The sequence below is a fragment of the Caulobacter sp. 05L422 genome, assembly GCF_056397765.1.
In genome coordinates this window covers 1-54,129 of the sequence record NZ_JBFTOB010000023.1, presented here as the reverse complement: position 1 = coordinate 54,129, position 54,129 = coordinate 1, and the positions used below count along the sequence as shown (strand labels likewise).

At 68.3% G+C, this 54,129-nt stretch carries 59 protein-coding genes, 1 other RNA gene and 1 pseudogene (1 of these 61 only partly in view); 33 read left to right on the top strand and 28 right to left on the bottom strand.

Features of this window, described 5'->3' with window-relative positions; translation table 11 throughout:
- From dxs to AC1DMQ_RS20375, 6 genes are all read right to left on the bottom strand, one after another.
- Nucleotides 1–701, bottom strand: the start of a protein-coding gene (gene dxs / locus AC1DMQ_RS20400) for a 1-deoxy-D-xylulose-5-phosphate synthase (protein ID WP_477035381.1). It extends 1,216 nt beyond the left edge of the window; 701 of the gene's 1,917 nt are visible here — the first part of the coding sequence; its start codon is at nt 699–701; its stop codon lies off the left edge, out of view.
- Nucleotides 702–718: 17 nt separating this feature from the next.
- Nucleotides 719–1,603, bottom strand: coding sequence for a polyprenyl synthetase family protein (locus tag AC1DMQ_RS20395; protein WP_477035380.1), 885 nt, complete (start codon nt 1,601–1,603; stop codon nt 719–721).
- Nucleotides 1,600–1,950, bottom strand: a complete 351-nt coding sequence (locus tag AC1DMQ_RS20390; protein WP_477035379.1) for a tRNA-binding protein — start codon at nt 1,948–1,950, stop codon at nt 1,600–1,602. Before AC1DMQ_RS20390 ends, AC1DMQ_RS20395 begins: the two co-directional genes overlap by 4 nt.
- On the bottom strand, nt 1,950–2,192 hold the full coding sequence (locus AC1DMQ_RS20385; protein ID WP_477035378.1) for an exodeoxyribonuclease VII small subunit: 243 nt from the start codon (nt 2,190–2,192) through the stop codon (nt 1,950–1,952). The genes AC1DMQ_RS20390 and AC1DMQ_RS20385 overlap by 1 nt, the downstream gene beginning before the upstream one ends.
- Nucleotides 2,193–2,312: 120 nt before the next feature.
- On the bottom strand, nt 2,313–2,972 hold the full coding sequence (locus AC1DMQ_RS20380; protein ID WP_477035377.1) for a histidine phosphatase family protein: 660 nt from the start codon (nt 2,970–2,972) through the stop codon (nt 2,313–2,315).
- Between the two features lie 47 nt (nt 2,973–3,019).
- The gene (locus AC1DMQ_RS20375) at nt 3,020–3,940 is read right to left on the bottom strand and encodes a histone deacetylase family protein (RefSeq protein ID WP_477035376.1); all 921 of its coding nucleotides are present in this window, start codon (nt 3,938–3,940) and stop codon (nt 3,020–3,022) included.
- A gap of 16 nt (nt 3,941–3,956) precedes the next feature.
- Here AC1DMQ_RS20375 and AC1DMQ_RS20370 point away from each other — a divergent pair, with 16 nt between their 5' ends.
- The 4 genes from AC1DMQ_RS20370 (at nt 3,957) to AC1DMQ_RS20355 (ending at nt 6,826) form a co-directional block, all read left to right on the top strand.
- Nucleotides 3,957–4,475 carry an N-acetyltransferase family protein gene (locus AC1DMQ_RS20370; protein ID WP_477035375.1) on the top strand — a complete coding sequence of 173 codons (519 nt, stop codon included), beginning with the start codon at nt 3,957–3,959 and terminating at the stop codon, nt 4,473–4,475.
- Nucleotides 4,476–4,541: 66 nt separating this feature from the next.
- On the top strand, nt 4,542–5,246 hold the full coding sequence (locus AC1DMQ_RS20365) for a hypothetical protein (RefSeq protein ID WP_477035374.1): 705 nt from the start codon (nt 4,542–4,544) through the stop codon (nt 5,244–5,246).
- A 55-nt stretch (nt 5,247–5,301) separates the two neighbouring features.
- Entirely contained in the window at nt 5,302–6,480 is a 1,179-nt protein-coding gene (locus AC1DMQ_RS20360; protein WP_477035373.1) for a vWA domain-containing protein, read from the top strand.
- 67 nt (nt 6,481–6,547) lie between these two features.
- Entirely contained in the window at nt 6,548–6,826 is a 279-nt protein-coding gene (locus tag AC1DMQ_RS20355) for a UvrB/UvrC motif-containing protein (protein ID WP_477035372.1), read from the top strand.
- A 2-nt stretch (nt 6,827–6,828) separates the two neighbouring features.
- On the opposite strand, the gene AC1DMQ_RS20350 is transcribed toward AC1DMQ_RS20355, so the two are convergent.
- Nucleotides 6,829–6,975 (bottom strand): hypothetical protein, encoded by a 147-nt coding sequence (locus tag AC1DMQ_RS20350; RefSeq protein WP_477035371.1) that lies wholly within the window; start codon nt 6,973–6,975, stop codon nt 6,829–6,831.
- 34 nt (nt 6,976–7,009) lie between these two features.
- Nucleotides 7,010–7,888, bottom strand: a complete 879-nt coding sequence (locus AC1DMQ_RS20345) for a transglutaminase family protein (RefSeq protein WP_477035370.1) — start codon at nt 7,886–7,888, stop codon at nt 7,010–7,012.
- Nucleotides 7,889–7,980: 92 nt separating this feature from the next.
- Here AC1DMQ_RS20345 and AC1DMQ_RS20340 point away from each other — a divergent pair, with 92 nt between their 5' ends.
- Both AC1DMQ_RS20340 and AC1DMQ_RS20335 read left to right on the top strand, forming a co-directional pair.
- Nucleotides 7,981–9,201 (top strand): putative DNA modification/repair radical SAM protein, encoded by a 1,221-nt coding sequence (locus AC1DMQ_RS20340; protein ID WP_477035369.1) that lies wholly within the window; start codon nt 7,981–7,983, stop codon nt 9,199–9,201.
- Entirely contained in the window at nt 9,201–10,754 is a 1,554-nt protein-coding gene (locus tag AC1DMQ_RS20335; protein WP_477035368.1) for a UdgX family uracil-DNA binding protein, read from the top strand. Before AC1DMQ_RS20340 ends, AC1DMQ_RS20335 begins: the two co-directional genes overlap by 1 nt.
- A 41-nt stretch (nt 10,755–10,795) precedes the next feature.
- Here the strand turns inward: AC1DMQ_RS20335 and AC1DMQ_RS20330 are convergent, their stop codons facing one another.
- On the bottom strand, nt 10,796–12,634 hold the full coding sequence (locus AC1DMQ_RS20330; RefSeq protein ID WP_477035367.1) for a discoidin domain-containing protein: 1,839 nt from the start codon (nt 12,632–12,634) through the stop codon (nt 10,796–10,798).
- A gap of 282 nt (nt 12,635–12,916) precedes the next feature.
- Entirely contained in the window at nt 12,917–13,555 is a 639-nt protein-coding gene (locus AC1DMQ_RS20325; protein WP_477035450.1) for a TetR/AcrR family transcriptional regulator, read from the bottom strand.
- A 330-nt stretch (nt 13,556–13,885) separates the two neighbouring features.
- On the opposite strand from AC1DMQ_RS20325, the gene AC1DMQ_RS20320 reads away from it, so the two are divergent.
- Nucleotides 13,886–15,688 (top strand): CHASE3 domain-containing protein, encoded by a 1,803-nt coding sequence (locus tag AC1DMQ_RS20320; RefSeq protein WP_477035366.1) that lies wholly within the window; start codon nt 13,886–13,888, stop codon nt 15,686–15,688.
- Nucleotides 15,689–15,701: 13 nt separating this feature from the next.
- Here the strand turns inward: AC1DMQ_RS20320 and AC1DMQ_RS20315 are convergent, their stop codons facing one another.
- Nucleotides 15,702–15,905, bottom strand: coding sequence for a UvrB/UvrC motif-containing protein (locus AC1DMQ_RS20315; protein ID WP_477035365.1), 204 nt, complete (start codon nt 15,903–15,905; stop codon nt 15,702–15,704).
- A gap of 101 nt (nt 15,906–16,006) precedes the next feature.
- On the opposite strand from AC1DMQ_RS20315, the gene AC1DMQ_RS20310 reads away from it, so the two are divergent.
- Nucleotides 16,007–17,434, top strand: coding sequence for an MFS transporter (locus AC1DMQ_RS20310; protein WP_477035364.1), 1,428 nt, complete (start codon nt 16,007–16,009; stop codon nt 17,432–17,434).
- On the opposite strand, the gene AC1DMQ_RS20305 is transcribed toward AC1DMQ_RS20310, so the two are convergent.
- From AC1DMQ_RS20305 to AC1DMQ_RS20295, 3 genes are all read right to left on the bottom strand, one after another.
- A complete protein-coding gene (locus tag AC1DMQ_RS20305; protein WP_477035363.1) occupies nt 17,431–18,492 on the bottom strand; it encodes a Leu/Phe/Val dehydrogenase in 1,062 nt (353 codons plus the stop codon). The two genes, AC1DMQ_RS20310 and AC1DMQ_RS20305, sit on opposite strands and share 4 nt — an antisense overlap.
- Nucleotides 18,493–18,591: 99 nt before the next feature.
- Nucleotides 18,592–19,623, bottom strand: coding sequence for an alpha/beta fold hydrolase (locus tag AC1DMQ_RS20300; protein ID WP_477035362.1), 1,032 nt, complete (start codon nt 19,621–19,623; stop codon nt 18,592–18,594).
- A complete protein-coding gene (locus AC1DMQ_RS20295) occupies nt 19,620–20,207 on the bottom strand; it encodes a uracil-DNA glycosylase family protein (RefSeq protein WP_477035449.1) in 588 nt (195 codons plus the stop codon). The genes AC1DMQ_RS20300 and AC1DMQ_RS20295 overlap by 4 nt, the downstream gene beginning before the upstream one ends.
- Nucleotides 20,208–20,439: 232 nt before the next feature.
- Here AC1DMQ_RS20295 and AC1DMQ_RS20290 point away from each other — a divergent pair, with 232 nt between their 5' ends.
- Nucleotides 20,440–20,814, top strand: a complete 375-nt coding sequence (locus tag AC1DMQ_RS20290) for a response regulator (protein WP_477035361.1) — start codon at nt 20,440–20,442, stop codon at nt 20,812–20,814.
- A gap of 16 nt (nt 20,815–20,830) precedes the next feature.
- On the opposite strand, the gene AC1DMQ_RS20285 is transcribed toward AC1DMQ_RS20290, so the two are convergent.
- From AC1DMQ_RS20285 to AC1DMQ_RS20270, 4 genes are all read right to left on the bottom strand, one after another.
- Nucleotides 20,831–21,751, bottom strand: a complete 921-nt coding sequence (locus tag AC1DMQ_RS20285) for a S1/P1 nuclease (RefSeq protein ID WP_477035360.1) — start codon at nt 21,749–21,751, stop codon at nt 20,831–20,833.
- Between the two features lie 72 nt (nt 21,752–21,823).
- Complete coding sequence (locus tag AC1DMQ_RS20280; RefSeq protein WP_477035359.1) at nt 21,824–22,456, bottom strand: glutathione S-transferase family protein; 633 nt, start codon at nt 22,454–22,456, stop codon at nt 21,824–21,826.
- 69 nt (nt 22,457–22,525) lie between these two features.
- Entirely contained in the window at nt 22,526–22,849 is a 324-nt protein-coding gene (locus AC1DMQ_RS20275; protein WP_477035358.1) for a DUF3253 domain-containing protein, read from the bottom strand.
- The gene (locus tag AC1DMQ_RS20270; RefSeq protein ID WP_477035357.1) at nt 22,846–23,703 is read right to left on the bottom strand and encodes a hypothetical protein; all 858 of its coding nucleotides are present in this window, start codon (nt 23,701–23,703) and stop codon (nt 22,846–22,848) included. The genes AC1DMQ_RS20275 and AC1DMQ_RS20270 overlap by 4 nt, the downstream gene beginning before the upstream one ends.
- A gap of 153 nt (nt 23,704–23,856) precedes the next feature.
- Here AC1DMQ_RS20270 and AC1DMQ_RS20265 point away from each other — a divergent pair, with 153 nt between their 5' ends.
- Complete coding sequence (locus tag AC1DMQ_RS20265; RefSeq protein WP_477035356.1) at nt 23,857–24,306, top strand: PaaI family thioesterase; 450 nt, start codon at nt 23,857–23,859, stop codon at nt 24,304–24,306.
- Nucleotides 24,307–24,443: 137 nt separating this feature from the next.
- Here the strand turns inward: AC1DMQ_RS20265 and AC1DMQ_RS20260 are convergent, their stop codons facing one another.
- The 3 genes from AC1DMQ_RS20260 to AC1DMQ_RS20250 all read right to left on the bottom strand — a co-directional run bounded on the left by AC1DMQ_RS20260 (nt 24,444) and on the right by AC1DMQ_RS20250 (nt 27,313).
- The gene (locus tag AC1DMQ_RS20260; RefSeq protein ID WP_477035355.1) at nt 24,444–25,061 is read right to left on the bottom strand and encodes a glutathione S-transferase family protein; all 618 of its coding nucleotides are present in this window, start codon (nt 25,059–25,061) and stop codon (nt 24,444–24,446) included.
- Nucleotides 25,062–25,123: 62 nt separating this feature from the next.
- The gene (locus AC1DMQ_RS20255) at nt 25,124–26,404 is read right to left on the bottom strand and encodes a NupC/NupG family nucleoside CNT transporter (protein WP_477035448.1); all 1,281 of its coding nucleotides are present in this window, start codon (nt 26,402–26,404) and stop codon (nt 25,124–25,126) included.
- 156 nt (nt 26,405–26,560) lie between these two features.
- Nucleotides 26,561–27,313, bottom strand: coding sequence for a calcium-binding protein (locus AC1DMQ_RS20250; protein ID WP_477035354.1), 753 nt, complete (start codon nt 27,311–27,313; stop codon nt 26,561–26,563).
- A 312-nt stretch (nt 27,314–27,625) separates the two neighbouring features.
- Here AC1DMQ_RS20250 and AC1DMQ_RS20245 point away from each other — a divergent pair, with 312 nt between their 5' ends.
- The 5 genes from AC1DMQ_RS20245 (at nt 27,626) to AC1DMQ_RS20225 (ending at nt 33,295) form a co-directional block, all read left to right on the top strand.
- Nucleotides 27,626–28,795, top strand: a complete 1,170-nt coding sequence (locus tag AC1DMQ_RS20245) for an ABC transporter permease (protein ID WP_477035353.1) — start codon at nt 27,626–27,628, stop codon at nt 28,793–28,795.
- Nucleotides 28,796–28,809: 14 nt separating this feature from the next.
- Nucleotides 28,810–29,562, top strand: a complete 753-nt coding sequence (locus AC1DMQ_RS20240) for an ABC transporter ATP-binding protein (protein WP_477035447.1) — start codon at nt 28,810–28,812, stop codon at nt 29,560–29,562.
- An 18-nt stretch (nt 29,563–29,580) separates the two neighbouring features.
- Nucleotides 29,581–30,585 (top strand): HlyD family secretion protein, encoded by a 1,005-nt coding sequence (locus tag AC1DMQ_RS20235; RefSeq protein ID WP_477035352.1) that lies wholly within the window; start codon nt 29,581–29,583, stop codon nt 30,583–30,585.
- 215 nt (nt 30,586–30,800) lie between these two features.
- On the top strand, nt 30,801–31,709 hold the full coding sequence (locus AC1DMQ_RS20230; protein WP_477035351.1) for an SDR family NAD(P)-dependent oxidoreductase: 909 nt from the start codon (nt 30,801–30,803) through the stop codon (nt 31,707–31,709).
- Between the two features lie 275 nt (nt 31,710–31,984).
- Nucleotides 31,985–33,295, top strand: coding sequence for an outer membrane protein transport protein (locus tag AC1DMQ_RS20225; RefSeq protein ID WP_477035350.1), 1,311 nt, complete (start codon nt 31,985–31,987; stop codon nt 33,293–33,295).
- 234 nt (nt 33,296–33,529) lie between these two features.
- On the opposite strand, the gene AC1DMQ_RS20220 is transcribed toward AC1DMQ_RS20225, so the two are convergent.
- Nucleotides 33,530–34,642 (bottom strand): Mrp/NBP35 family ATP-binding protein, encoded by a 1,113-nt coding sequence (locus AC1DMQ_RS20220; RefSeq protein ID WP_477035349.1) that lies wholly within the window; start codon nt 34,640–34,642, stop codon nt 33,530–33,532.
- A 98-nt stretch (nt 34,643–34,740) separates the two neighbouring features.
- Between AC1DMQ_RS20220 and hflK the strand changes: the two genes are divergently transcribed.
- Entirely contained in the window at nt 34,741–35,853 is a 1,113-nt protein-coding gene (hflK, locus tag AC1DMQ_RS20215; protein ID WP_477035348.1) for an FtsH protease activity modulator HflK, read from the top strand.
- A complete protein-coding gene (gene hflC, locus AC1DMQ_RS20210) occupies nt 35,850–36,698 on the top strand; it encodes a protease modulator HflC (protein ID WP_477035347.1) in 849 nt (282 codons plus the stop codon). The genes hflK and hflC overlap by 4 nt, the downstream gene beginning before the upstream one ends.
- Nucleotides 36,699–36,745: 47 nt before the next feature.
- Here the strand turns inward: hflC and AC1DMQ_RS20205 are convergent, their stop codons facing one another.
- Together AC1DMQ_RS20205 and AC1DMQ_RS20200 are read right to left on the bottom strand one after the other, a co-directional pair.
- Nucleotides 36,746–37,261 (bottom strand): group I truncated hemoglobin, encoded by a 516-nt coding sequence (locus tag AC1DMQ_RS20205; protein ID WP_477035346.1) that lies wholly within the window; start codon nt 37,259–37,261, stop codon nt 36,746–36,748.
- Nucleotides 37,262–37,272: 11 nt separating this feature from the next.
- Nucleotides 37,273–38,118, bottom strand: a complete 846-nt coding sequence (locus tag AC1DMQ_RS20200; RefSeq protein WP_477035345.1) for a DUF3034 family protein — start codon at nt 38,116–38,118, stop codon at nt 37,273–37,275.
- A gap of 257 nt (nt 38,119–38,375) precedes the next feature.
- Here AC1DMQ_RS20200 and AC1DMQ_RS20195 point away from each other — a divergent pair, with 257 nt between their 5' ends.
- Both AC1DMQ_RS20195 and AC1DMQ_RS20190 read left to right on the top strand, forming a co-directional pair.
- Complete coding sequence (locus tag AC1DMQ_RS20195; RefSeq protein ID WP_477035344.1) at nt 38,376–38,912, top strand: cupredoxin domain-containing protein; 537 nt, start codon at nt 38,376–38,378, stop codon at nt 38,910–38,912.
- Nucleotides 38,913–38,916: 4 nt separating this feature from the next.
- A complete protein-coding gene (locus AC1DMQ_RS20190) occupies nt 38,917–41,271 on the top strand; it encodes a putative bifunctional diguanylate cyclase/phosphodiesterase (protein ID WP_477035343.1) in 2,355 nt (784 codons plus the stop codon).
- Here AC1DMQ_RS20190 and AC1DMQ_RS20185 read toward each other — a convergent pair.
- Nucleotides 41,268–41,933, bottom strand: coding sequence for an HAD family hydrolase (locus AC1DMQ_RS20185; protein WP_477035342.1), 666 nt, complete (start codon nt 41,931–41,933; stop codon nt 41,268–41,270). The two genes, AC1DMQ_RS20190 and AC1DMQ_RS20185, sit on opposite strands and share 4 nt — an antisense overlap.
- The gene (gene serB / locus AC1DMQ_RS20180; RefSeq protein ID WP_477035341.1) at nt 41,930–42,799 is read right to left on the bottom strand and encodes a phosphoserine phosphatase SerB; all 870 of its coding nucleotides are present in this window, start codon (nt 42,797–42,799) and stop codon (nt 41,930–41,932) included. The genes AC1DMQ_RS20185 and serB overlap by 4 nt, the downstream gene beginning before the upstream one ends.
- Before the next feature lie 142 nt (nt 42,800–42,941).
- Here serB and miaA point away from each other — a divergent pair, with 142 nt between their 5' ends.
- The 8 genes from miaA (at nt 42,942) to AC1DMQ_RS20140 (ending at nt 48,947) form a co-directional block, all read left to right on the top strand.
- Complete coding sequence (miaA, locus tag AC1DMQ_RS20175; RefSeq protein ID WP_477035340.1) at nt 42,942–43,835, top strand: tRNA (adenosine(37)-N6)-dimethylallyltransferase MiaA; 894 nt, start codon at nt 42,942–42,944, stop codon at nt 43,833–43,835.
- Nucleotides 43,832–44,314 (top strand): CinA family protein, encoded by a 483-nt coding sequence (locus AC1DMQ_RS20170; RefSeq protein WP_477035339.1) that lies wholly within the window; start codon nt 43,832–43,834, stop codon nt 44,312–44,314. The genes miaA and AC1DMQ_RS20170 overlap by 4 nt, the downstream gene beginning before the upstream one ends.
- A 117-nt stretch (nt 44,315–44,431) precedes the next feature.
- Complete coding sequence (locus AC1DMQ_RS20165) at nt 44,432–44,479, top strand: hypothetical protein (RefSeq protein WP_369744215.1); 48 nt, start codon at nt 44,432–44,434, stop codon at nt 44,477–44,479.
- A gap of 107 nt (nt 44,480–44,586) precedes the next feature.
- Complete coding sequence (locus AC1DMQ_RS20160) at nt 44,587–46,410, top strand: acetolactate synthase 3 large subunit (protein WP_477035338.1); 1,824 nt, start codon at nt 44,587–44,589, stop codon at nt 46,408–46,410.
- A 26-nt stretch (nt 46,411–46,436) separates the two neighbouring features.
- On the top strand, nt 46,437–47,003 hold the full coding sequence (locus tag AC1DMQ_RS20155; protein ID WP_477035337.1) for a hypothetical protein: 567 nt from the start codon (nt 46,437–46,439) through the stop codon (nt 47,001–47,003).
- A complete protein-coding gene (ilvN, locus tag AC1DMQ_RS20150; protein WP_477035336.1) occupies nt 47,003–47,551 on the top strand; it encodes an acetolactate synthase small subunit in 549 nt (182 codons plus the stop codon). The genes AC1DMQ_RS20155 and ilvN overlap by 1 nt, the downstream gene beginning before the upstream one ends.
- 2 nt (nt 47,552–47,553) lie before the next feature.
- Nucleotides 47,554–48,420, top strand: coding sequence for a hypothetical protein (locus tag AC1DMQ_RS20145; protein ID WP_477035335.1), 867 nt, complete (start codon nt 47,554–47,556; stop codon nt 48,418–48,420).
- 86 nt (nt 48,421–48,506) lie between these two features.
- Complete coding sequence (locus tag AC1DMQ_RS20140; RefSeq protein WP_477035334.1) at nt 48,507–48,947, top strand: hypothetical protein; 441 nt, start codon at nt 48,507–48,509, stop codon at nt 48,945–48,947.
- An 18-nt stretch (nt 48,948–48,965) separates the two neighbouring features.
- Here AC1DMQ_RS20140 and AC1DMQ_RS20135 read toward each other — a convergent pair whose 3' ends face one another.
- Complete coding sequence (locus AC1DMQ_RS20135) at nt 48,966–49,628, bottom strand: aquaporin (RefSeq protein WP_477035333.1); 663 nt, start codon at nt 49,626–49,628, stop codon at nt 48,966–48,968.
- Nucleotides 49,629–49,753: 125 nt separating this feature from the next.
- Nucleotides 49,754–50,662 carry an AraC family transcriptional regulator gene (locus tag AC1DMQ_RS20130; protein ID WP_477035332.1) on the bottom strand — a complete coding sequence of 303 codons (909 nt, stop codon included), beginning with the start codon at nt 50,660–50,662 and terminating at the stop codon, nt 49,754–49,756.
- A gap of 370 nt (nt 50,663–51,032) precedes the next feature.
- Here AC1DMQ_RS20130 and AC1DMQ_RS20125 point away from each other — a divergent pair, with 370 nt between their 5' ends.
- The 6 genes and pseudogenes from AC1DMQ_RS20125 to AC1DMQ_RS20100 form a co-directional block, all read left to right on the top strand.
- Nucleotides 51,033–51,320, top strand: coding sequence for an Atu4866 domain-containing protein (locus AC1DMQ_RS20125; RefSeq protein ID WP_477035331.1), 288 nt, complete (start codon nt 51,033–51,035; stop codon nt 51,318–51,320).
- Nucleotides 51,286–51,651, top strand: a transfer-messenger RNA (tmRNA) gene (gene ssrA, locus AC1DMQ_RS20120). Before AC1DMQ_RS20125 ends, ssrA begins: the two co-directional genes overlap by 35 nt.
- Nucleotides 51,652–51,971: 320 nt before the next feature.
- Nucleotides 51,972–52,457, top strand: a complete 486-nt coding sequence (locus AC1DMQ_RS20115; protein ID WP_477035330.1) for an SspB family protein — start codon at nt 51,972–51,974, stop codon at nt 52,455–52,457.
- 4 nt (nt 52,458–52,461) lie between these two features.
- On the top strand, nt 52,462–52,947 hold the full coding sequence (locus AC1DMQ_RS20110; RefSeq protein ID WP_477035329.1) for a PaaI family thioesterase: 486 nt from the start codon (nt 52,462–52,464) through the stop codon (nt 52,945–52,947).
- A gap of 7 nt (nt 52,948–52,954) precedes the next feature.
- Complete coding sequence (locus AC1DMQ_RS20105; protein WP_477035328.1) at nt 52,955–53,773, top strand: C13 family peptidase; 819 nt, start codon at nt 52,955–52,957, stop codon at nt 53,771–53,773.
- Nucleotides 53,774–53,891: 118 nt separating this feature from the next.
- Nucleotides 53,892–54,129 (top strand): annotated as a pseudogene (locus AC1DMQ_RS20100) (serine hydrolase domain-containing protein); the annotation flags it as partial.

Genomic DNA, 54,129 nt, shown 5'->3' with positions numbered 1-54,129 from the left:
ATGCCGCGAGCGTATTCCTCGGCCTTGCGGGCCGCGTCGCGGATGGGGGTCGGCAGCTTCTCGACGACCGTCTTGCCCAGCTTGCGCACCTTGCGATAGGCGCCGCCCGAGACGAGGTTGGCCAGATAGGCGCTCATCCCGCCCACCGGCGGGGCGATCGACATGTCGTTGTCGTTGAGGATGACGATCAGGCGCTTGGTGGTGTCGACCGCGGCGTTCATGGCCTCGTAGGCCATGCCGGCGCTCATCGAGCCGTCGCCGATCACGGCGATGACGCTGTTGTTCTCGCCTTTGGCGTCGCGCGCGGCGCAGAACCCCAGGGCCGCCGAGATCGAGGTGGCCGCGTGGGCCGCGCCGAACGGGTCGTATTCGCTTTCGGCCCGCTTGGTGAAGCCCGACAGGCCGCCGCCCTGGCGCAGGGTGCGGATGCGGTCGCGACGACCGGTCAGGATCTTGTGCGGATAGGCCTGGTGGCCGACGTCCCAGATGACGATGTCCTTGGGCGTCTCGAACACGTGGTGCAGGGCGACGGTCAGCTCGACCACGCCCAGGCCCGCGCCCAGGTGGCCGCCGGTCACGGAGACGGCGTCGATGGTCTCGGCCCGCACCTCGTTCGCCAGTTGCTTCAGTTCGGTCACGCTGAGGCCGCGCGTGTCGGCCGGTGACGAGATGGTGTCGAGAAGAGGGGTCAAAGCAGGCATGTCCGAAGAAAGCGCGGTCAGTTGCGGCGGTCCAGCACGAAATCCACGCTACGGCGCAGATGTTCAGCCCGTTCGCCGAAAATATCGAGATGTGACTTGGTTTGCGCGGCCAATAGATTGACGCGCTCTTTGGCCGCATCAAGGCCGAGCAGCGTGACGTAGTTGGCCTTGCCCTTGACGGCGTCCTTGCCGCCGGCGGCCTTGCCCAGCACAGCTTCGTCGCCCTCGGCGTCCAGAATATCGTCGACGATCTGGTAGGCCAGGCCCAGGTCCTGGGCGAAACCCATCAGGGCCGCGCGCTCCGAATCCTTGGCGCGGGCGATGATCAGCGGGATCTCGAAGGCGAAGGCGATCAGGGCGCCGGTCTTCAGGCGCTGCATGCGGGCCACGGCCCCCAGGTCGTCGCGGACGCCCAGCAGGTCGATCATCTGGCCGCCGGCCATGCCCTTGGCGCCCGAGGCGATGGCCAGCTTGCGCACCAGCTCGGCGCGGACATGGCCGTCGTCGTGGGTGTCGGGGTGGGCCATGATCTCGAAGGCGGCGGTCTGCAGGGCGTCGCCGGCCAGGATGGCGGTGGCTTCATCGTACTGCACGTGGACGGTCGGACGGCCGCGACGCATGTCGTCGTCGTCCATGGCCGGCAGGTCGTCGTGCACCAGGCTGTAGGCGTGGATGCATTCCAGGGCGCAGGCGGCGCGCAAGACCGGCCGCTCGGGCAGGTCGAACATCTTGCCCGTCTCCAGGGCGAAGAACGGCCGCAGGCGCTTGCCCGGCCCCAGGGCGGCGTAGCGCATGGCCTCGGTCAGGCGGCTCTCCGGCCCGTCGGCGCGCGGCAGCAGCTCATCGAGCGCCACGGTGACGATGTCGGCGGCCTGGACGATGCGCTTTTCGAGGTCGATCAAAACAGCTTACCCCCGTTGGGAACATCACGGTCCACGTCGACCAGCACCACCCCGCCGTCGGCGTCCGGAAAACCGAGGCACAGGACCTCGGACTTCACGGGACCAATCTGGCGCGGCGGAAAATTGACCACGGCGGCCACGCGACGACCGATCAACTCGTCCAGGGCGTAGTGCTTGGTCACCTGGGCCGAGGACTTCTTGACGCCGATCTCGGGGCCGAAATCGATGGTCAGCTTGTAGGCTGGCTTGCGCGCCTCCGGGAACGGCGTGGCCTCGATCACCGTGCCGATACGGATATCGACACGCTCGAAGTCGTCGTAGCCGATCTGCGGCGACGCCTGACCCATCAGTTGAACTCGGCCGCTTCGGCGGCGACCGCGCCCCCTTGGCCCAGCACGATCTTCTCGACCTTCAGGCGGGCCGCCTCGAGCTTCTTCTCGCAATGGGCCTTGAGGGCCGCGCCGTCCTCGTAGATCTCGATCGAGCGCTCGAGCTCGGCCTTGCCGGACTCCAGCTCGCCGACAATCTGCTCCAGACGCTGCAGGGCCTGCTCGAAGCTCATGCCTTCAAGATCTTGCGGACTGATCATTTCTACTCCGGGGCGAACAGGCGCACCCTAGTGGCGGGTCGCGGCGCGGGCAACGCCGTTGGCGGGGCTTTTGGTGAACAGGGTTCAGGGCCTTGGCGTCACTGTCGCTTGCGAAGGCGCCTAGGGCCGCTCGAAGCGCTTCACGCACCAGTATTTGAACCCCTGGTCCTGCGTCTTCCTCAGGCCGCGCTTCTGCAGCGCCAACCCGATCATCGTGTTGAAGAAACCGTGGGCCACCAGCAGCACGTCCTGGCCGCTCTTGGACAGGTCGATCAGCAGGTCGGCGGCCTGGTCGGCGCGAAGCTCGGCCTGGGCCCGGCTCTCCTGGCCGGCGTGGTGATCGAAGAACCACCACCAGAACCGGGCGAAGAATCCCCAGTTCTTGGGCGACATCCTGATCCAGCGCGGCCAGGGCGGCGGCGGCAGCGGGGCCTCGATGAACAGGGGATCGGTGGCGAAGGCCTTGCCGTCGGCGACGGCCGTGGCGGTCTCGATCGAACGGCGGCGCGTCGAGGCGATCATCACCCCGGCCTTCCGGGCCGTGGCCTTCAGCGACTCGGGTGGGGTCTGGCCGGGCAGCAGGCCGCCCTCCTCGTAGCGCGCCCACCATTCGCCATAGGCCGGCGCGTTGAAGCGGACCTTGCGCGACAAGGCCGGCTCGCCGTGGCGGGCCAGGGTGATCATGCCCGGGCGCGAACCAGCCTGGGCGCCGACGGCCCCGAAGGCGGCCGGCGCGGAAGCTCCCGACGAGGAAAGGTGGTCGGCGGATTCGTCGGCCATAAAACTTGGAGGTCGGGTTTCGCGCCGCGCGCGATCTCTCGAACCTCTCACCCCTCTTGCAACGCTTTGACATGCGCCGCCGCCGAGCGGCCGAGCGCTTCTAGGTCGTAGCCGCCCTCGAGCGAGGAAACAATACGCCCGCCGCAACGGCGGTTCGCGACCGAGGCGATCGCCCGTGTCGCCCAGGCGAAATCCTCGGCTTCCAGGCTCTGGGCGGCCAGCGGATCGCGGACGTGGGCGTCGAATCCGGCCGAGACCAGGATCAGCTGCGGCGCGAATCCGTCGACCTTGTCCATCAGCCCCTCGAAGCCCTTGCGCCAGACCTCGCGAGGGGCATGCGGGGCGACGATGGCGTTGGCGATGTTGCCGACCCCGGTCTCGGACGGGGCGCCGGTGCCGGGATAGAGCGGCGATTGGTGGATCGAGGCGAAGAACACGGTCGGATCGTGCTCGAACGTCGCCTGGGTGCCGTTGCCGTGGTGGACGTCGAAATCGACGATGGCCACGCGCTTGAGCCCGGCGGCCTGCGCGACCCGCGCCGCCACGGCGATGTTGGAGAACACGCAGAAGCCCATGGCCGTATCAGGCTCGGCGTGGTGGCCGGGCGGTCGGACGGCGCAGAAGGCCCGCGTTCCCTGCCCCGCCGCCACGGCCCGGGTCGCGGCGACCACCGCCCCGGCGGCGCGGCGCGCGGCGGTCAGGCTGCCGGTCGACAGCACGGTGTCGGGATCGAGGGAGCGCCGGCCGCTGCTGGGCGCGGCGGCAAGCACCTCGTCGATGAAGCCCTGGGGATGCACGCGGGCCATGTCGGCATAGTCGATCAGCGGGGCCTCGATGCTCTCCAGGTTCAGGCAGCCGTCGTCGTTCAGGGCGTCGATCACCGCCCGCAGGCGTTCGGGCCGCTCGGCGTGGTTGTCGCCGGGCCGATGGTCGAGCATATCCAGGTGGGTATAGAGCGCGACATCCATCCGAGGACATTAGCCGTTGAACACCGCCGCGACCATCCGAAGAGCCACGGTCGATGACGCCGACACCGTGTCCAGCCTGGGCGCGCGCACGTTCAGCGAGACCTTCGCCCATCTCTATCCGACCGAGGACCTGGAGACCTTCCTGGCCTACGCCTACGGCCTGGAGCGGACCCGGCGCGACTTGGCCGATCCGGACAAGGCGACGTGGCTGCTGGAGCTGGACGACGAGGCCATCGGCTACGCCACCGCCGGCCCCTGCGGCCTGCCGCACGAGGACGTGAAGCCCGGCGACGGCGAGCTGCACCGGATCTACGTGTTGAAGGACTTCCAGGGCGGCGGGCGCGGCTCGCTGCTGCTGAAGACCGCGCTGGACTGGCTGGAACGCGATGGCCCGCGCCCGCTGTGGATCGGCGTGTGGTCGCAGAATTTCGGCGCGCAGAAACTCTATGGCGGCAAGGGGTTCGAGAAGGTCGGCGAGTACCATTTCCCGGTGGGGCAGACGCGGGACCTGGAGTTCATCCTGCGGCGCGGCTGAGTCGATCTCGCTTTCTCCACCGAAGGCTGCAAAGCTGCGCCGGGAGAAGCAAGCGGGGGAACCTCGATGAAGTCGCTGATGATGCTGGCCCTGGCGTGCGCCCTGGCCGCCACTCCGGCCCTGGCCCAGACCGAGCCCACGCCGGAGCAACTGGCCGCCAAGCAGGCCGCCGCCAAGGTCGAGGGCGACTCCCTGCTGGCCAAGGCCGGCGCGGCGGCGTTCTTCGACAATCTGAGCGACCGGCAAGGCGAGAGCGGGGTCATCCTGCAGCACAAGGCCTCGGGTCTCTATTGCATCTTCAATCCCGGCCGCGCCGACAGCGAGGTGGTGCTGTTCAAGCCGGACGGCACGGACGTCGGCTGCAGCAGCGCCACCTTCGCCGACAGCCGCACGGTCTACGCCACCAAGTCGGACCTGACCCTGGATCAGGCCATGGCCATGTCGGTCGCGGCCCTGAAGGCCAAGCATCCGAAAGCCAAGCCCTATCGCGGCAAGGGTTCGAACCTGGTCGCCATGATCACCGCGACCGGCAAGGTGCCCCCCAGCCGCACCGAACGCTTCATCGACGGCGGGACCTACGAGAGCGTCTCGGTGGCGGTCGTCGACGGCTGGGAGATCAAGCTGCGCATGAGCGGCGACGCCGCCAACGCCGGGTTCCTGGCGACCCAGGGCGATGGCATGGGCTGGCTGATGTATCTGTACAAGGCGGTCCAGCATAAGGCCGCGTCGGTCGCGACGCCGCCCGCGCCGGCTGGACAGCCCGCCTCCTGACGGCCATCCTGGGCTCGAACACTCGTTCGAAAGTCTGCCCCCAGAGATCTTGGCCATGTTCCTGCGCTTCTTCTCCGAACTCCGCGCCGCCAAGGTTCCCGTGTCCTTGCGCGAATACCTCCTGCTGATGGAGGCGCTGGACAAGGACGTCATCGATCGACGGATCGAGGACTTCTACTTCCTGTCGCGCGCCAGCCTGGTGAAGGACGAGAAGAACCTCGACAAGTTCGACCGGGTGTTCGGCCACGTGTTCAAGGGGCTGGAGACCGTCGAGGACGGCCTCACCGCCGACATCCCGGCCGAGTGGCTCAAGGCCCTGACCGAGAAGTTCCTGACCGACGAGGAGAAGGCCCAGATCGAGGCCATGGGCGGCTTCGAGAAGCTGATGGAGACCCTGCAGGAGCGCCTGAAGGAACAGAAGGAGCGCCACGAGGGCGGGTCCAAGTGGATCGGCTCGGGCGGCACCAGCCCGTTCGGCAACAACGGCTACAATCCCGAAGGCGTCCGCATCGGCCAGGACAAGAGCCGCCACGGCCGGGCCGTGAAGGTCTGGGACAAGCGCGAGTACAAGAACCTCGACGACTCGGTCGAACTGGGCACCCGCAACATCAAGGTGGCCCTGCGGCGCCTTCGCAAGTTCGCCCGCCAGGGGGCGCTGGACGAACTGGACCTGAACGGCACGATCCGCGGCACCGCCGAGAAGGGCTACCTGGACATCCAGATGCGTCCCGAGCGGCGCAACACGATCAAGGTGCTGCTGTTCTTCGACATCGGCGGCTCGATGGACGGCCACATCAAGCTCTGCGAGGAGCTGTTCAGCGCCGCGAAGACCGAGTTCAAGCACCTGGAGTTCTTCTACTTCCACAACTGCCTGTACGAGGCCGTGTGGAAGGACAATCGCCGCCGCCAGGTCGAGAAGCTGCCGACCTGGGACGTGCTCCACAAGTTCCCGCACGACTACAAGGTGATCTTCGTGGGCGACGCGACGATGAGCCCATACGAGATCACCTATCCGGGCGGCAGCGTCGAGCACTGGAACGAGGAGGCCGGGGCCATCTGGATGAGCCGGGTCACCGACATCTACCAGAGCGCCGTCTGGCTGAACCCCACGCCCGAGCGGCACTGGGACTACACCCAGTCGATCGGCGTCATGAAGCAGCTGATGAACGACCGGATGTTCCCGCTGACGATCGACGGCCTGGACAAGGCCATGCGGGAACTGGTGCGCGGCTAGCCGGCGGGCGGGCTCGCCCTTCCGGCGGCTGGCGCGTTATCCTGGCGCTGACAACCAGGATTTCGCCGTGTCCGACACTCCCGATCTCTCCGAACTCGAAGCGGCGATGGCGAAGGCCGTAGCGGCGGAGGATTTCGAGACCGCGGCCGCCCTGCGCGACCGGATCGCTCTACTGGGAGGCGTCGACCGCCCCGGCGGGTCGTATCTCAAGCGCCAGGAGCCCGGGAAGATGGGCCTAGGGACCAACCAGTCGAGCTATACGCCGCCCAAGGACTGGGTTCCGCCGCCCAAGCCCAGCCCGATGACCAAGGGCCACTCGAAGGGCGGGCGTCGGATAAAGGAATAGCCCTAGTGCCCCGGACGCGGCTCGAACGAGCGCTTCTCCGGGACCTTCAGGCACTCCACGTCAGGCTTCTGGCCGTGCTGCGGCTTGGGCTCGGGATGCGGCAGGTGGCCGCCACCGAGGGGCGCTTGCTGTTGGAACGGCTTCATCATGGTTTCATCCTCCCGATTTTTCTTGTCATTTTTATCACGCCGCCGCCTCGAGGGTGTCGAGCAGGCTGACCTCGACCTTGACGCTCAGATGCGCCTCGCCCGGATCGTCCAGGATCGTGCCCGAGATCGGCTTGGCCTCGTTGGGCGTGCGGGTGTGGGCGACCAGGATCAGGTCCGGCGACTCCGCCAGGCCGTTGGTCGGGTCGAACTCGGTCCAGCCCAGGCCCGGCAGGAACACCTCGCACCAGGCGTGGGTGGCGCCGGCGCCGCGCAGGGCCGAGGCCGGACCGCTGTAGATGTAGCCAGTGGCGAACACCGCCGCGTAGCCCAGCCGCCGCAGGGCCTCGACCATCAGCCAGGCGAAGTCGCGGCACGTGCCCTCGCCGGTCGAAATCGTCTGGGCCGGCGTCTGGGTGCCGGCCTCGGGCCGGGCCTTGTAGGCGAAGGTGTCGTGGATGGTGGCGTTCATCCGCAGCAGGAAGTCGATGGCCGGCTCGTCGGGGCGCTCCATCTGCTGGCGCAGCCACCGCAGCAGCACGCGGTCGTCGTCGTCGGTGGCCGGGGTGATGAACGGGTTCAGCACCGCCCGATCCTCGCGCGAGTAGACGATCGGCGAGATGGTGTGCGGGTCGTCGATCTGCAGGCTGGTCAGGGGCGCGGGAAAGCGGTCGATGACCAGGCGGCTGGTGATGGTGAAACTGTCGGCCTCGCCCCTCGGCGTGAACCAGCAGACGCAGTTGCCGACGGCGTCGTAGGTCCAGCGGGTCTCGCCCGGCAAGGACGTCTGCAGCGAGGCCTCGACGATGCGGATGGCATGGCTGTCGCGCGGCCGGATCAGCAGCCGATGCGCCCCGAAGCCGACCGGCCGGGCGTAGCTGTACCGCGTTTCATGAAGGATGCCGAGCCGCGCCATAGGCTCTGCATAACCCCGCCGAACCTGCTTCGTTCCGTCACAGGCGAGTGATTGGCCTGGACGGAACAAAATAGGAACAATAGGTTGGGCGAATGGCCGTCCTCGATCTGAAACGCAAGCTCGCCATCCTCTCCGACGCCGCCAAGTACGACGCCTCCTGCGCCTCGTCCGGAGCAGAGAAACGCAACTCCATGGGCGGCAAGGGGGTCGGCTCCACCGAGGGCATGGGCATCTGCCACGCCTATGCGCCGGACGGGCGCTGCATCAGCCTGCTCAAGATCCTGCTGACCAACTTCTGCATCTACGACTGCGCCTATTGCGTGAACCGGGTGTCGTCCAACGTCACGCGGGCCCGCTTCAGCGTGAAGGAGGTCGTCGACCTCACCCTCAACTTCTACAAGCGCAACTACATCGAGGGCCTGTTCCTCTCGTCCGGGGTGATCCGCACCGGCGACTACACGATGGAGGAGATGGTCCGGGTGGCCAGGAGCCTGCGCCTGGACCACGACTTCCGCGGCTACATCCATCTGAAGCTGATCCCCGAGGCCTCGCCCGAGCTGGCGGCCGAGGCCGGGCTCTATGCCGACCGGGTGTCGATCAATGTCGAACTGCCGGGCGACGAGAGCCTGGCGGTGCTGGCGCCGGAGAAGGACGCGGCGGGCATCAAGAAGGCGATGGGCCGGATGCGGCTGCACATCGAGGATCGGGCCGAGCCTGCGCGCAAGGCCGGCCGCCGCGCGTTCGCCACCGGCCAGTCGACCCAGCTGATCGTCGGGGCCGACGCGGCCAAGGACGGCGACATCCTGGCCCGCAGCGCGACGCTGTACGGCGCCTATCAGCTCAAGCGCGTCTATTATTCGGCCTTCAGCCCGATCCCCGACGGCAGCGCCCGCCTGCCCCAGGCCCGCCCGCCCCTGGTGCGCGAGCATCGGCTGTACCAGGCCGACTGGCTGATGCGGTTCTACGGCTTCGGCCAGGGCGAGATCGTCGCGCCGGGCGAGAACCTGGACCTGGAGGTCGATCCCAAGACCGCCTGGGCCCTGCGCCATCGCGGCGACTTCCCCGTCGACGTCAACACCGCTGACCGCGAGACCCTGCTGCGCACGCCGGGCCTCGGAACGCGCGGTGTCGACCGCATCCTGCTGGCCCGCGCCCAGACGCGGCTGACCCTGGACGACGTCAAGCGCGTGTGCGGCTCGGTGAAGCGCGCCAAGCCGTTCATCGTCACCGCCGACTGGACGCCCGGCGCGGCGACCGACGGCGAGAGCCTGCGGGCGTCCCTGATAGCGCCCGAACAGCTGAGCCTGTTCTGATGCGGGTGGCGCGGCTGGAGTCCGAGATCGACTTCGACGGCTGGCGGACGGCGGCCCGGACACTGAGGGCGGAAGGCGTGGCGCCGGAGGCGGTGGTGTGGACGGTGGAGCGGGAGCTGTTTTCGGAACCGCTGCAAACAACGTCTGTCATCCCGGACGAAGCGCAGCGAAGATCCGGGAGCGGCCCAGAGCGCCGCGCTTCCGGCGGTCCCGGATCTTCGCGCTCCGCGCTCGTCCGGGATGACAAGGAAAATCGCGAAGCTCCCGGCAGAGCTCCCTTCACCGTCCCCGCCGCCTTCGTCGACCTGGCCCAGACCGTCATCCTGCACCGCTCGCCCGAACGGCTGGCCCTGCTCTACCGCATTCTGCACCGCCTCGAGCGCCAACCGCGCCTGCTGGACAATCCCGCCGACGCCGACGTCGCCAAGGCCCGCGACATGGCCAAGGGCGTGGGCCGGGCGATCCACAAGATGCACGCCTTCGTCCGCTTCCGGCTGGTCGAGGACGTCGCGCCGGAAACCCCAAGGGAGCAATATGTCGCCTGGTTCGAGCCGGTCCACCGCGTCACCGAGGCCGCCGCGCCGTTCTTCGCCCGGCGGTTCGCCAACATGAACTGGTCGATCCTGACGCCGGACGCCTGCGTCCACTGGGACCAGGCGACGCTGACGATGTCGCCCGGCGCCGACCCCGCCGACGCGCCGTCCCAGGACGCCCAAGAGGAGATGTGGCGCACCTACTACGCCTCGATCTTCAACCCGGCGCGGCTGAACCCGGCGATGATGAAACAGGAGATGCCCAAGCGCTATTGGCGGAACCTGCCGGAGGCGGCGCTCATTCCGGATCTGATCGAGAACGCTCGAAACCGGACCGAAGCCATGGTCGCCGCCCACCCCGTCAAGCCGTCCGAACGCGTGCTCAAGGCCGCGCTGAAGCACGCCCGCGACGGCTCGTTCGGCGAGAGCAATCTGGTCAATCTGGAAGAGGTGGCGGCCGGCGTGCAGGTCTGCCGACGCTGCGACCTGTGGCGCGACGCCACCCAGGGCGTGCCCGGGCTTGGCCCGGCCAAGGCGGCGCTGATGATCGTGGGCGAACAACCCGGCGACCAGGAGGACCTGCAGGGGGTTCCGTTCGTCGGCCCCGCCGGGCAGCTTCTGGACCGCGCCATGGCCGAGGCCGGGGTCCCTCGCGACCGCGTTTTCGTCACCAATGCGGTCAAGCATTTCAAGCACGAGCCGCGCGGCAAGCGACGGCTGCACAAGACACCGGACCGCGGCGAGGTCCAGGCCTGCCGCTGGTGGCTGGACGCCGAGCGGCGGCTGGTGCGGCCCAAGGTGATCCTGGCCCTGGGCGCGACGGCGGTGCAGGCGGTGTTCGGCAAGGCCCTGCCGATCGGCAGGGCGCGCGGCCAGCGCCAGACCCTGGACGGCGGCGAACAGGGCCTGGTCAGCTGGCACCCGTCCTTCCTGCTGCGCGTTCCCGACCCCGAGACTAAGGACCGGGCTTTCGCTGAGTTGGTCGACGACCTGAGGCTGGCCTGGAAGCTGGCGGGCTAGGACGAGGTTGGGGACACGCCTGCGCGTGTCCCCGCCCGTTCCTAGTTCAGGCCAACGCTCATCTCGTAGATGATCGGCGTGAACGCCCCGGAGGTGAAGTTCAGCCGCACCCTGCTGCTGACCACCGTGGGGAAGGTCACCGTGCTGCTGGTCCCGATGGTCGTGCCGTAATAGGCCGGAGTCCACGCGCTCCCGGTCCAGTAGTCGATCCGGTAGCCGCTGGTGCGGTCGCCGAATTCCGACATGGTGACGGTGTTGAACGCCTTTCGGGTCCCGAAATCGGCCTGCAGCGAAGCAGCATACCCGGGACCCCGAGCCTGCCAGTTGGTGTTGGGATCGCCGTCGAAGGCCTTGTCGGCCGTCTGGGTGAGGTCCCAATTGGACGAGCTGGCGTAGGAGCCGTTCAGCGCCAGGTTCGGCGAAACGGCCGGCGTGGCGTTCAGCGTCATCTCGTAGATGATCGCCGTGTCGATCCCCGAGGTGAAGAAGAGCCGGGCCCTGCGGCCGGTCACCGCCGGGAAGCTGACCGTGCTGGACGCGCCGATGCCGGTTCCGGTGTAGGCCGTCTTCCAGGTCGAGCCGTTAAGGTACTCGATCCGGTAGCCCGTCGTCCGGTTTCCGTACTCGCTGATCGTCGCCTGGCTGAAGGTGGAGTCCTTGCCGAAGTCGATCTCCACCCACTGCCCGCCGTAGAGCGTGCCGGGCGCCGCCTGCCAGTTGGTGTTGGGATCGCCGTCGAACGCCCCGTGCGCCGTCTGGCCGGGCCAGTTGGACGAGCTGGAATACCGCAGCACCTCCGAAACGGCGTCGACGCGGTCGGTCCCGGTCTGCAGGGTGGGCGTCATCCACCCGCCCTCGTCGAACTCGTTCCAGGCGTACATCAGCACCGTGTTGGCGTCGGCGGTGAGCTGATTGTTCTGCACCCAGTTCAGGGCGTTCTGCAGGTTGGTCCCGATCTCGGCCGGGGTGGCCTTCTGAACCCAGGCGTTCGAGGCCACCGGCTGGTTGTTGTTCCAGCTCTGCGGATAGAGCGACCGGGGCCGGTTGTCCCAGCCCGTCGTCACCGAGGGCACCACCTTCCTGCCGGTGTTCCTGAAGGTGTTCCAGGTGTTGGCGTTCTGCGAGATCAGCGTCGAATAAGCCACGCCGTTGGTCGAACCGTCGGCATAGGTGCTGATGGCGTCCGCCCCGGCGGTCGTGGCGTAGCTCGACGCCGTGGCGGCGTTGGGCGACAGCAGGACGATGTAGGGGTTGGCCGACCCCGCGGTCGCCGCCGCCGACCGCACGCCGGCCACGAAGGTCGCCATGTCGGCCGCGGTGTCGCCGGCGTTGATCATCACATAGAGCAGCGGACGACCGTTGAGCACCTTCTGGAAGTTGCTCCGCACGAACTCCGAAGCCAGGGTCGCGGCCGGCGCCGAACTCATGCTGACGACGTACGCGTAGTTGAGGCCGTCGCGCTGGGTGCTCGACTGGTAGAGGTTCCGAGCCGTCGACATGCCGTCGTTGTCCGGGAAGTAGCAGAACGCCCAGTAGTTGACGCCCGCCCGCTTGGCGTAGGCGATGTCGGCGTCCATCTGGACCTGGGTCAGCTGGCGGATCTGGACGGAGTCCGTGCCGGTTTCCACGCCATAGAACGGCACGCGGTCATGGAACTGGTTCAGGCCGAGATTGCGCTCGACCTCCAGGCCAACGTGGCCGCCGGCCCCCGTGGGCAGGTCGCCCACCCAGGCGTCCCAGCGGATGGCGCCGACGGTGGCGCCCGGGGTGTTGGCGGCGAATGTCGCGGCCGGCGCCGACAAGGTCGCCAAGCACAGCGCCGCGGCGACGGCCTTGGCGCTTTTCGGCGCCAGGCCGCGCAGAGGGGATGATCTATTCATTTTGGAAAATCCTTGGAGGTTCAAATTGGGTTCGTGGATCGCCGGCGCGGAAAATTGCGCCGGCGTGTTTTCACGATCCCGAGGGCGGGGGTCGCCCGCCCCTCAAGATCGCTTGTTCTTATTTTGTTCTATTGATGCGTCAGACTCGGACGTGCTCGCGCTTGCCGAGTCCGCAATTCGCGCAGAGCCGCGCCGACCCGAAACCGGCGTGGGGCGCATGCGCCCCGGCGGTCCCGGCCTGGCCGTTTCCTTGGATGTCGGTGAGCGGCCCGGTCCGAGGACCTAGGCCGAGAACCCCGCCTCGGCGAAGGCCAGCATGCGGCCCAGCAAGGCCTCGACATCGGCCTCGCTGGTCGTGCCTTCCGACAGCACGTTCAGGCGGTCGAACTCGGCGAAGCGGTTGTTGTGCAGCATGCCCAGGGTGAAGTGCAGCCGCCAGTAGATCTCCTCGGACGGCAGGTCCGGCCGCGCCTTGAGCAGGGCGTCGGAGAAGCGGCGCAGGTGGGTGACGTCGGTCTGCAGGACCTTGCGGATCTCGTCGGTGCCCTCGCTGCGGGCCCGGATCAGGAACTGCAGCGAGATGCGGCGCTCGTGGTCGGGGGCCAGCCACTTCAGCGGCGGGGTCAGCAGGGCGGCCAGGATCTCGCGCACGGGCGGGGCGCCTTCGAAGCGGTCGGTGGCCTCGTGCAGCTTCTTGGCCCGCTCGCGGTTCAGCTCGACCGTGCGCCGACGGAAGATCTCGTACAGCAGCGCGTCCTTGGAGCCGAAGTGATAGTTCACCGAGGCTAGGTTGACGCCCGCCGCGGCGGTGATGTCGCGCACCGAGACGTTCTGGAAGCCGTGCAGCGCGAACAGGCGCTCGGCGGCGACGAACACCAGATTCTTGGTGACGGCTTCGTTGTCGGCGCCGTCGGCGTCGATGTCTGGCGCGGTGGTGACGGTCGCGCCGTCGCTCTTCGGACTCACTACGGTATCCCCTTTACCTGTGGGGAAGTCTTACGGCCGTTCGAAATTGGCGCAAGCGTCAAGATGGAACGCGGACGGAGGAATTCTGAAAGCGGCGCCAGCGAGGCGCCCCTGGATCGTCGTTTCAGCGCGCGAGCGCCTCGCGGCGTTTGGCTACCTCCTCGATTCCACGTATCAAGCCTTCGTTCGACGGGACGGGACCCATCGGGGGAGTAATCGAGTTTGGCGCGTAATCAGTCGACCAACGTCGCCTCGGGCGCACGGGGTGTTCGTGCGAGCCTCGTCGTGGGCCTTCTCCTGCTCGTCTGCGCCGCCGTGGCGGCCATCATCGTGGCGCTCGCCAGCGCGGGGGCCGAACGTTGGGCGGCGCACTCGCTGGAAGTGCGGCGGGTCCAGGCGGTGACGTTCAGCGCGCTGCAGGACGCCGAGACCGCCCAGCGCGGCTACCTGCTGACCGCCGACCCGGCCTATCTGCAGCCCTACAACGAGGCCCACGATCGCCTGCCGATCCTGAAGGACCAGCTGCGGGCCCTGGTGGCCGACAATGCGGCGCAACGACGGCGCGTGGCGGACCTTACCCAGGCGATCGACACGAAGATGGCCGAGCTGGACCTGACGGTGGCCATGGCGCGCGAGGGCCGCGCCGACGCCGCCATCGCCCGCCTGAAGACCAATGTCGGCAAGGCCCAGATGGATCGCGTCCGCGCGCTCAGCCGGACATTCGAGACCGCCGAGGCGAACTTGCTCGCCGAGCGGCAGGCTGTCGTCGCCACGCAGCGTTCGGTGCTGATCGGGGTGATCGTCCTGGCCCTGCTCGCCGCCGCCGTGCTGGCCTTCGCCATCGTCCGTGAATCGCGTGACCACGCCCGCGAACTGCTGAGCCACAACCGCGCCCTCGAGAACGCGATCGCCCAGCGCGAACGCGCCGAGGCCCAGCTCCGCCAGGCCCAGAAGATGGAAGCCCTGGGCCAGCTGACCGGCGGCGTCGCCCACGACTTCAACAACATGCTGGCGATCATCGTCGGCAATCTGGACATGCTGATCCGCCGGCTGTCGGGCCAGGAGAAGCTGCTCAGCCTGGCCGAGAACGCCCTGTCGGGCGCCAATCGCGCCGCCGCCCTGACCAAGGGCCTGCTGGCCTTCTCGCGCCAGCAGCCGCTGGACCCCAAGCCCACCGACGTCAACAAGTGCGTGGCCGACATGTCCGAGCTGCTGCGCCGGGCGCTGGGCGAGAACATCGCGGTCGAGACCGTGCTGGCCGGCGGCCTGTGGCGGGCCTTCGTCGACACGCCCCAGCTGGAAAGCGCGATCCTCAACCTGGCGGTCAACGCCCGCGACGCCATGGGCCAGGCCAGCGGGGCCAGCGGCCGCCTGACGATCGAGACGTCCAACGCCTTCCTCGACAAGGCCTATGCCGACGCCCATGACGAGGTCGTGGCCGGCCAGTTCGTGCTGGTGGCGATCACCGACACCGGCGGCGGCATGACGCCCGAGGTGATGGAACGCGCCTTCGATCCGTTCTTCACCACCAAGCGGCTGGGTGAAGGCACGGGCCTGGGCCTGTCGCAGGTGCACGGCTTCCTCAAGCAGTCGCGCGGCCACATCAAGCTCTACAGCGAGCTGGGCGTGGGCACGACGGTCAAGCTCTACCTGCCGCGCGACACCCAGGGGCTGGCCATCGAGGAGCCGGTCGCGCCGCGTCCGATCGTGGCCAGCGGCGAAGCCTTCACCGTGCTGATCGCCGAGGACGATCCGGGCGTGCGCAGCTTCACCGTCAGCGCCGCCCGCGAGCTGGGCTACAAGGTGATCGAGGCCGACGGCGCGGCGGTGGCGCTGGAGCGCCTGAGCCAGCGTCCGGAGATCACCATCCTGCTCACCGACGTGGTCATGCCGGGCTCCAACGGCCGCCAGTTGGTCGACGCCGCCCTGCTGGTGCGGCCGGACCTGAAGGTCATCTACATGACCGGCTACACCCGCAACGCCATCGTCCACAACGGCACGCTGGACGCCGGCACCCGCCTGCTGACCAAGCCCTTCACGCTGGAGCAGTTGGACCGCGAGCTGCGCGACGCCCTGACGGGCGAGTAGGCCGCCGCCGGTCCTAAGGCGGGCCGGCCTTCTGCGCCTCGCGCTGCTTGAAATAGGCGGCCTGGGGCGAGTTCCCGCCGGGCTGCTCCATGACCCGCAGGTCGCGGCGAATCTGATCGATCTGGCCGCGCAGGATCGAGGCCGTTTCGAAGTCCTCGGAAGCGACGGCCTGGGCCATCTCCTCCTCCAGTTCGGACAGATGGGTTTCCTGCGTCATCGCGGGCTCCAGGCGGCTGCGAGGAGGATAACGCACAAGACGCCGGATTGGCCGGTCCATCCGACTTGAGATCGTCAGCCGGCGGGCGTAAGCCGCCCGTCGTGTCGATTGATCAGCCCGCCCCTCCCCCAGACAAGTCGGTTCTCGGAACCCGGCTGATCTCGTTGGCGGTGGCCAGCGCCCTGCTGATGGAGTTCATCGACTCCACAGCCCTGTCGACCGCCCTGCCCACCCTGGCCCGGGCGTTCAGCGTCGATCCGATCCACCTGAAGCTGGCCCTGACCTCCTACATCCTGGCCCTGGCGGTGTTCACGCCGGCCAGCGGCTGGGCGGCCGAACGCTTTGGCGCGCGGCGGGTGTTCATGACGGCCATGGTCGTGTTCCTGGCCGGCTCGGCCCTGTGCGGCCTGTCGCGGAACCTGGAGGCCCTGGTCGCCTCGCGCATCCTGCAGGGGATCGGCGGGGCGATGATGACGCCGGTGGCCCGGCTGATCGTCGTCGGCTCGACGCCCAAGGAGAAACTGATCCGGGCCATGGGCTGGTTCACCATGCCCGCCCTGATCGGCCCGCTGATCGGCCCTCCCCTCGCCGGCCTGGTGCTCAGCGTCGCGGACTGGCCGTGGATCTTCTACCTGAACCTGCCGATCGGCCTGCTGGGCATGACGGCGGTGATGCGCTTCGTGCCCAGGAGCCCGCCGAACAAGGAGATGGGCCGGTTCGACACCGCGGGCTTCCTGCTGTCGGCCCTGGCGATCAGCGGCCTGGTCGTCGTGGCCGAGACGGCGGGGCTGTCGCTGCTTCCCCCCTGGGCGCAACTGGGCATGCTGGTCCTGGCCCTGGGATCCGGCTGGCTCTACCTGCGCAAGGCCAAGGCCACACCCAGGCCGATCCTCGACCTGGGTCTACTGAAGTACCGCACCTTCCGCGCCAGCCTGCTGGGCGGGACGCTGGTGCGGCTGGGCATCGGAGCCAGCCCGTTCCTGATGCCGCTGCTGCTGCAGGTGGCCCTGGGCTGGAGCCCGCTGAAGGCCAGCGCCGTGACCCTGGGCACCGGCGTGGGCGTGCTGATCGCCCGGCCGTTCGCCGCCGCCGGCCTCAAGCGCTTCGGCTTCCGCACCTCGCTGGCGGTGTTCGTGACCGCCACGGCGATCCTCACCGCCGCGCCCGGCTTCTTCACCCTGGCCACGCCAATGGCGGTGATGACGGGGGTGCTGTTCCTGGGCGGCTTCTGCCGCTCCAACCAGTTCATCGCCGCCAACACCATCGCCTATGCCGACGTGCCGCAGGCCAAGGTCGCGGCCGCCTCGACCCTCTCGGCCGTCGCCCAGCAGGTCGGCCTGGCCCTGGGGGTCAGTTTCGGCGGCCTGATGCTGCACCTGGCGCGCGGCCAGGGCGCCCACCTGACGCCCGACCGTTTCACTTGGCCGTTCGTGGCGATCGGCGTCGTGACGCTGCTGGCCTTGCCGGTCTACCTGCGGCTGGACCGGGACGCGGGGTCGGAGATTTCGGGAAGGGTGCGGGCGCCTTAGGCCCGCGCCGCCGCGATCCGCGCGCGGGCGATCTCGTCGGCCACCAGGTTGGCGGGGCGACGGTCGACCAGGGAGTGGTCCAGCACCTCGCCCAGGGTCTGGGCCAGGCGGTCGAGCTTGGCCGCCACCCAGTCCGGGTCGAAGGCCACGCCGGCTTCCAGGGCGCGGATCTCGCCGGCCACGTTGATGATGCCGCCGCCGTTGATCACGTAGTCGGGGGCGTAGAGGATGCCGCGCTCGAACACCGCCTGGCCGATCGTCTTGTCGGCCAGCTGGTTGTTGGCCCCGCCGGCGATCACCTTGACCTTCAGGCGCGGCAGGGTCGTCGTCGAGATCGCGCCGCCCAGGGCGCAAGGGGCGAACACGTCGGCTTCGACGTCGAAGATGGCGTCGGTCGAGACGATCTTGGCGCCGGTCCTGGCGGCCACTTCGTCGAGGGCGTGCTGGTTGACGTCGGCGATGATCAGCTTGGCGCCGGCGGCGTGCAGCTTCTCGGCCAGATAGGCGCCGACGTGGCCGACGCCCTGGATGGCGACGGTGACGCCGTTCAGATCGCGGTCCAGGGCCCGCTGGACGCACAGGCGCACGCCGCGGAACACGCCCTCGGCGGTGACCGGCGAAGGATCGCCCGAGGCGGCCGCGTGGCCTTCCAGGCCGGCGACGTACTTGGTGGTGCGGCGGGTGGCGACCAGGTCGGCCGGCGAGACGCCGACGTCCTCGGCGGTCCAGTACTGGCCGTTCAGGCTGTCGACGGCGCGGCCGAAGGCCTCGAACAGTTCCGGCGTCTTCTGGCTGCGGGCGTCGCCGATGATCACGGCCTTGCCGCCGCCGAAGTCGAGATCGGCCATGGCGTTCTTGTACGACATGCCGCGCGACAGCCGCAGGGCGTCGGTCACGGCGGCGTCGGCGCTGGAATAGTCCCACATCCGGCAGCCGCCGGCGGCGGGGCCGCGGGCAGTGGAGTGCACGGCGATAATCGACTTCAGGCCGGTTTTTTCGTCAAAGAACGCGTGAACGCCTTCGTGTCCCTCGAAATCCGGGGAATCGAACAAAGTCATGCCGTCGGTCTCGCCTTAGCCAGAAAGATTGCGCCGGGGTGTACGCTGGCGGGCTTGAGCGAACAAGCCCTCGCTTCGCCGCACCCGATCCGGCTGGGCCTATTGCTTGGAAAGCTGCGAGCGCACCACGTTCGGGGCGGTCGGCGCGCCCGGGATCGGCGGCGCGCCGGACGGCAGGTCGGCCAGCGGGTCCTTCAGGAACGAGGCCGCGTCGGCCCACACCACGGGGGCTTGCTTGTCGACCAGCAGCAGGTGCCAGCCGTTGGCGTAATAGGCCGAGCGGTCGTCGGGCTTGAGCCGGCGCACCGCCTCCATGGTCGGCTCCTTGGGGATGATGTGGTCGTTGGCCCCGTAGAAATAGGCGACCGGCACCTGGACCTTGCCGAGCGACGACCAGGCCTTCTCCATCAGCCCGACCAGGCCGTAGAGGGTGTCCGAGCGCGCGCCCCAGATCATCAGCGGATCGCGGCCCATGCGCCGCAGCTCGTCGATGTTGTCGGTGGGCTGGACGTTCTTGACCAGCCACTCCGGCGGCTTGACCACCCAGCTGCGGGTGGTGTGGGCGGTGATCCACAGGCTGGTCTTGTAGGGCAGCGGCTGGTTGGACCAGCCCCAGACGGCGGGGGCGAACAGCAGCAGCCGCTCGGCGGCCGGCGGGCGGTCCGAGGCCATGGCGGCGATGGCCAGCGCCCCACCCATGCTGACGCCGGCCAGGGCGACCTTGGCCTCGGGATGGGCCTCGCGGACCAGGGCGACGGTGGTGCGGATGTCTTCGATGACCAGGTCCGGCGGGGCCCAGACGCCGCGATCGGGCGAGCGGCCGAAACCCCGGATGTCGATGGCGTAGGTGGCGATCCCCTGCTCGGCCCAGAACGGCGCGGCCAGGTGGAAGGCGTTGGAATAGTCGTTCATGCCGTGGAGGGCGACGATCACCTGGGTGACCGGCTGGCCCTCGGGCGGCAGCCACTTCATCAGGCCCAGCTTCTTGCCGTCGAAACTGAACAGGCCGTCGTGGTCCAGGCGAGGCCCACGGTAGCCCAGTTCGCCGGGCCCCGGCTGCTGGATGACCGGAGCGCAGGCCGCCAGGCTGGCCGCGCAGGCCGCCCCCAGAAGAAGAATCCGACGGTTCATGACGCCAGAATGCCCGCCACTCGGCGGCGAAGATAGGGCGTGACCTCGGCGTCGAACCACGGGTTGCGCTTGAGCCAGCCGGTGTTGCGCCACGACGGGTGCGGCAGGGGCAGGACCCCGTCGTCGATATAGTCGCGCCAGGCGGCGACGGTGTCGGTCATGTTCGCCTTCATCCCTGCACCCAACGCCCAGGCTTGGGCATGGCTCCCGACCAGCAGGGTCAGCTCGACGTTCGGCAGGGCCGCCAGCAGCGGCTTGCGCCAGAGCACGGCGCAGCGGGCCGGCGGCGGATAGTCGCCGCCCTTGGGATTGGTCCCCGGAAAGCAGAAGGCCATGGCCGCCACGCCGATCTCCTCGCGGCCGTAGAAGGTCTCGCGGTCAATCCCCATCCAGTCGCGCAGGCGATTGCCCGACGGATCGTTGAACGGCAGGCCGGTCTCGTGCACCAGCCGCCCCGGCGCCTGGCCGCAGATCAGCAGCCGCGTCCCCTCGCCCACCCGCACCACCGGCCGAGGCGTATGCGGCAGGTACGGCGCGCAGGCCCGGCAGGCGGCGATGTCGGCGAGGATGGCGTCCAGCGGCATGGAGCTGGAGGTAGGCCGCTCCAGCCCAAAGGCAAGCCCAGTCACCGGTCGTGGCGTTTTCCGGGTCATCAAGGATCAAACCGTCAAACACAATCTCGCCACAAGCGTGAACACAGGTTCAGTAATTACAGGTATAGTTTTACGTCGACTTCCCGACACAGTCAGAATTAATCAGGAGAGCTGGAAACAAATCCTCGCCAGATGGTTACGTATCCAACCAAAGGATTTTTTCATGGCAACTCCAAGGATACTTTTTGTCGAGGACAACCGTATCTCAAGTCTTTTGAACTGTTTAGTCCTGCGCGAGGTCGGCTACGAGGTGATCGAAGCCTTCTGCGCCGAAGAAGCGTGCAAGATCATCCACAAGCACGAGGGGCTGTCGGCCCTGATCACCGACATCAACCTGGGGACCGGCGGCGACGGCTTCGATGTCGCCCGCTGCGCGCGGGCCGCTTATCCGCACCTGCCCGTCGTCTACATCTCGGCGGCGGCCGCCGCCCGCTTCGCCTCGGAGGGGGTCGAGCGTTCGGAATTCATCGACAAGCCCTTCCATCCCGCCCGCATGATGGAGGCGCTGGACCGCACCATGCCCGCCGGCGCGGCCTAGGCCTCACGGACGACCGCTACCGCACCAGCGCCAGCACGTCCGCCAGCCGATAGCCCGCCGTCGCCACCCGCAGGTCGGCCAGGTCGCGGGCGCGGGTCCAATAGCCCTTGGGCAGCACGGGAGCCTGGGCCCGGGTCTTGCCGGCGGCCAGGGCCCCGTCCTGGTAGGCCACGGTCTTGGCCAGCACCCAGCTTTCGCGCTCCCAGCCCTGAAGGGCCTTGTACGGATCCGGCCCCAGCCCGCCGGCGGCCGGCCGGGGATGCGCCGCCTCGGCGGCGGCCGCCAGGGCCTCGGAACCGGCCTCGCGCCCGCCCGGACGGTTGGGAACCCCGTCCCAGAACTCGTGCAGGTCGACGCTCGCGCTGCCGGGCGCCCAGCGCACGAAGGCCTTCGTGCCCGCCCGGTCGGTCTTGGGGAACTTCCACGACATCCAGTGGCCGGCATGCAGCGGCTGATGCTGGTCGCCGACGATGTGCATGATCCAGCACAGGGCGACGGCCCGTTCGGCGCGCGGCGCCCTGGGGTCGCGGGCGATCGCCAGCTGTTCGCGGAAGGCCTTGTTGGCGCCGCCTACGGTGATCGGCAGGACGAACCGCCAGGGCGAGGCCACCTTCAGCGCGTAGTGCCATTCAGGCCGATCGCGAGGGCTGCCCCGCGCGTCGTCGGACCAGCGGGCCATCAGGGCGAACAGCCGCCGCTCGCGCGCCTTGCCGGTCAAGCCGGTCAGCTGCCGCTCGAACGCCGCGCGGTCGGGGTGACTTTGCATTATGGCGACGATCGCCGCGACCGCCTTGGGATCGCGCGCCGACAAGGCGTCGTAGGCGATGTCGCCCGTCGCCATGTGTCCCTGGTCGTTCCAGGCCAGGGCGGGCGCGGGGCTGAGGACGCCCAGGCCCAAGGCCGCCGAGACGGCGACCGCGATCGCGGTTCCACGCATGCTTTCCCCCTATTGCGGCGAGCAGCGCCGCGCCGCCCGCGAGGTCAAGGACGACGCTGCGAACGACCGGGCCTAGGCGCCCAGGAAGCGCCTCTCCCTCTGGATCCAGTGGTCGAACGACGGCCGGGCCAGGATGGCCGCGGAATAGGCTTTGGTCTTGGGCCAGCGCGACAGGTCGAAGTTCAGGTGGCCCAGGTTGGTGAAGGGACTGCACACGGCGATGTCGGCCAGGGTCAGGCGGTCCTCCAGCAGGAAGCCGGAGTCCGGGATCGTGCATTCCAGGTAGTCGAGGACCGGCGGAAGGGTCTCGTTCTCGGCCCTGGCGCAGACGGCCTCGTCGGTGGCCACGCCCATGAAGCGCGGGCCGACGATGCGGTTGAAGAACAGCGGCCCGGCGGCGCCGACCATGATGGTGTCGGCATATTCCTCGAACCAGATCGCCCGGGCGCGGTTGCGCGGGTCGGTCGGGATCAGGTTCGGCTCGGGATGCAGGGCTTCCAGATAGGTGATGATCGCCGTGGAGTCGGAGATCTGGAAGTCGCCGTCCTTGAAGCCGGGAATCTTCTTGAACGGACTGCAGGCCAGGAAGTCCGGATCGGGCGAGCCGGGCGCCGAGACCTTGTTCTCCAGCGTCAGCCCCTTCTCGGCCCCGAAGGCCAGGGTCTTGCGCACGAAGGGCGAAAGCGACGAGCCGTAGACGATCATGGTGGGACCCTCCCTTATGAGAAGGGCTCATAGGTCCATCGATCGCGTTTTAATTCAAGACTTAGGCGGCTAGTCCTCGCCGCCCTCTTCGCCCGCCACGTCGTCCGCGACGTCCTCGAAGCTGGTCGGGTCGCCTTCCATGCGCAGGCGCAGGCGGTAGACGCCGCGGAATTGCTCCGGGTTCACCGGCTTGTTGTGGCGCAGGATGACGATCTTGCCCTCGCGGGCCAGCTCGATGGCGTTGGTGCGCACGTGGCCCAGCACGCGCTGCCAGCGCTCGGGCTCGATGGTCTTGGCCACCGACATCGGGTCGATGGACTTACCGGCGGGCACGGCGGCCAATTGCGAGAGGATGGTGTCTTGAATCGGAGAACTGGGGATCGGTGTGGTCATGGTTTTCGCTCGAGCACGGACCAGACGCCATCGTGGCGGATGAACAGGGTCGTGGAGATGATTTCGGGATCGCCGGCGATTTGATCGACAAAGGTCGCGACGCGTTCCAGTCGGTCCTTATCCCCGCCGTCGGCCAGCAGCAAGAGATTGCGCTGCGAGAAGACGGCTACCGGGTCGCCGGTCATCGTCACGCCATGGGTCTTCCAGGTGTCGGGCTGGTTGACGAAGTTCAGCGCCAGACTGCTCTGGTTGGTGATCGACCAGACGCCTGGCTCCAGCGTATCGATTTCCATCCGCCCCATCTTCTTGCGCGTATTGGCGTCGGCCCGCGCCCAGGCCGCCTGCTCATCGGGGAACAACGACCTGATCTGGTCGGCGTCGGTCATCTGGAAGGTCTCCTTCCCGTCGACCGCGATGATCTGGATGAAGTCGCCGGCGAACGGCCGAGTCAGGAACTTGAACGTCTCGAAGCCGGGCTGGGTGACGTAGTCGATCGGCCGGATCAGCACGACCAGGTTTTCCTGGGTGACCGTGGCGAACTGGTCTTTCTCCAAAGCCAACCGCGCCATCTGCCCGACGATGGTCTCCAGCGTGTCGGGCTGGTTCAGGTAGCGGTCGTAGGCGTTGCCGATGAAAATCGACGAGCCGTCCTTGGGCTTCGAGCCCGGCGGCACGACGCGCAGGGCGTCGTCGTCGACCATCTCGACCTTGGCTTTTGGGGCCAGCCTGACGATCGCGTCGCGCAGCTCCAGCCTGAACTCGGCCTTCGACATCTCGCCGGCCCAGGCCGGACCGGTCGATGCGAACATCATCAGCCCGACCGCGAGCCGCCCCATCCACCGTCCGACCGCCATGCCTGTCTCCCCCTCGAGTCGTCGGGACTGTGCACGTCACCGCCAGGGATCGTCACGCCGATTGTTGCTGACGCGCGCTGGCACACGCCGACTTGCGCCGCGTCGCGCCGAGCCTTAGGTCCTCAAAGACAACGCAAGGGATGGGACAGAGCCATGGACGGCGGCAACGAGATCTGGGACGGGCCCAAGCTGGTCACCGAGGGCGAGTGGGCCGGCTGGCGCACCTGGGCCGGCATGGACGCCTTCGAGGACCAGACCGGGCCGTTCTACTTCCAGGAACAGAACGGCGTGGTCCGCAGCGCCTTCCGCGCCGAGCCCCGCCACATGAACGGCGGCGGCTTCATGCACGGCGGCTGCATGATGACCTTCGCCGACTATTCGCTGTTCTCGATCTCGTGGGCCCACCTGAAGGACGTGCGCGCCGTCACCGTCAGCCTGAACGGCGAGTTCCTGGGCCCGGCCAAGGCAGGCGACCTGGTGGAATCGACCGGCGAGGTCACCAAGGCCGGCGGCTCGCTGCTGTTCGTGCGCGGCCTGGTGTCGACCGGCGGGTCGTCGATGCTGAACTTCTCGGGCGTGATCAAGAAGATCCGAGCGCGGTAGTCCGACGCACGTAAGGCTCTCCCCCTGTGGGGGAGGCGGCCGAAGGCCGGTGGGGGGATCGACAATCCTACAACTCCCCCCACCGATCGCTTCGCGATCGCCTCCCCCGCAGGGGGAGGACTAGCTGGGATTTGGCCCTAAACCCCCGCCTTCGCCGCGGGCCGGGCCATCATGCCGTCCAGCCAGCGCTTGACGTTGACCAGCTCCGGATCGGGCCGGAACCGCGCCATGCGGGCGAAGTCGAGGCCGGTCGCCGCCAGGATGTCGGCGATGGTCAGCCGTTCGCAGGCGATGAACTCGCTCTCGGCAAGGCGGCGGTCGAGCATCTTCAGGCCCTTCTCGGCGGTCGCCCGGTTGCTGGCCGCGATCTCGGGAACCTGGGTCTCGATGGCCGCCAGGGCGGGATGGCTATGGCGCACCAGCATCATCAGCGGCGTGGCGACCATCATCTCGGCGCGGCGCATCCACATCTCGACCACCGCGGCCTCGCAGGCGTCGCCGCCGAACAGGTTGGGTTCGGGATAGAGCGCTTCCAGATAGCGGCAGATGGCCACCGACTCGGTGATGGTCTGGCCGTTGTCCATCTCCAGGGCCGGCACGTTCGGCAGGCCGGCCTTGGACAGGTATTCGGGCGTGCGGTGCTGGCCGCCGAAGATGTCGATGTCGACGACCTCGATGTCGTCGATCCCCTTCTCGGCCATGAACCAGCGCACGCGGCGAGGATTGGGCGCGCGGCGGCTGTCGTAGAGCTTCAAAAGAAATCCTCCCGGCTTCTGACCGGGAGGATGCTTTGGTTCCGCAGAGGAATGGAAGGCCTTTACAGCCCGAACCAGCCCCGCGGCATCAGGCCGATCAGCGAGCCGGTCAGGCAGGTGGCCAGGAAGCCGGCCATCATCGCCTTCCACACCAGGCCCAGCACCTCTTGCCGGCGCGCGGGCACCAGCACCGAGAAGCCGGCGACGTTCATGCCCACCGAACCGATGTTGGCGAAGCCGCACAGGGCGTAGGTCATGATCATCCGGGTGCGCGGGTCCAGCAGTTCGGGGCCCTGCTTGGCGAGTTGGATGAAGGCGGTGAACTCGGTCAGGATCAGCTTGACGCCCAGCAGGCCGCCGGCCGTGCCCGCTTCCCTCCACGGGATGCCCATGGCCCAGGCCAGGGGGGCGAACACGATGCCCAGCACGCGGGCGATGCTCAGGTGCTCGCCGCCGACCATCGGCAGGGCGAACAGGATCTTGTCAACCATGGTGGCCAGGGCGATGAAGACGATCAGGGTGGCGCCGACGTTCAGGGCGATCTGCAGCCCGTCGGTGGTGCCCTTCATGACCGCGTCGATCGAGCTGCCGTAGGTCTTGTCTTCCTCGGCCAGGTCCAGGTCGTCGGACTTCTCGCTGGGGTCGCCGGGCACCATGATCCGGGCCAGCAGCACGCCGGCCGGGGCCGAGATCAGCGAGGCGGCCAGCACGTGGGCGGCGGCGTTGGGCAGCACGTCGTGCAGGATGGTGGCGTAGGCGACCATGGTCGAGCCGGAGACGCAGGCCATGCCGACCGCGATCAGCATGAACAGTTCCGACCGGGTCAGGCGCTCCAGATAGGCGCGGATGAAGATCGGCCCCTCGATCTGACCCATGAAGATGGTGGCGGCGGTCGCCAGGGCGGGCGGGCCGCGCAGGCCCAGGGTCTTCTGGAACAGGAAGCCCAGGCCCTTGGCCAGCCACTTCAGGATGCCCCAGTGCCACAGCAGGGCCGACAGGGCGCAGACCACCAGGATCACCGGCATGACGCGGAAGGCGAACAGGAAGCCGGCCCCCGGATTGGTCTCGGTATAGGGCGGCGTGGTGCCCGACAGGTAGCCGAACACGAAATTGGTGCCCGCCTGGGTCGACGAGGCCAGGCCCTCGACCGCGCCGTTCACGCCCTGCAGCGCGTCACGCGTGGCCGGCAGACGGAACAGCACGAAGACCAGGAGCAGCTGGATGGCGATCGCGCAGACGGCCAGCACAAGCGGGAAGCGCTTGCGGTTCTCGGACACGAGCCAGCAAAGGCCGAGGATAAGCGCCACGCCCGACAGGGCCTGGACGTTCTCGGGAAGGAAGATCAAGGCGGAAGATCCTAAATGAGCGACGCGCCCCCGCGACGCAGCCAAGGGACCAAATGACTATGAATGGGGGGCGTGGCGCAAGCGCCATGCTGCTGAAATCGCGAGGGTCGAGCGATCTGCCCGACCCCCGCGCGACCCTTCACCCGAAACGGTTCACGCCGCGACGTCGACCGAGGACGTGCTGGAGGTCGTCGAACTGGCCAGACTGTTGGCCAGTTGGCTGAGCAGCTTCTGCATCAGATCTGAGGCGTCGCTGGAGACGTCCGATCCCAGCTGGTCGGCCGCCGAGGTCAGGGTCTGGGCCAGTTCGGCGGCCGAAACCACGCCGTCGCCGTTCAGGTCCGCGGGGTCGGTCGAGGCGCTGCCGCCGTCTTCCGAGCCCCCGCTGGGCGGCGGACCGGGCGGCGGGCCGCCTGCTCCATGCGGGCCGCCCATTCCACCTTGGGCCGGCTTCATGGCCTGGAACTCGCTGAGCGACAGCGAACCGTCGCCGTCGGAGTCGCCGCTCGACAGCATGCTGGACGCCATGTCCGTGGCGCTGGGCGCGTCGGACGGCAGGTCCGCCGGGGCGTGGGCCGCCATGGCCGTGGCCAGTTCGTCGCTGGTCACCGCGCCGTCGCCGTCCGCGTCGGCGTCGGCGAACATCGAGGCGGCGCGATCGCTCTGGTCGGTCTGCTGGGTGCTCAGCAGCGACGCCAATGTATCGGTGCTGAAACCCTGGCCGGACGAGGACCAGCCCTGCATCGGCGGCGGCGGATCGTTCTTGCCGCCCGACGGCATGTTTTGCCCGACCGAGGCGAACGGATCGCTCGCGGTCGAATCCGCGGCGGTCTGGGTCGAGTTGGTCGCCCTCGCCTGCAGCAACTGCTGCAGAAGCGAAGAGGACCCGACGCTGGAGATGGTCATCTGTCTCTCCTTCGAGGAAGGAGCGCCGGTCCCTGCGCCGCGCGCCCGCGCCGAGGCTCGACGCGGTCAGCCAAATGCGAAAAACATGCCTTATTTCAAGTCGTTACAACTCTGCTACAATGTCTCGGCCCATCGATACGCCGGGAGAGGATCGGGAAGCTTCACCTGGCGGCGCGGAGGCGATCCCGCGCCGTCAGAACATGCAAGGCGCCGCTTCCGCGGCGTGCGTTTCCCGCCTTACCCCGATTTAACTTGGCCGCTTGAAGTTCGCCGGGCATTGCTGCAACCCTAGATTTGGGGAGCGTACCGAGCATGTCGTTGGCCTTGGCCACACTGTTGTACGAGTGGCGTCGATACATGGCGGCGGTGGTCGCCCTTGCCTTCTCGGGCCTGCTGGTGCTGGCCTTCCTCGGCATGTTCATGGGCATCTTCCAGGCGTTCACCGCCCAGATCGACCGCGCCCGCGCCGACATCATGATCCTGAGCCCTGGCGCGACAGCCTTGATCAACGGCGGCCCGAACGGCGTGCCGCGGCGCCTGATCCCGCTGATCTACAGCCATCCCGAAGTGCTGCAGGTCGCGCCGCTCGACGGCTCGGGCGGACGCTTCCAGAATATCGTGCCCGATGACGGCAAGACCGGGCCGGGCGACAAGCCGAAGGGCCGCAAGACCGAGTTCGTCCAGGTGACGATCATCGACGCCGTGCCGGGTTTCGTCACCGTACCGACCGACTATAGCGACAGCCTGATCGAGGCCCTGCGTCAGCCTTACGCCATCGCCGTCGACCAGACGGCCTTGGCCCGACTGGGCGTCAAGAAGGGCGACAAGGCCCTGTACAACGGCAAGACGGTCACCGTCGCGGCCGTCACCACCGGCTATCCGAACATGATGCAGGCGACGATCGTCATGTCGCGCGATACCCTGCGGATGCTGGGTGAAGCCGACACCGGCCCGAGGGTCGGTCCCTTGATGGTCAAGATCAGCGACCCCTCGCGCGCAAACGTCGTCGCCGCCCAGCTGAACGCCAAGGCGGACGGCAAATTCCGCGCCTGGACCCGTCACGAACTGGCCGACGCCAACTCCAATTCGATGTTCAAGGAAAGCTTCATCAGCATCATCCTGATCTTCGCCCTGATCATGGGCGCGATCATCGGCATGGCGATCACCTGGCAGACCCTGCGCGGGGCCATCATGGCCAACATCAAGGAGTTCGCGTCGCTGCGGGCCCTGGGCGTCTCAATGAGCGACCTGCGCGGCATCGTGATGGAGCTCAGCTTCTGGGTCGGGATCGCCGGCATCCTGATGGCCGGGGTGTTCACCTGGCTGGTCGCGATGCTGGCCGGCCTCGGCGGCCTGCCGATGGCGTTCTCGCCGCCCCTGGTCGCGGCCATCGCCGTCTTCCTGCTGTTGATCGCGGTGCTGTCGGGCCTGCTGTCGCTCGGCATTCTCAAGAAAAGCCAACCCGCGGACCTGCTGCGATGAACGCTCCCGTTTCGATGAAGACCATGAGCGCTTTCACCCACGGCGAAAGCGCCCTGACGGCGACCGGCCTGGTCAAGCGCTTCAAGACCGGACGCGAGCAGTACATCGAGGTGCTCAAGGGCGTGGACTTCGACGCCAAGCACGGCGACGTGACCATGGTCATGGGTCCTTCCGGCTCGGGCAAGTCGACCCTGGTGGCGGCCCTGTCGGGCCTATTGCGCCCCGACGCGGGCATCGTCTCAGCGCTCGAGGCCAAGGACCTGTGGAAACTGCCCCCGGGCAAGATCGACAAGTTCCGCCTCGACCATTGCGGCTTCATCTTCCAGGGCTTCAACCTGTTCCCCGCCCTCACCGCCAAGCAGCAGGTGATGACCGCGCTGAAGTACCAGGGCGTCCCCCCTGGCGAGGCCACGCGCCGCGCCCAGGCGGCGCTGGAGGAGGTGGGACTGGGTCCGCGCGTCAACCAACGTCCGTCGGAGCTGTCGGGCGGCGAGAAGCAACGCGTGGCTATCGCCCGCGCCCTGGCCAAGAACCCCAACCTGATCTTCGCGGACGAGCCGACCTCCGCTCTTGACGGGAAAAGCGGCCAGATCGTCATCGGGCTGCTGCGCCGCGCCGCGACCGAGCGAGGCGCGGCGGTCATCTGCGTCACCCACGACCCGCGGCTCGAAGCCTATGCCGACCGCGTCATCCACATCGAAGACGGCCGGATCCTGGACGACGTGCGTAGAACGCCCGACGCCAATCCCACGCCGCTCAGCCACTGATTTCTGGGGAAACTGTCCATGCCCGCGTTTCTGCGCCGTAAGTCATTCTGGATATTTGTCGTGGTCATCGCCGTCGTGGTCGGCGGCTTCTTCTTCCTGAAGGCCCAAGGGGCGGAAAAGAAGAAGAAGCTCGAGATCGCCGCCGCCCAGCAAGAACCCAGTCCCTATGCGGCCATCGCCAACGGCAAGGCCGATATCGAGGGCGGGATCATCCAGATCGCCGCCCGCCGCCAAGGCATCGTCCGCGATGTCATGGTGCAGGAAGGCCAGGACGTCGTCGCCGGCCAGGCTCTGGCCAAGCAGGAGGACGACGACGCCCGCCTGGCCGCCGACACCGCCTCGGCCAGCCTGACCTCGGCCCGCGCCCAACTGGCCCTGTACCAGGTGCAGCTGCGCACCGGTCAGCGCGAGTTCAAGCGTCTGCAGACCCTGTCGACCTCCAACTTCGTGGCCGGCCAGCGGCTGGACGCCGCTCAGGACCAGATTTCCACGGCCAACGCCAACATCGCCGCCCAGCAGGCCGCCATCCAGGTCTCCACCGCCCAGCTGGCCCAGGCCCGTTACAACCAGGAACTGACGATCATCCGCGCCCCGGCCGACGGCCGCATCGCCCGCCGCTACGCCAACCCTGGGGCCGGCGCCTCGACCCTGAACGTCACCCCGATGTTCGATCTGGAGCCGCGCACCGACCGCATCGTCCGCGCCGAGATCGTCGAGGCCGACCTGCCGAACGTGGCCATCGGCCAAGAGGTCGAGATCCAGCCGGAAAGCGACCCGAACAAGACCTTCGTCGGCAAGGTCCTTCGGCGCGCCGCGGTGTTCGGGGCGCGCAAGCTGGCCTCGGATGATCCCAGCCAGCGTAGCGATGACCGCGTCGTCGAGGTGGTGGTCAGCGCCAACGGCGCCCCGCTGCTGGTCGGCCAGCGCGTGCTGGTGAAGTTCATGAAACCCGGCCAGAAGGCCGGCGTGAAGCGCGACCAGCCCAAGCCCCCGGTGGCGGGCGGCGACAAGAAGAAGGCGTAAGGCAAGAAGGCGTAGGGCGCCCTCTTACCCCTTTGGGGGAGGAGCGCCGCAGGCGCGGAGGGGGCAAGTGTTCGCCGCTCTGCATCTAGTACTTGCCCCCTCCGGTCGCTGCGCGACCTCCTCCCCCAGAGGGGGAAGAGGCTCCATCTTGACGCCCCCTCTCCCGCGCCGCACAAACGCGCCAAACCAAACACGCGTTTGAGGGAGATGAGAGCATGGCGGACGATATCCGGTTCGACGGTCAGGTGGCGATCGTCACGGGGGCCGGCGGCGGTCTGGGCCGGCAGCATGCGCTGGAGCTGGCGCGGCGCGGGGCCAAGCTAGTCATCAATGATCTCGGCGGCAGCGTCGACGGCTCGGGCGGCTCGTCCCAGGCGGCGCTCGACGTGGTCAAGGAGATCGAGGCCCTGGGCGGCGAAGCCATCGCCCACGGCGCCTCGGTGACCGATGACGCCGGCGTCGCCGACCTGGTCAAGACGACCATGGAGAAGTGGGGCCGGATCGACATCCTGATCGCCAACGCCGGCATCCTGCGCGACCGCACCCTGACCAAGATGGAGCTGGCCGACTTCGAGGCCGTGATCCAGGTCCACGTGTTCGGCACCTTCAAGCCGATCAAGGCCGTGTGGGACATCATGAAGGCCCAGAACTACGGCCGCATCGTCGTCACCACCTCGTCCTCGGGCATGTACGGCAACTTCGGCCAGTCCAACTACGGCGCGGCCAAGATGGCGGTGCTGGGCCTGATGAACACGCTGAAGCTGGAAGGCGCCAAGAACAACGTCAAGATCAACGCCATCAGCCCGGTGGCCGCCACCCGCATGACCGAGGGCCTGATGCCGCCGGAAGTGCTGGAGAAGCTGAAGCCGGAATATGTGACCCCCGGCGTGGTCTATCTGGTCTCGGAAGACGCCCCGACCGGCGCCATCCTGACCGCCGGCGCCGGGGCCTTCGCCCTGTCGCGGATCTTCGAGACCGAGGGCGTCTATCTGGGCGAAGGCGGTCTGTCGGCCGAGGAAGTCCGCGACAACTGGGAACAGATCACCGCCGAGCCGGACCAGAAGGCCTACTTCAACGGCGGAGAACAGGGCGCGAAGTTCTTCCGCAAGTTGGCAGGCGGATAAGTCTATCGCCGAAAGATACTGAATTGTGGCGCGAACAAGGCTAGCGTAGATTTCCCTTACGTCAGCTGGTTCGCGCCATTTTTAGGCAACCCTCAAGCATTACTGACAGAACATCGAAATACAGAGCGGGTCCAACGCTCAGTGTTCTTTGACATGTGGTACAAAATTCACCGTTTTACGAATAAATAGCAACGGTTTTTGACTGAATGCGTTAGAGCGACGGCAACCGGCGCCAGCAAAGGCGTCGGAGCTTCCTCCCCAGAAGGTCGTCTCTCATGTCTCTTTCGCGTACCTCCCTCGCCGCAGGCGTGGCGCTCGCCGCCCTGCTGGCCGCCTCGCAGGCCTCGGCCGCGGCGTTCTACCTCCAGGAACAATCGGTGCGCGGCGCCGGCCGCGCCTATTCGGGCGAAGTCGCCGACCGCGGCGCCGCCAGCCTGTGGTGGAACCCCGCCTCGATCGCCGGTCTCGACAAGAACGAGATCTACGGCGGCGTGCACCTCGTCCAGGTCGACTCCCAGGTCAACGACCGCGGCTCGACCCTGACCCGTCCGATCCCCCCGGTCGGCCTGACCACCCCGGTCGGCGGCGACCGCATCGCCGGCGGTCCGATCAACAACGGCATTGTCCCCAACTTCGCCGGCGCCTTCCGCGTCACCGACAAGCTGGCCGTCGGCCTGTCCGTCGCCGCGCCCTATAACTTCACCACCGACTACAACAGCAACAGCTGGACCCGCTACGACGCGCTGAAGTCGAACCTGTTCACCGTCGACGTCAACGGCGTCGTCGCCTACCGCATCAACGACATGTTCGACGTCGGCGTGGGCGTTTCGGCCCAGTACACCGACGCCGAACTGAGCTCGGCCCTGCCGAACCTGTCGCCGCTGCTGCCCGACGGCTCGTCCTCGCTGAAGGGCGAAGGCAACTGGGACTACGGCTGGAACGTCGGCGCCCAGTTCCACGCCACGCCGACCCTGACGATCGGCGCGTCCTACCGTTCGAAGATCAAGCACGACCTGGACGGCAAGGTCGTGATCTCGGGCCTGCTCGGCCCGCTGGCCGGTCAGAACGTCAGCACCGACGGCGTGGCCAACATCACCACCCCGTGGATGGCCAACCTGGGCGCCCGCTGGCAGGTCAGCGACAAGACCACGCTGAACGCCTCGGTCTCGCGCATCGGCTGGGGCGAGTTCGACGAGATCGTCGTCAACTATCCGGGCCGCACCCAGATCAGCGAGCAGAACTACAAGGACACCACGACCTACGCCGTCGGCGTGGACCACGTGGTCAACGACAAGCTGACCCTGCGGGCCGGCGTGCAGTTCGACCCGACCCCGACCCCGGACGTCGGCCGCACGGCCCGCGTGCCGGACGGCGACCGCATGCTGTACGCGATCGGCTCGACCTGGCAGGCGACCGACAGCATCCAGTGGGACGCGGCGGTGTCGTACATCAACTTCGACGACACCAAGATCAACCGCACCGAAACGATCTACGCCGGCACCGCGGCGGCGACGAACCTGAACCTGCAGGGCGACGTCGGCGGCTCGGCCGTGGTCCTGTCGACGGGCCTGCGCTGGAGCTTCTAGGCTTCGACGCGAGCTGAATGAACGAGGCCGTCCGGGGTGACCCGGGCGGCCTTTTTCTTTGGTCTTGTGGAGTCTTAGGTCCTCCCCCTGTGGGGGAGGTGTCGGCGAAGCCGACGGAGGGGGGAGTGATCGGACGATAAGACCTGCATCTACGACCCTAAAACTCCCCCCACCGATCGCTGCGCGATCGCCTCCCCCCCAGGGGGAGGGCCTTTGAGGGGCGTCCCGCTCCGCCTAGCCCTTCACCCCATCCCACAACATCTTCGCCGCCCCGACGAACGCCTTCGCCGACGCGCTCTCCGGCGCGCGCAGCACCACCGGCGTCCCCGCGTCGCCGGCCTCGCGCACGGCGATCTCGATCGGGACCTGGGCCAGCACCGGCACGCCCAGGGTCTTGGCCTCGGCCACGCCGCCGCCGGACCCGAAGATCGGAATCGGAGCGCCGGTCGCCGGGTCGGCGAAGAAGGCCATGTTCTCGATCAGGCCCAGGATCGGGGTGGCGGTCTTGCCGAACATCGCCGCGGCGCGGCGCGCGTCGATCAGGGCGATCTCCTGCGGGGTGCTGACCAGCACCACCCCGTCGATCCGCAGCTTCTGGACCAGGGTCAGCTGGATGTCGCCGGTGCCCGGCGGCAGGTCGACGACCAGCACGTCCAGCGGCGCGGCTTCCGAGCCCCAGGCCACGTCGTGGATCATCTGGCGCACGGCCGACGAGGCCATCGGCCCTCGCCAGATCATCGCCTTGCCCTCGTCGACCAGGAAACCGATCGACATCAGCTTGATGCCGTGAGCTTCCAGCGGCTGCAGCTTGCCGTCCTCGAAGCTGGGCTCGCCGTCGATCCCCATCATGCGCGGCGCCGAGGGGCCGTAGACGTCGGCGTCCAGCAGGCCCACCCGCAGACCCTGAGCGGCGAAGGCGCAGGCCAGGTTGGTGGCCACGGTGGACTTGCCCACCCCGCCCTTGCCCGAGGCCACGGCGATCACGTGCTTCACATGGGCCGGCTTCTCGGCCTCCGGCGGCGGGACCAGCTTGGCTTGCTTGTCTTCCGAGACCTTGGCGCCCTTGCGCACCCGGGTCGCGCCCTCGGCCGCCTGGGCGGTCAGCACGACTTGGGCGACGTCGACGCCCGCCAGGCCCGCCAGCACCTTCTCGGCGGCGTCGCGAACGGGCGCGTAGGTCGCCGCCTGAGAGGCCGGGACCTCCAGCATGAAGCCGGCGCGACCGGCGCGAACGACCAGCCCCTGCACCAGACCGGCCGCGACCAGCCCCTCGCCGGAGACCGGATCGACGATCAGATCCAGCGCCGCGCGGGCGTCGTCGAGGGTGGCGGGGGAAGCTGCGGTCACGGGTTTGTCTTGCCTTGTTCTGCGGGGGCTTTCATATCCGCGTGCGGGGGTGGTTTTACAACCCCGCCATTTGCTGTGACGGGAAGACCAGACCGCCCATGCCCTGGAACGACAACGCAGGCCCCGGACCTTGGGGATCTCCGCCGCCGAACGACGGCAAGAAGGACGCAGATCGATCCCGGGGCGACGAGCCGCGTCCGGGCGGCGGCCCGAGGGGATCGGGCGATCCGCCGCCGCCCCTCGACGTCAACGCGCTGCTGGAGCGCCTGTCCGACCGGATGCGCCAGACCTTCGGCGGTCCTGGCCGCTCCCGCGCGATCGCCGGTTCGGCCCTGGGCCTCCTGGCGCTGTGGGGGATCTCCGGCTGCTACGTGGTCCAGCCCAAGGAGCAGGCGGTCGTCACTACGTTCGGCGCCTATAGCCGCACCGCCGAGCCGGGCCTGCGCTACCACGTGCCCTGGCCGGTCGAGCACGCCGAGTTGGTGCCCTTCACCTCGATCCAGACCCTCGACATCGGCGGCACCGTCAGCCAGCCCCTGTCGGACGAGCGCCTGATGCTGACGGGCGACGAGAACATCGTCGACCTGAGCTTCACCGTGCAGTGGAAGGTCTCGGACGCGGCGAAGTACGTCTTCAACGTCCGCGAGCCCGACACCGTGATCAAGGACGTGGCCGAGAGCGCCATGCGCGAAGTGGTCGGCCGCACCGCCCTCACCCCGATCCTGACCACCGGCCGCGGCCAGGTGCAGGACCAGACCGAGCAGCTGATGCAGCGCATCCTGGACCGCTACGACGTCGGGGTGTCGATCCAGAGCGTCAACATCCAGGCCGCCACCACCCCGGCCCCGGTGCTGGAAGCCTATCGCGACGTGCAGCGCGCCGCCCAGAACGCCGAATCCGCCGCCAACAACGCCCGGGGCGAGGCCGCCCAGATCCGCCAGGCCGCGCTGGGCTATCGCGAGCAGGTCGTGCGCGAAGCAGCCGGCGACGCCGACCGCTTCAACCAGGTCTACACCCAGTACAAGCTGGCCCCCGCCGTCACGCGCGAGCGCCTGTACATCGAGACCATGCAGCGCGTGCTGGAGAAGTCGAACAAGGTGATCATCGACAACAAGGGCGCCACCGCCCCGGTGATCCTGCCGCCCGACGCTTTCCGACCCAGGAATTCCGCCGCCGCCAGCACCGCCGCCGCCGAGGGGACCGTCCGATGAACCGTCTCTCCCCCTCCGTCGTCGCCACCGGGGTCGGCGCCCTGTTCCTGCTGATCCTGGCCAACTTCACCCTGTTCCAGGTGGACCAGAAGCAAAAGGCCCTACTCGTCCGCCTGGGCGATCCCGTCCGCGTCGTGACCACGCCCGGCCTTCACGTGAAGAGCCCGTTCGACACCGTCATCCGGTTCGACAACCGCAACATCGAGATGAAGAACGCCCAGCCGGAAGAAGTCACCGCCGCCGACCAGGAACGCCTGGTGGTCGACGCCTTCGTCCGCTACCGCATCACCGATCCGCGCCAGTTCTACCGCACCCTGGGCCAGGAAACCGTCGCCGCCGACCGCCTGGACCGCATCGTCAACGCCGCCCTGCGCGAGGAGATCGGCCGCTCGACCTCGGAAGAGGTGATCGCCGGCAAGCGCGCCCAGGTGATGGCCGCCATCCGCGATCGCGTCGCCAAGCAGGTGGCCGCGTCCAACCTGGGCGTCCAGATCATCGACGTGCGCATCAAGCGCGCCGACCTGCCGCCCACCAACGAGCAGGCGGTGTTCGAACGCATGCAGACGGCCCGCAAGCAGGAGGCCGCCGAACTGCGGGCCATCGGCGAGCAGAAGCGCCGCGAGATCGTCGCCACCGCCTATGAGGAAGCCGAGAAGATCCGCGGCGACGCCGACGCCCAGCGCGCCCAGCTGTTCGCCGAGAGCTACGGCCGCGACCCGGGCTTCGCCTCGTTCTACCGCTCGATGTCGGCCTACGAGAAGTCGCTGGGCCAGGGCGACACCACCCTGGTGCTCTCGCCCGACAGCGCCTTCTTCAAGTACTTCGAGAAGGGCCCGGCGGGCTAAAAAGGAAAGGGCCGGCGGATCGCTCCGCCGGCCCTTTTTCTCGCACCCTACTTCCGCTCGATCGCCTGGCGGCTCATCGGCGCCAGCTTGGCCAGCAGCTTGTTCTGGGCGGTGAAGGCCACGCCTTCCTTGTCCATCGCCCATTGCAGGTTCTCGACCAGGGCGTTGAAGTCGCGCGGCGTGATCCCCTGGTCCTTGTGGGTGGCGCTCATGTCCTTGCCGGTATAGTCGCAGCCGCCCTCCGACGCGGGCCCCGCCAGGATGTAGCAGAACTGCTCGGCCAGGGTCCGCTTCAGCCGGACGACGTCGGCGGTGGCGAAGATGTCCTTGATCCTCGGGTCGGCGATGTTGCGGTCGACCAGGTCGCTGGTGATCCGGACCAGCCCTTCCTTGCCGTGGAAGGCCTTGAACACGCCGTCGTCCTTCATCGGCGTCGCGCCGGCGTTGGCGTTGGACTGGACGTAGGGATCGACCGGCTGCTCGCCGGGCGGGACGGTCTGGGCCGAGGCGGCGCCCGCCAGGATCAGGGAAGCGGCCGTGGCGGCCAGGGCGGTGAAGCGCATGGTCATGATCCCTAGAAGCCGGCCTGCAGCGAGACGTAGAGGCCCCGCTGGTTCTTGAAGGTGGCGATGTCGCCCAGGTCCGCATAGGCTGCGGTCACCGACAGGGTCTTGTTGACCGCATAGGCCACGAAGACGTCGGCCCAGTCGTCTTCCTTGGCGAAGCCGAGGTTGTCGGGCTTGGTCCGGTACTCGGCCCCGACCAGCAGGCGCCTGGAGACCAGCCACCCGGCCGAGCCCTCGAACTGCGTGCTGTAGTCGCCGTTCTTGTCGCCGCCGAACCCCAGCAGGCCCGTCTGGTTGGCCTTGGTCAGGCGCACCGCGCCGCTCACCACCAAGCTCTTGTCGAGCAGCAGCTTGGTCGCCGCCGCGTAGTAGTCGACGCCCATGTCGTCCTGGCCGCCGACGGCGTGGATGATGGCGTCCTGGTTGTTCTGCTTGATCTGGGCGCCGACCGCGACCTGCGGCAGCCAGCTGTCCTGGTCGTAGACCGCGTCGCCGAGCAGGCGGACCTTCACCCCGGCGATGTCCTGCTTGAAGGTGAAGCCCTTGCCCAGACCCAGCTTGGCGCCGGTCGCGCCGGTGTCGAATTCCTGGCGGGCCAGCGACAGCTCGACCCGGTCGAACAGGCCCAGCGTGACGCCGGCCGAGCGCAGTTCGTAGTCGGGCACGTTCACATAGGTGGCGTGGACCGAGCCGCCGACGCCGCGCGAGGTCTCGTTGCCGCCGATCAGAGCCCAGGTCGCCAGGCCGCCGCCGGCCCCGCCCTCGAGGGCGCTGACGCCGCCGGTCAGCAAGAGCTTGCCGCCGGGCTCTGCTTCGGCCGCACAGGTCGCGCCAGCGCTCAGCGCCAGCGTCATCGCGCTCGCCGCTGTCACCATAAGTCTCGATCGCATGACGCCCCCAAGCGGTTTCGAGCAACACCATGCGGCGCAAGACTTTACGGAACCTTGTGTACGTCAAATTGTCGCAGCTCTTGGCCTGGAACACCGTTCGACGGCTGTTAACTGGGACTTCACGGCGCCAAGGCTAAGCAGACATCATGAAGGTCGCACCGATACTCTTCGTGGTTGCACTGTGCGCGGGATCCGCCCAGGCCGCGGACCTCACGGTCTCTGTGCGTGGGCCAGACGGCAAACCCGTCGCGGACGCGGTCGTCACCGTCTATCCGAACGGCCAGCCCACCAAGGGCCCCATCAAGTTCGACTGGCCCTACCGGGTCGCCCAGCAGAACATCCAGTTCACGCCGTTCGTGCTGATCGTGCCGGTCGGGGCCGAGGTGGCGTTCCCCAACTTCGACAAGGTGCGCCACCACGTCTATTCGTTCTCGGGCGGCAACAGGTTCGAGCTGAAGCTGTACGGCCGCGAAGAGAGCCGCTCGGTCAAGATGCCGGCGGTCGGCGCGGCGGCGATCGGCTGCAACATCCACGACCAGATGGTCGGCTTCATCAAGGTGGTCGACACCGCCTACGCCGCCAAGAGCGACGCCAACGGCGTGGCCGTGGTCCACGGCCTGCCGGACGGTCCGGTCGTCGCCCGGGTCTGGCATCCCTATCTGCGCGCGCCCAAGAACGAGAAGACCTTGGCGCTCACCGCCGTTCACGGCGCGGCGCGCGAGACCGCGACGATCGAACTGCGCCCGGGCGGGCACTGATCGGATGTTCAAGCGCCTCCAGACCAAGCTGACCGTTCTCTACGCCGGGCTGTTCGCCCTGGCCCTCAGCCTGGTCGCGGTGAGCGTCTATCTGACCATCGCCAGCAACGCCCAGCAGCAGGTCCGCACCGAACTGGCCGCGACCGGCACCGTGTTCGACAGCGTCTGGGCCCTGCGCACCCAACGGCTGCGCGACGGGGCCGAGCTGCTGTCGCGCGACTTCGGCTTCCGCGCCGCCGTGGCGACCCGTGACGCGCCCACCGTGGACTCGGCCGTGACCAACCTGCGCCAGCGCATGGGCCTGGAGCTGGCGTTCATGGTCGACGTCGACGGCGAGGTGGTCGGCGCCGATCCGGCCAAGATCGATATCGACAAGCTGTGGAGCGCCCTCGATCACGAGGACGGGGCCCAAGGCGTGTTCATCGTCGACGGCGCGCCCTACCAGTTGGTCTCCGCCCCGGTGATGTCGCCGAACCTGACGGGTTGGATCGTGTTCGGCGCCCGCCTCGACGACCACGAGATGACCGCCCTGGAGCAGCTGGCGGCCATTCGCCTGGACGCCCAGGTGTTCGACCGTCGCGGCGAGACCTGGGTGACCACCGACAAGACCGCCGACGCCAAGGCGCTGGGCGCCTTCGTCGCCACGGCCATGAGCCAGAGCACCTCCGCGCCCGCCCGCCTGCGCACCGCCACGGGCGACAACCTGGTGCTGGTCAAGCGGTTGAAGACGCTGGACGGCCAGACCCCGGCCGCCCTGGTCCTGCGCTATCCCATGGCCCTGGCCATGGCACCCTATCAGCCGCTGATGGCGGGGGTGCTGATCGCCGGCCTGATCGGAGCGGCCCTGGTCGTGGCCGCCAGCTGGGCGCTCTCCCGCGACATCGCCAGGCCGATCGCCGCCCTGGAGGACGCCGCCCGGCGTCTGCGGCGCGGCGAGGCCGCCCAGGTCGACGTGCGCTCCAGCGACGAGATCGGCCGCCTCTCCGACAGCTTCAACCTGATGGCCGCCGAGATCCGCGAGCGCGAGGCCCGGATCACCGAGCTGGCCCTGCGCGACGCCGAGACCGGCCTGCCCAACCATCTGGCCATGGAGCGCGAGATCGAGATGCGCATGGCCCGCCTGGCGCCCGGCGAGCAGGTCGTGGTCGGGGCCCTGGGCCTGGACCGCTTCACCGTCCTGCGCAGCGCGATCGGCTACGCCCTGTTCACCCAGTTGATCGGCGAGATCGGGGCGCGGATCCGGGTGCTCGACCCCGAGGCCGTGGTCGGCCGCCTGACGACCTCGACCCTCTGCGTGGTCTCCCACCTGACAGCGCTGACCGACGAGATCATCCCGCATATCGAGAAGGCGCTGATCGACCTGGCCGCCCCCGTCCGCCTGGGCGGCGAGATGGTCGACGTGCACATGACCAACGGCATGGCCTCGGCCGAGGCCGGGAGCATGGACGCCCCGCGGCTGATCGAGCACGCGATGATCGCCCTGGACCAGGCCCGCGCCTGCGGCCGCAAGGTGGCGATCTTCGACCCGGTGGCCTACGGCGACCCGGCCGGCAACCTGTGCCTGATGAGCGAGATGCTGGAGGGCGTCGCGACCGGCGCCCTGTTCCTGCACCACCAGCCCAAGCTGGACCTGCGCAGCGGCGCGATCACCGGCCTGGAAGCCCTGGTGCGCTGGGCCCATCCCACACGCGGCCTTCTGCGGCCGGACCTGTTCGTCGGCATGGCCGAGGAGACCGGCCACATCCGCGCCCTGACCGACTGCGTGATCGACCGGGCCATCCTCGACCAGCGTGTCCTGCGCGCGGCCGGCCACGACCTGACCATCTCGATCAACATCTCCGGCCGCCTGATCGACGACGCCGAGTTCGCCGACCGCGCCATCGAGAAGATCGCCGCCGCCGGCGCCCAGTTCTGCTTCGAGATCACCGAGACCGCCGTGATCGGCAATCCGGACGTCGCCCTGGGCGTGCTGGCCAAGCTGACCGCCGCCGGCATCCCCGTATCGATCGACGACTACGGCTCGGGCCTGTCGTCCCTGGCCTATCTGAAGCAGATCAACGCCGACGAACTGAAGATCGATAAGGCCTTCGTGCTGTCCCTGGAGAACGACGCCAAGGACGCCCTGCTGGTCAAGTCCACCATCGACCTGGCCCACAGCCTGGGCCTGAAGGTCACCGCCGAGGGCGTCGAGAGCCGCGAGGCCCTGGCCATGCTGCAGATGATGGGTTGCGACCTGGCCCAGGGCTTCCACATCGCCAAGCCGATGGAGCTGGAGCCGCTGGTGAGCTTCCTGGCGGACTGGTCGGCCTCGAACGCCGCCCCGAAGCCGGAACGCAAGGCCCGCCGCGCGGCGCGTTAGGCCGCCGCCTTCAGCAGGCCCAGCACCACGTGCAGGCTGTCGGCGACGTGCACGCACTTGTCGTGCATCTCCTCGTTCGGATCCAGGATGTCCGGCACCATGATCGTCATCATCCCCGCCGCGTGAGCCGCGCGCACGCCCGGGTGGGAGTCTTCCAGGGCCAGGCACAGGGTCGGGTGGATGTTCAGCCGGCGGGCGGCCTCCAGATAGGGATCCGGATGCGGCTTGTGGCGGGTGACGTCGGCGTTGGCGACCACCGCGTGGAAGCGCTTCACCAGGTCGAAGCGGCCCAGATAGCGGTCCACCGCCTGGCGGCTGTTGGAGGTGGCGATGGCGCGCGGCACGCCCAGGGCGTCGAGATAGTCGAGGATCTCCATCACCCCGGTCTTCAGCCGCACCTCGGCCTCGAGGATGATCTCGACGTCGCTCCAGGTGCGCGCGAAGTAGTCATCGACGGGGAAGGTCTCGCCGTAGAGCTCGCGCAGCATGACCGCGCATTCCGGATTGGTCTTGCCGACCATCGAGCGATAGGTCGCGGCGGTGAAGTCGATGCCGAACGCCTGGCCAGCCTCGATCATCGCCGCCTGGTAGACCGTCTCGGTGTCCAGCAGCAGGCCGTCCATGTCGAAGACCACCGCCTGGACGCCGCGCGGGAAGGTCACGAGACGAACTCCGCGGCGGTGTAGCCCTGGAAGTAGAGCAGCGCGGTGAGGTCGGCGTGGTCGACCTTGGCGTGGGCCTGGGCCGCGACGATCGGCTTGGCGCGGTAGGCGACGCCCAGGCCGGCGACCTCGATCATCGCCAGGTCGTTGGCGCCGTCGCCGACCGCCAGGGCGTCGGCCGGGGTCAGGCCCAGGGCCGCCGTTTCCTCTTGCAGGGCGGCCAGCTTGGCCTCCTTGCCGAGGATCGGGTCGCCGACCGTGCCGGTCAGCTTGCCGTCGGCCTCGATCAGGGTGTTGGCGCGGTTCAGGTGGAAGCCGGCGGCCTGGGCCACCCGCGAGGTGAAGAAGGTGAAGCCGCCCGAGACCAGGGCGCAGCGGGCGCCGTGCTCGGCCATGGTCCGCACCAGGGTCCGCGCCCCGGGATTGAGCCTCACGCGGTCGTCGTAGCAGGTCTGCAGCGCGTCGACCGACAGGCCCTTGAGCATGCCCACCCGCTCGCGCAGGGCGCCCTCGAAGGCCAGCTCGCCGCGCATGGCGCGTTCGGTGATCTCCGAGACCTTGTCCTTGACCCCGGCGAAGTCGGCCAGCTCGTCCAGGCACTCGACGTTGATGATCGTGGAGTCCATGTCGGCGATCAGCAGGCGCTTCCTGCGGTTCTCGACCGGCTGGACGGCGAAGTCCACCGGCAGCTCGCCGACGGCGGCCTTCACGGCCTGGTGGGTCTCCACCGGCGGCCCGTCGACCAGCAGGTCCAGCGCCCCCTCGCCGAGCGTGACCTCGGACGAGATTTCCAGCGCGGCGCGCACGGCGGCGGCGGCCTCCGCCAGGGCGGCAGGGTCGGGCGAGACGAGGGTGATCGCGAGCATGAGGGGCGGCTATTGGAGGAAGCCGCCCGCGTCAACCTCTAGGTTCCGCCTTCGCCTTCTGACGCGACGCGAGGATGGCGCTGGCGTGGCGTTTCGTGGTTTGTCCCAGGCGAGATCGTAATTGAGCGCGCTGGATCGAGCATTGCCTGAAGCGGACATCGTCCTGATCGCCGGTCCCACCGCCAGCGGCAAGTCGGCCCTGGCCCTGAAGCTGGCGCGCGAGCGCGGCGGAGAGATCGTCAACGCCGACTCGATGCAGATCTACGCCGGCCTGCCGGTGCTGACCGCCGCCCCTCCGCCCGAGGAACTGTCTCAAGCGCCGCATCACCTGTTCGGCGTCGCCGACGCGGCCGACGGCTGGTCGGTCGGACGTTGGCTGACGGCGGCCACCCACGCCCTGGCCGAAATCTCCGCCCGGGGCCGTCCCGCCATCGTGGTCGGCGGCACGGGCCTGTACTTCCGCGCCCTGACCCATGGCCTGGCCGACGTGCCGCCGGTGTCCGAGACCCAGCGCGAGGTCTCGGCCCTGCTCTACGCCGCCCAGGGCGAACACGAGTTCCGCGACGTGCTGGCCGAGCTGGACCCGGAGGCCGAGAAGCGCATCGAGAGCGGCGACCGCCAGCGCCTGGTCCGCGCCCACGCCGTGGCCGTGGCCACCGGCAAGTCGCTGACCGCCTGGCAGACCGACACCAAGCCCGCCCTGGCCGCCGGGACTTGGCGCGGCCTCGTGCTGGATCCGCCCCGCGCCGAACTCTACGACCGCTGCGACGCCCGCCTGGGCCTGATGGTCGAGCACGGCGCCCTGGACGAGGTGCGCGCCATGGAGGCCCGGGGCCTGGACCCGTCCCTCCCCGCCCTCAAGGCCGTCGGCTATCGCGAACTGGCCGCCCATCTGCGCGGCGAGACGTCGCTGGAGGAAGCGGTGGGCGCGGCTCGCCAGGAGACCCGCCGCTACGCCAAGCGCCAGATGACCTGGTTCCGAAACCAGACCCCGGATTGGGAACGGATCGTTCCCGAAATGAAAGCCCGCCCATGACCGAACTCGCCCGCCTCGCCGCCGCCGTCGCCGCCCGCCTGACCGAACGGGGTGAAACCGTCGCCGTGGCCGAATCCTCGACCGGCGGGCTGATCTCCGCGGCTCTGCTGGCCGTGCCGGGCGCGTCCAAGTTCTATGTCGGCGGCGCGGTGGTCTACACGGCGCGGGCCCGCCTGACCCTGCTGGACATCCCGCAGAAGGCCATGGACGGGCTGCGCTCGGCCAGCGAGCCCTACGCCGTGCTGCTGGCCCGGGTGGTCGGCAAGAATCTGAAGGCGACCTGGGGCTTGTCGGAAACCGGCGCGGCCGGGCCGGAGGGCAACCGCTACGGCGACGCCGCGGGCCACAGCTGCACGGCTGTCGTCGGCCCGGACAAGGAGGTCAGTCTTACCGTCGAGACGGGCCTGGACGACCGCGAGACCAACATGCGGCGGTTCGCTGAGCATGCTCTTGCCCTGTTGCTGGAAAGCTTGGGCTGAATCTCGCGCCGAGAACAGCGTTGCGCCAGCGCAACGGGTCGTTTCTTGCGTCAAACCGCGCCTTGACGCCCTCCGGCGAGCATGGCATTCCCCAATCATCCATTTGGAGCAACACTCGTGCGCAACACCATGATCGTACTTATGGAGCGGCCGTTCACGGCGTGACCTTGAAGTCACGCTGATAGATCGGTCGCGCGCACAAAAGGTCCTTCGGGGCCTTTTTTCTTTTCCACCCTGCCCCAAACCCAAGCTTGCCAACCCGGATCAGTCCCATGACCGCCCATCAGACCATCGAGAGCCAGGCTCCCGCCCAGACCGTCCTGATCTCTTCTCAAGAAGGGCGCGCCATGACCGGCGCCGAGATCGTGGTCCGCGGCCTCGTGGATCAAGGCGTCGAAGTGCTGTTCGGCTATCCGGGCGGCGCGGTCCTGCCGATCTACGACGCGCTGTTCCACGAGCCGCGCCTGCAGCACATCCTGGTCCGCCACGAGCAGGGCGCGACCCACGCCGCCGAAGGCTACGCCCGCAGCTCGGGCAAGCCGGGCGTCGTCCTGGTCACCTCGGGTCCGGGCGCGACCAACGCCATCACCGGCATCATGGACGCCCTGATGGACTCCATCCCGATGGTGGTCATCACCGGCCAGGTCCCGACCCACCTGATCGGCACCGACGCCTTCCAGGAAGCCGACACCGTCGGCATGACCCGCTCGTGCACCAAGCACAACTACCTGGTCAAAGACGTCCGCGATCTGCCGCAGATCATCCACGAGGCGTTCAAGATCGCCACCACCGGCCGTCCGGGCCCGGTGCTGATCGACATCCCCAAGGACGTCCAGTTCGCCAAGGGCGAATATTACGGCCCGACGGAGGTCGCCTCGACCCACGCCTACAACCCCAAGACCAAGGGCGACCAGAACCGCATCGTCGAGGCGGCCAGGCTGATCGCCGGCGCGCGTCGGCCGATCTTCTATACCGGCGGCGGCGTCATCAACGCCGGTCCGAAGGCTGCTGAAGCCCTGCGCGAGTTCCAGGCCCTGACCGGCGCGCCGGTCACCTCGACCCTGATGGGCCTGGGCGCCTTCCCGGCCGCCGATCCGGCCTGGCTGGGCATGCTAGGCATGCACGGCACGTTCGAAGCCAACAACGCCATGCACGACTGCGACGTGATGATCTGCGTCGGCGCCCGCTTCGACGACCGCGTCACCGGGCGCCTCGATGCCTTCTCGCCGGGCAGCAAGAAGATCCACATCGATATCGACGCCTCGTCGATCAACAAGAACGTCCGCGTCGACCTGCCGATCATCGGCGACGCCGGTAGCATCCTCGAAGACCTGATCGCCGCCTGGAAGGCTGCCGGCCATCAGGCCAACAAGGCCGCCCTGACCGACTGGTGGGCCCAGATCGACCAGTGGCGCGCTCGCCAGTGCCTGAAGTACCGGGGCTCGGACACGGTGATCAAGCCGCAGTACGCCATCGAGCGCCTGTACGCCCTGACCCGCGACAAGGACGTCTACATCACCACCGAAGTCGGCCAGCACCAGATGTGGGCCGCGCAGTTCTTCCGCTTCGAGGAGCCCAACCGCTGGATGACCTCCGGCGGCCTGGGCACCATGGGCTACGGCCTGCCCGCCGCCATCGGCGTGCAGCTGGCCCATCCCGGCAGCCTGGTCATCGACGTCGCCGGCGAGGCCTCGATCCAGATGTGCATCCAGGAGCTGTCGACCGCGATCCAGTTCGACCTGCCGGTCAAGATCTTCATCCTGAACAACGAATGGATGGGCATGGTCCGCCAGTGGCAGCAGCTGCTGCACGGCGAGCGCTACAGCCACTCCTATTCCGACAGCCTGCCCGACTTCGTGAAGCTGGCCGAGGCCTACGGCGCGGTCGGCATCCGCTGCTCCGACCCGGCCGAGCTGGACGAGAAGATCCTGGAGATGATCAACAGCGACAAGGTCGTGGTCTTCGACTGCCGCGTCGAGAAGCACGAGAACTGCCTGCCGATGATCCCCTCGGGCAAGGCCCACAACGAGATGATCATGGGCGACGTCGAGGACATCGGGAATGTGATCGGCGCGGCGGGGGCCGGGCTGGTCTAGACCACCGCCAATGAACGGATCCAGAGATGGAAGCCATCGCAGGTGTTGTTTCGGCGGCTATCGCCCTGATGGGCCTGCTCATTCTCGCCGCTCAATGGCGAGAGGCCTCCTTGCGTAGAAATGAAGTCACGGCTTGGAGCTTGCTTTCCATTCAAGCGCTCCAATCCCTGCACTTGATGACGATCCTGGGATCCAAGGGCCGCGAGGAAGCGCTCGACAAGCTCAGGTTCGACACCAGCGTCCTGATAGAACAGGGTCGCCTGTTCTTCAGAAACAAGCCCTATCGGGACTTCGGCGCTGAAAAGCCGCGAGCCTATCAGGGCCTCAGGCCTGTTATCCTGGACCAGCTCGTCATCGCGCACCAGATCGCCTGCAATCTTGAAAACGCCGACGACGATCGACGCTTGAGGATGAGAGGCGCGGCTGAAAACGCCGTGCGGGCGTTCGTGAGCTTCGCGCAAGCCGAGGTGGGCCGAAATCGTCCAGCTTCGGAGTATGCGAACATGGCGGGTCAGGGGATAAGCTTGGATAGAATCCTGAGCGACATCGACGACGAGCAACTTTCCAACCTGAGGCAAAGGCCCCAACTGTGATGACCGACGCCCAACCCGCCTCCGCCTACGACATGGCTCCGAACGAACAGGTCGAGCAGACGGCGACCTTCGCCCTGCTGGTCGACAACGAACCGGGCGTGCTGCACCGCGTGGTCGGGCTGTTCGCCGCGCGCGGCTACAACATCGAAAGCCTCACCGTCGCCGAGACCGACCGCAAGGCCCACACCAGCCGGATCACCGTGGTCACCCGCGGCACGCGCCAGGTGCTGGACCAGATCGAGGCCCAGTTGAACAAGGTGGTCAACGTCCGCCGCGTGCACGACGTGACCCGCGACCCGAACGGCGTCGAGCGCGAACTGGCCCTGGTCAAGGTGCGCGGCCAGGGCGTCGACCGCGTCGAGGCCCTGCGCATCGCCGAGATCTTCCGCGCCAAGCCGGTGGACACTACGCTGGAGAGCTTCGTGTTCGAGATCTCGGGCGTGCCGTCCAAGATCGACAAGTTCCTGGACCTGATGCGGCCGCTGGGCCTGGTGGAACTGTCGCGCACCGGCGTGCTTTCCATCGAGCGGGGTGTTGAAGGAATGTAGCTATGACGGGCGCGATGCTTTTGGCCGGCCTCCTGATGGGGCTGCCCCTCGCCGGCCAGCAACCCGCGCCCCAGGCCGCTCCGCCGCCTCCGCCCGACCCGGTCGTCTGGTGGGCTCCCGAGATCCCCAAGCCGCCGCCCGAGCAGGACCCGTTCCAGGGCCGCCGCTTGCGCAAGGGCGAGCAGCTGGTTCCGATCGACAACGGTGTCGATCCTCTCCTCTACCGCCTGTGGGGCCTGCAGCCCCTGCAGAGCCAGCTGATCAAGCCGGGCGAGCTGGTGCTCGAGGTCTGGGCCCGCCCCGCCACCGGCGTGCGCCAGGCGGTGGTCCGGGTCACCGTGCGCCGCGACGGCCGCGCCTTCGTCCAGGCCCGCGCCGGCCTGGGCTGCTGCACCCCGGAGATCGGCCGCCGGGTCGACATCGACGCCGAACTCGCCACCCAGCAGGTCGCTCCGCTCAAGGCGCTGATCGGCGACCCGCTGTGGAGCCAGCCGCGCTCGGTGATCGTGGACTACGGCGGCGGGGCCGTGGAGCCGGTGTGCCTGGAGGGCGTCTCGTGGGACGTCACCCTGCTGGTCCCCGGCCAGGCCCGCCACCTGCGCCGGGCCTGCGACGACGCCGAGGTCGGCTCGATCGCCCCGGCCCTGGCGGCGGCCTTGTCGGCGGCGTCGGGCCGCGACGCCCGGTTCGACGCGATGTTCGCCCGCGGCGGCGACTTCTCGCGGCAACAGAAGGCCTATGACTCGCTGATCGCCTCGGGCGGCCGCCTCAAGCCCGGAACCAACAACCGTCCCCAGCCGCCCGCCGTGCCCGCGCCGACCGAGGACGATCCGCCAGAGACCGCCACGCCCGCGCCGCCGGACAAGTAGGCCCTCAACCCGCCCACGCGCGACGATTGCAGACTCGGCATAACGCCGTTATCTAACTTGGCCATAAAGTCCGGGGAGACGCCGACATGACCAAGATCGTTTCACTGAAATCCGTGCTCGCCGCTTTTGGCGCCCTCGCCGCGCTCAGCGCGACGTCCGCCGCCCACGCCCAGGCCGTGCCGAGCACGCCCCAGGTCAAGTTCGACCCGGTCGCGGAGGCTCCGTCGATTCCCGCCGGGCTGCAGACCGCCTGCATCAACGAGCCGACCGACGGCGCGCCGGCCAGCAAGACCTGCCCGGTCATCTACTATGGCGCCTACAAGACCTGGATCTTCAGCTACGCCGACAACCGCAACGCGTTCGCCCTGGTCACCTTCGACGGGACGGGCAGGATCGTGCGGAACGTCGAGGCGGACGGCGCCCGCTACGTCTTCGACGTGTTCAGCGACGACCACGGCCAGAAGCTCACCCTCGTCGGCCAATCCAAGAACTCGGTCGTCATCAACTGGGCCGACCTGCCGCACTAGGCCGGGCCGCGTCGCGCCTCAGCCCACCTTCAGCAGGTTGAAGCGGTAGAGCAGCGCGCCCAGCACCGCGCCGATCGCCGGGGCGACGAAGAACAGCCACAACTGCGCCAGGGCCTGGCCGCCGACGAAGAGGGCCGGGCCCAGGCTGCGGGCCGGGTTGACCGAGACGCCGGTCACCTGGATGCCGACGATGTGAATCACCGCCAGGGCGATGCCGATGCCCAGCCCCGCGAAGCCCGGGGCGGCGTCCGTGCCGGTCGAGCCCAGGATGACGATGATGAACAGGGCGGTCATCACCACCTCGAAGACGAAGGCCGCCTCGACCCCGAATCCGCCGCCGTAGCCCGGTCCCCAGCCGTTCTGGCCCAGGCCATGGACCGTGCCTCCGGCGATGAACAACAACACCGCGGCGCCGACGACGGCGCCGGCGAACTGCGCGGCCCAGTAGAGCACCATTTCCTTGATGCTCATCCGGCCCGCCACGAAGGCCGCCAGGCTGACCGCCGGATTGACGTGGCAGCCCGACACCGGACCGATGCCATAAGCCATCGCCACGATCGCGAAGCCGAAGGCCAGAGCGATTCCAAGTTGTCCGACATGGTCGCCGCCAAGCACGGCCGCGCCGCAACCAAACAACACAAGAGCAAAGGTACCGATGAACTCGGCAACAATTTTTGACATTTGATCGCCTCCCACTCCGCGCTCTACCTTCACCTTGAAGACAAGCTCTCAGAGCTTGTCTCTATTTAGTGAGTCCAGGAATAGGGGAAATTCTCTAGGCGGCCAGAGAGCGAGCCTTAGGCGCGTCAGGTGTCGAGCAGCATCTCGGGCCGGGCCCGCAGGCGGGCCGCGTCGCGCAGCGGCGGCGCGCCGAACAGCCGGGCGTATTCGCGGCTGAACTGCGAGGGGCTGTCGTAACCCACCGCATGGCCGGCCGAACCGGCGTCCAGCCGCTGGGCCAGGATCAGCTTGCGCGCCTCCTGCAGGCGGATCTGCTTCTGGTACTGCAAGGGGCTGAGCGCGGTCACCGCCTTGAAGTGGCGATGCAGGGCCGAGGGGCTCATCCGCGCCTCGGCGGCCAGCTCCTCGATGCTGAACGGCTGGTTGAAGTGCTGGGTGATCCAGCCGATGGCCCGCTTGACCTGGCGCATGCGGCCGTCGGCCCGGGCGATCTGGGCCAGGCGCGGCCCCTGGTCGCCCAGCAGCATGCGGTAGAGGATCTCGCGCTCGATAAGCGGGGCCAAGACGGCGGCGTCGCGCGGCGTGTCGACCAGGCGAACCATCCGCATCACCGCGTCCAGCAGGGGCGGATTGACCTGACTGACCGCCATGGCCCCGATCAGCGGCCCGGCGTCCTGCGCCAGGGCCGGCTCGCCGCCCAACTGCAGCAGCATGTCGCCGATCACCGCCGGGTCCAGGGTCATCCGGAACGACAGATAGGGCTCTTCCGGCGAGGCCTCGATCACCTGGCCGATCACCGGCAGGTCGACCGACGCGACCAGATAGTTCAGCGGGTCGTAGACCAGCACCGATCCGCCGCTGAGCACCTGCTTGCGGCCCTGGGCCACGACGCAGACCGCCGCGCCGAACACGCCGTGCTTGGGTTCGGTGGGCTGGCTGGCGCGATGCAGCGAAGCCTTGTCGCAGACACCGTGATCGCCGTCGTGAGGCGCGTATCGTTCAATCAGCGCGGCGAGTTCGCCTTGCTCGACCATCGACATTTCCTTTTGCTGATGGACGTTGTCCTACGCCCGCGGGGGCTGCCCGTCACGCCTGCCAGAGGTGATGTGCAGGATCGTGCAATCAAGGGGCAGCATCGGTCTATCGCGAACAGCGATCCATGAGTCATGGTGGGGGTGTCCCGCAAAAGCCGCCGTCGCCGCCCCTTCCCGTGCCCCCCCTTCCCAGGGTCTGGCCCCGGGACCGAGCGACGCAGCGGCCGTCCGCCCCCGAGGATGTCATGACAAACTATACGCCCCGCCGGCCCCAGGCCGCGCCACGGTGGTTCGTCGCCGCCTGGCTGGCCGCCACCGCCCTCATCACCGCCGCCTCCGCCCCAGGAATCGCCCATTGGGGAGCGGTCCATTGATCGGCCGCCGCGTTTCCGGCGTCTGGGCCAGCGCCAACGGGGCGGTGAGCCTGGAGCTTCGCCTCGACGGCCGGTTCGAGGAGCATCACGACGGCGAACTGGTGTTCGAAGGCCACTACGAGCTGGTCGGCGACGACGTGCGCCTGTTCGAGGACGGCGGCGGACAGCTGGCCGGCCGGCTGACCGAGGGCCGCCTGAGCCTGACTCCGCCGCCCCGCGCGCAACGTCGCACCCGCCATGGCCAACGACAGCCTTCCATCCGCGAGCCCCAGCCCCTATATTGAGTCCGTTCGGGTTCGCCCGGACTATGGGGATAAACGCGCACGTAATAAGCGGACTGGACCCGGGTGCGATTCCCGGCGGCTCCACCAAGACCTCCCGAGTTATCACGGGAATGCATGGGGCCGATCAGCATCGACAGACGTGTAAAGGTGTTATGCTTTCTCTCGGCGTGGCTCACCGTATCGGGCCGCTAAACTAACTGCGAACGATAACTTCGCTGAAGAGTTCGCCATCGCCGCGTAATGCGGTGCGGGTGATCTCGCCTCTTAAGTCCTAGGGGTTCAGATCCTTAGGCGGGGCCCGGAGGGAGCCTGCCAACAGAATCCCTCCACTTTCCACGACATCGCCAAGGCTCCCTCCTCTTCCTTGCGTAGGGATGAGGGAGCCTGCCAACAGAATCCCTCCACTTTCCACGACATCGCCAAGGCTCCCTCCTCTTCCTTGCGTAGGGATGAGGGAGCCTGCCAACAGAATCCCTCCACTTAATCCTCCCCCTGCGGGGGAGGTGTCGCCAAAGGCGACGGAGGGGGCAGGCGTCGCCGCCCCTCTTACTTTTCCCTCCCCAAAAATTGACGCCTATCCCACCTTTGCCGCTCCCCCGCGACACGCTACTCTCCGCGCTTCGTTCCAGTTCCCGCTTTACGATGGACCGCATGGCCCAGACCAATCCGCCTGAAGATCTGATGCAGTACGAGGCGATGGCCCAGGACGCCCTGCGCGGCGTCGTGAAGGCCGCGCTGAAGAAGGCCGCCGCGCCCGGCGGCCTGCCCGAGCCGCATCACCTCTACATCACCTTCAAGACCCAGGCGGCGGGCGTCTCGGGCCCGCAAGACCTGCTGGGCAAGTATCCCGACGAGATGACCATCATCCTGCAGCACCAGTACTGGGACCTGGCGCCGGGCGAGACCTTCTTCTCGGTGACCCTGAAGTTCGGCGGCCAGCCCAAGCGGCTGTCGGTCCCCTACGCGGCGGTGACCCGGTTCTACGACCCGTCGGTGCAGTTCGCCCTACAGTTCGAAGCCCCGGAGATCGCCCCGCAGGCGCCCGAGCCCGAGCCGGAGCCCGAGATCGTCGCCACGACCGAAGGCGGCGAAGAGGCCCCGAAGATCATCTCCCTCGACCAGTTCCGCAAGAAATAGCCGCGTGAGCGACATCGCCCCAAACGATGTGGCTTCCGACACGCCGCAAACGTTGACGGACGAGGCGATCCTCGCGCGCTTTCACGCGTCCAAGAACCCGCCGGGCAGCGCCCGCACCCTGGGCTTCCGCATGCTGTCGGTCAGCCAGGCCGAGCGCCGGGTCGAGATCGCCTTCGAGCCCTCGGTCGAGGCGGTCGGCAATCCGATGGGCCAGGTCCAGGGCGGCTTCGTCTGCGCCATGCTGGACGAATGCATGTCGGTGGCCGGCATGATCGCCTCGGGCATGACCTCCGTGGTGCCGACCCTGGAGATGAAGACCAGCTTCCTGCGTCCCGCCCTGCCCGGGCCGCTCAGGGGCATCGGCTGGGTGGTGCGCTGGGGCAAGACCGTCTGCTTCCTGGAAGGCGAGCTCTACGACCCCGAAGGCCGGCTGCTGGCCAAGGCCAGCGCCACGGCGATCCCGACGCCGTTTTCGAAGTTCAAGAAGTAAGGCGGCCATGCAGCGGATCGCGGGCCTGGTTCTGGGTTTGCTTCTGCCGCTGCTCGCCGTCCTGCCTGCCAGGGCTCAGTCCGCGGACGTCGACGCCCCCTCCTTCGCCAACTGGGCCGCCGTGGTCGTCGCCGGCGACTGGCACGCCCATTCGGGCGAACCCACCGAAGCTTTCGACAACGCGCGCCGCGACGTCGGCGCGGCCCTGACGCGGTTCGGCTTCACCCCGGCCGCCGTTCGTCAGTACTCGGTGCGCCCCAAGCGCTATCCCTCCGTGAAGCCCGGCAAGACCGACCTGCGCACCATCCACTCGGGCCTGCGCGACCTGGCGGCCAAGAACACCGCCGGCTGCCTGGTCTACATCACCAGCCACGGCGCGCCCGAGGGCGCGGTGCTGGACGAGGACATCCTGCCGCCCACCCTGCTGGCGGCGGTGATCGACGACGCCTGCCCGGCCCGCCCTTCGATCGTCGTGGTCTCGGCCTGCTTCTCGGGCGTCTTCGTCAAACCCCTGCAGCGCGACGACCGGATGATCCTGACGGCGGCTCGGCCGGACCGCACCTCGTTCGGCTGCGGCGAGGACGACAAGTATCCCTATTTCGACGACTGCTTCCTGTCGTCGGCGCCGACCGCCCACGACTTCGCCGCCCTGGGCCGGGCGGTCCAGGCCTGCGTGGCCCGGCGCGAGCGCGAGGTCGGGGCCGAGCCGGCCTCGGAGCCGCAGCTATGGATCGGCCCCGGCCTGCGGCCGCTGTTGCCGCTGTACGCCTTCCCGCGCCCGCCGCCGGGCTCGCCCCCGCCCGGCGCGCGCCCCAAGCGACGCTGAGCGATCAAGCGTCCACGGGAAAGACGTCCGCGCCCGGTCACATCCCCTTTGATACAAGGCCGGGGCGCCCTAGAAGTCTGCTCACCCTTATTTTTCATGAGCCCGTGAGGTCTTGTTCGTGACGCTGCGTCTTTCGTTCAGGGCCGTTCTCTCGGCGGCGATCATCGGTTGCGGCCTCTTCGGCGCGACGATGGCTGAAACCCAGGACGTCGCCCCCGCCGCGCCGCCGGCGGCGGCGCAAAGCGCCACCCTGCCGTCCGCGCCGATCCCCTACACCCCGACCGTCCGCCGCCGTCGCGCGCCTCGCCCGCAACCCGCCGTGCCGGTCGCCGCGACGCCCGCGCCCGCGACGACCC

Excerpts from the sequence above, each read along its gene's own strand:
- AC1DMQ_RS20390 (WP_477035379.1), bottom strand. The coding sequence starts at position 1,950 with ATGGGTCAGGCGTCGCCGCAGATCGGCTACGACGACTTCGAGCGTGTC.
- AC1DMQ_RS20385 (WP_477035378.1), bottom strand. The coding sequence starts at position 2,192 with ATGATCAGTCCGCAAGATCTTGAAGGCATGAGCTTCGAGCAGGCCCTG.
- AC1DMQ_RS20380 (WP_477035377.1), bottom strand. The coding sequence starts at position 2,972 with ATGGCCGACGAATCCGCCGACCACCTTTCCTCGTCGGGAGCTTCCGCG.
- AC1DMQ_RS20375 (WP_477035376.1), bottom strand. The coding sequence starts at position 3,940 with ATGGATGTCGCGCTCTATACCCACCTGGATATGCTCGACCATCGGCCC.
- AC1DMQ_RS20365 (WP_477035374.1), top strand. The coding sequence starts at position 4,542 with ATGAAGTCGCTGATGATGCTGGCCCTGGCGTGCGCCCTGGCCGCCACT.
- AC1DMQ_RS20360 (WP_477035373.1), top strand. The coding sequence starts at position 5,302 with ATGTTCCTGCGCTTCTTCTCCGAACTCCGCGCCGCCAAGGTTCCCGTG.
- AC1DMQ_RS20350 (WP_477035371.1), bottom strand. The coding sequence starts at position 6,975 with ATGATGAAGCCGTTCCAACAGCAAGCGCCCCTCGGTGGCGGCCACCTG.
- AC1DMQ_RS20345 (WP_477035370.1), bottom strand. The coding sequence starts at position 7,888 with ATGGCGCGGCTCGGCATCCTTCATGAAACGCGGTACAGCTACGCCCGG.
- AC1DMQ_RS20340 (WP_477035369.1), top strand. The coding sequence starts at position 7,981 with ATGGCCGTCCTCGATCTGAAACGCAAGCTCGCCATCCTCTCCGACGCC.
- AC1DMQ_RS20335 (WP_477035368.1), top strand. The coding sequence starts at position 9,201 with ATGCGGGTGGCGCGGCTGGAGTCCGAGATCGACTTCGACGGCTGGCGG.
- AC1DMQ_RS20330 (WP_477035367.1), bottom strand. The coding sequence starts at position 12,634 with ATGAATAGATCATCCCCTCTGCGCGGCCTGGCGCCGAAAAGCGCCAAG.
- AC1DMQ_RS20315 (WP_477035365.1), bottom strand. The coding sequence starts at position 15,905 with ATGACGCAGGAAACCCATCTGTCCGAACTGGAGGAGGAGATGGCCCAG.
- AC1DMQ_RS20305 (WP_477035363.1), bottom strand. The coding sequence starts at position 18,492 with ATGACTTTGTTCGATTCCCCGGATTTCGAGGGACACGAAGGCGTTCAC.
- AC1DMQ_RS20300 (WP_477035362.1), bottom strand. The coding sequence starts at position 19,623 with ATGAACCGTCGGATTCTTCTTCTGGGGGCGGCCTGCGCGGCCAGCCTG.
- AC1DMQ_RS20295 (WP_477035449.1), bottom strand. The coding sequence starts at position 20,207 with ATGCCGCTGGACGCCATCCTCGCCGACATCGCCGCCTGCCGGGCCTGC.
- AC1DMQ_RS20290 (WP_477035361.1), top strand. The coding sequence starts at position 20,440 with ATGGCAACTCCAAGGATACTTTTTGTCGAGGACAACCGTATCTCAAGT.
- AC1DMQ_RS20285 (WP_477035360.1), bottom strand. The coding sequence starts at position 21,751 with ATGCGTGGAACCGCGATCGCGGTCGCCGTCTCGGCGGCCTTGGGCCTG.
- AC1DMQ_RS20280 (WP_477035359.1), bottom strand. The coding sequence starts at position 22,456 with ATGATCGTCTACGGCTCGTCGCTTTCGCCCTTCGTGCGCAAGACCCTG.
- AC1DMQ_RS20275 (WP_477035358.1), bottom strand. The coding sequence starts at position 22,849 with ATGACCACACCGATCCCCAGTTCTCCGATTCAAGACACCATCCTCTCG.
- AC1DMQ_RS20270 (WP_477035357.1), bottom strand. The coding sequence starts at position 23,703 with ATGGCGGTCGGACGGTGGATGGGGCGGCTCGCGGTCGGGCTGATGATG.
- AC1DMQ_RS20265 (WP_477035356.1), top strand. The coding sequence starts at position 23,857 with ATGGACGGCGGCAACGAGATCTGGGACGGGCCCAAGCTGGTCACCGAG.
- AC1DMQ_RS20250 (WP_477035354.1), bottom strand. The coding sequence starts at position 27,313 with ATGACCATCTCCAGCGTCGGGTCCTCTTCGCTTCTGCAGCAGTTGCTG.
- AC1DMQ_RS20245 (WP_477035353.1), top strand. The coding sequence starts at position 27,626 with ATGTCGTTGGCCTTGGCCACACTGTTGTACGAGTGGCGTCGATACATG.
- AC1DMQ_RS20240 (WP_477035447.1), top strand. The coding sequence starts at position 28,810 with ATGAAGACCATGAGCGCTTTCACCCACGGCGAAAGCGCCCTGACGGCG.
- AC1DMQ_RS20235 (WP_477035352.1), top strand. The coding sequence starts at position 29,581 with ATGCCCGCGTTTCTGCGCCGTAAGTCATTCTGGATATTTGTCGTGGTC.
- AC1DMQ_RS20230 (WP_477035351.1), top strand. The coding sequence starts at position 30,801 with ATGGCGGACGATATCCGGTTCGACGGTCAGGTGGCGATCGTCACGGGG.
- AC1DMQ_RS20225 (WP_477035350.1), top strand. The coding sequence starts at position 31,985 with ATGTCTCTTTCGCGTACCTCCCTCGCCGCAGGCGTGGCGCTCGCCGCC.
- hflK (WP_477035348.1), top strand. The coding sequence starts at position 34,741 with ATGCCCTGGAACGACAACGCAGGCCCCGGACCTTGGGGATCTCCGCCG.
- hflC (WP_477035347.1), top strand. The coding sequence starts at position 35,850 with ATGAACCGTCTCTCCCCCTCCGTCGTCGCCACCGGGGTCGGCGCCCTG.
- AC1DMQ_RS20205 (WP_477035346.1), bottom strand. The coding sequence starts at position 37,261 with ATGCGCTTCACCGCCCTGGCCGCCACGGCCGCTTCCCTGATCCTGGCG.
- AC1DMQ_RS20200 (WP_477035345.1), bottom strand. The coding sequence starts at position 38,118 with ATGACGCTGGCGCTGAGCGCTGGCGCGACCTGTGCGGCCGAAGCAGAG.
- AC1DMQ_RS20190 (WP_477035343.1), top strand. The coding sequence starts at position 38,917 with ATGTTCAAGCGCCTCCAGACCAAGCTGACCGTTCTCTACGCCGGGCTG.
- serB (WP_477035341.1), bottom strand. The coding sequence starts at position 42,799 with ATGCTCGCGATCACCCTCGTCTCGCCCGACCCTGCCGCCCTGGCGGAG.
- AC1DMQ_RS20170 (WP_477035339.1), top strand. The coding sequence starts at position 43,832 with ATGACCGAACTCGCCCGCCTCGCCGCCGCCGTCGCCGCCCGCCTGACC.
- AC1DMQ_RS20160 (WP_477035338.1), top strand. The coding sequence starts at position 44,587 with ATGACCGCCCATCAGACCATCGAGAGCCAGGCTCCCGCCCAGACCGTC.
- AC1DMQ_RS20155 (WP_477035337.1), top strand. The coding sequence starts at position 46,437 with ATGGAAGCCATCGCAGGTGTTGTTTCGGCGGCTATCGCCCTGATGGGC.
- ilvN (WP_477035336.1), top strand. The coding sequence starts at position 47,003 with ATGACCGACGCCCAACCCGCCTCCGCCTACGACATGGCTCCGAACGAA.
- AC1DMQ_RS20145 (WP_477035335.1), top strand. The coding sequence starts at position 47,554 with ATGACGGGCGCGATGCTTTTGGCCGGCCTCCTGATGGGGCTGCCCCTC.
- AC1DMQ_RS20140 (WP_477035334.1), top strand. The coding sequence starts at position 48,507 with ATGACCAAGATCGTTTCACTGAAATCCGTGCTCGCCGCTTTTGGCGCC.
- AC1DMQ_RS20135 (WP_477035333.1), bottom strand. The coding sequence starts at position 49,628 with ATGTCAAAAATTGTTGCCGAGTTCATCGGTACCTTTGCTCTTGTGTTG.
- AC1DMQ_RS20130 (WP_477035332.1), bottom strand. The coding sequence starts at position 50,662 with ATGGTCGAGCAAGGCGAACTCGCCGCGCTGATTGAACGATACGCGCCT.
- AC1DMQ_RS20115 (WP_477035330.1), top strand. The coding sequence starts at position 51,972 with ATGGCCCAGACCAATCCGCCTGAAGATCTGATGCAGTACGAGGCGATG.
- AC1DMQ_RS20105 (WP_477035328.1), top strand. The coding sequence starts at position 52,955 with ATGCAGCGGATCGCGGGCCTGGTTCTGGGTTTGCTTCTGCCGCTGCTC.